The 56,993-nt window shown below is 67.9% G+C and carries 51 protein-coding genes and 1 tRNA gene (1 of these 52 running past the window's edge); 24 read left to right on the forward strand and 28 right to left on the reverse strand.

What is annotated here, in order from left to right; genetic code table 11:
* The first annotated feature begins 473 nt into the window (after positions 1–473).
* Positions 474–707 (forward strand): hypothetical protein, encoded by a 234-nt coding sequence (locus ACIBVN_RS40620; protein WP_397145618.1) that lies wholly within the window; start codon positions 474–476, stop codon positions 705–707.
* A 515-nt stretch (positions 708–1,222) separates the two neighbouring features.
* Here ACIBVN_RS40620 and ACIBVN_RS40625 read toward each other — a convergent pair.
* The 8 genes from ACIBVN_RS40625 to ACIBVN_RS40660 all read right to left on the reverse strand — a co-directional run bounded on the left by ACIBVN_RS40625 (position 1,223) and on the right by ACIBVN_RS40660 (position 8,586).
* On the reverse strand, positions 1,223–1,855 hold the full coding sequence (locus ACIBVN_RS40625) for a hypothetical protein (RefSeq protein ID WP_397145619.1): 633 nt from the start codon (positions 1,853–1,855) through the stop codon (positions 1,223–1,225).
* 26 nt (positions 1,856–1,881) lie between these two features.
* A complete protein-coding gene (locus ACIBVN_RS40630; protein ID WP_397145620.1) occupies positions 1,882–2,328 on the reverse strand; it encodes a hypothetical protein in 447 nt (148 codons plus the stop codon).
* A 201-nt stretch (positions 2,329–2,529) separates the two neighbouring features.
* Positions 2,530–2,733, reverse strand: coding sequence for a hypothetical protein (locus tag ACIBVN_RS40635; RefSeq protein ID WP_397145621.1), 204 nt, complete (start codon positions 2,731–2,733; stop codon positions 2,530–2,532).
* A gap of 146 nt (positions 2,734–2,879) precedes the next feature.
* A complete protein-coding gene (locus ACIBVN_RS40640) occupies positions 2,880–3,905 on the reverse strand; it encodes a hypothetical protein (protein ID WP_397145622.1) in 1,026 nt (341 codons plus the stop codon).
* Between the two features lie 204 nt (positions 3,906–4,109).
* Positions 4,110–6,605 carry a Tex family protein gene (locus ACIBVN_RS40645; RefSeq protein ID WP_397145623.1) on the reverse strand — a complete coding sequence of 832 codons (2,496 nt, stop codon included), beginning with the start codon at positions 6,603–6,605 and terminating at the stop codon, positions 4,110–4,112.
* Between the two features lie 27 nt (positions 6,606–6,632).
* A complete protein-coding gene (locus tag ACIBVN_RS40650; protein ID WP_397145624.1) occupies positions 6,633–7,796 on the reverse strand; it encodes an amidohydrolase in 1,164 nt (387 codons plus the stop codon).
* A gap of 118 nt (positions 7,797–7,914) precedes the next feature.
* Entirely contained in the window at positions 7,915–8,136 is a 222-nt protein-coding gene (locus ACIBVN_RS40655; RefSeq protein ID WP_397145625.1) for a hypothetical protein, read from the reverse strand.
* Positions 8,137–8,151: 15 nt separating this feature from the next.
* Positions 8,152–8,586: an RpiB/LacA/LacB family sugar-phosphate isomerase gene (locus ACIBVN_RS40660; RefSeq protein ID WP_397145626.1), complete on the reverse strand. Its 435-nt coding sequence runs from the start codon at positions 8,584–8,586 to the stop codon at positions 8,152–8,154.
* Between the two features lie 113 nt (positions 8,587–8,699).
* Here ACIBVN_RS40660 and ACIBVN_RS40665 point away from each other — a divergent pair, with 113 nt between their 5' ends.
* From ACIBVN_RS40665 to ACIBVN_RS40695, 7 genes are read left to right on the forward strand one after another with little or no spacing between them, the layout of a single operon-like run.
* The gene (locus ACIBVN_RS40665; protein WP_397145627.1) at positions 8,700–9,770 is read left to right on the forward strand and encodes a DUF917 domain-containing protein; all 1,071 of its coding nucleotides are present in this window, start codon (positions 8,700–8,702) and stop codon (positions 9,768–9,770) included.
* Positions 9,763–11,334, forward strand: coding sequence for a hydantoinase/oxoprolinase N-terminal domain-containing protein (locus ACIBVN_RS40670; RefSeq protein WP_397145628.1), 1,572 nt, complete (start codon positions 9,763–9,765; stop codon positions 11,332–11,334). Before ACIBVN_RS40665 ends, ACIBVN_RS40670 begins: the two co-directional genes overlap by 8 nt.
* A gap of 23 nt (positions 11,335–11,357) precedes the next feature.
* The gene (locus ACIBVN_RS40675; protein WP_397145629.1) at positions 11,358–12,968 is read left to right on the forward strand and encodes an ABC transporter substrate-binding protein; all 1,611 of its coding nucleotides are present in this window, start codon (positions 11,358–11,360) and stop codon (positions 12,966–12,968) included.
* 3 nt (positions 12,969–12,971) lie between these two features.
* On the forward strand, positions 12,972–13,988 hold the full coding sequence (locus ACIBVN_RS40680; protein ID WP_397145630.1) for an ABC transporter permease: 1,017 nt from the start codon (positions 12,972–12,974) through the stop codon (positions 13,986–13,988).
* A complete protein-coding gene (locus tag ACIBVN_RS40685; protein ID WP_397145631.1) occupies positions 13,985–14,827 on the forward strand; it encodes an ABC transporter permease in 843 nt (280 codons plus the stop codon). Before ACIBVN_RS40680 ends, ACIBVN_RS40685 begins: the two co-directional genes overlap by 4 nt.
* Positions 14,824–15,693 (forward strand): ATP-binding cassette domain-containing protein, encoded by an 870-nt coding sequence (locus ACIBVN_RS40690; protein ID WP_397145632.1) that lies wholly within the window; start codon positions 14,824–14,826, stop codon positions 15,691–15,693. The genes ACIBVN_RS40685 and ACIBVN_RS40690 overlap by 4 nt, the downstream gene beginning before the upstream one ends.
* Before the next feature lie 2 nt (positions 15,694–15,695).
* A complete protein-coding gene (locus ACIBVN_RS40695; RefSeq protein ID WP_397145714.1) occupies positions 15,696–16,562 on the forward strand; it encodes an ABC transporter ATP-binding protein in 867 nt (288 codons plus the stop codon).
* On the opposite strand, the gene ACIBVN_RS40700 is transcribed toward ACIBVN_RS40695, so the two are convergent.
* Positions 16,555–17,013: a MarR family winged helix-turn-helix transcriptional regulator gene (locus tag ACIBVN_RS40700; protein ID WP_397145633.1), complete on the reverse strand. Its 459-nt coding sequence runs from the start codon at positions 17,011–17,013 to the stop codon at positions 16,555–16,557. The genes ACIBVN_RS40695 and ACIBVN_RS40700 overlap by 8 nt on opposite strands.
* Positions 17,014–17,088: 75 nt before the next feature.
* On the opposite strand from ACIBVN_RS40700, the gene ACIBVN_RS40705 reads away from it, so the two are divergent.
* Positions 17,089–18,495, forward strand: a complete 1,407-nt coding sequence (locus tag ACIBVN_RS40705; protein ID WP_397145634.1) for an MFS transporter — start codon at positions 17,089–17,091, stop codon at positions 18,493–18,495.
* Here ACIBVN_RS40705 and ACIBVN_RS40710 read toward each other — a convergent pair.
* On the reverse strand, positions 18,473–18,829 hold the full coding sequence (locus tag ACIBVN_RS40710; RefSeq protein ID WP_349449517.1) for a DUF742 domain-containing protein: 357 nt from the start codon (positions 18,827–18,829) through the stop codon (positions 18,473–18,475). The genes ACIBVN_RS40705 and ACIBVN_RS40710 overlap by 23 nt on opposite strands.
* Positions 18,822–20,708, reverse strand: a complete 1,887-nt coding sequence (locus ACIBVN_RS40715) for a nitrate- and nitrite sensing domain-containing protein (protein ID WP_397145635.1) — start codon at positions 20,706–20,708, stop codon at positions 18,822–18,824. The genes ACIBVN_RS40710 and ACIBVN_RS40715 overlap by 8 nt, the downstream gene beginning before the upstream one ends.
* 172 nt (positions 20,709–20,880) lie before the next feature.
* Here ACIBVN_RS40715 and ACIBVN_RS40720 point away from each other — a divergent pair, with 172 nt between their 5' ends.
* Complete coding sequence (locus ACIBVN_RS40720; protein ID WP_397145636.1) at positions 20,881–22,440, forward strand: ABC transporter substrate-binding protein; 1,560 nt, start codon at positions 20,881–20,883, stop codon at positions 22,438–22,440.
* 49 nt (positions 22,441–22,489) lie between these two features.
* On the opposite strand, the gene ACIBVN_RS40725 is transcribed toward ACIBVN_RS40720, so the two are convergent.
* The gene (locus ACIBVN_RS40725) at positions 22,490–22,684 is read right to left on the reverse strand and encodes a hypothetical protein (RefSeq protein WP_397145637.1); all 195 of its coding nucleotides are present in this window, start codon (positions 22,682–22,684) and stop codon (positions 22,490–22,492) included.
* A gap of 21 nt (positions 22,685–22,705) precedes the next feature.
* On the opposite strand from ACIBVN_RS40725, the gene ACIBVN_RS40730 reads away from it, so the two are divergent.
* Positions 22,706–23,335 (forward strand): hypothetical protein, encoded by a 630-nt coding sequence (locus ACIBVN_RS40730; protein WP_397145715.1) that lies wholly within the window; start codon positions 22,706–22,708, stop codon positions 23,333–23,335.
* Between the two features lie 54 nt (positions 23,336–23,389).
* Here the strand turns inward: ACIBVN_RS40730 and ACIBVN_RS40735 are convergent, their stop codons facing one another.
* Positions 23,390–23,722 (reverse strand): DUF4326 domain-containing protein, encoded by a 333-nt coding sequence (locus ACIBVN_RS40735; protein ID WP_397145638.1) that lies wholly within the window; start codon positions 23,720–23,722, stop codon positions 23,390–23,392.
* A gap of 57 nt (positions 23,723–23,779) precedes the next feature.
* Between ACIBVN_RS40735 and ACIBVN_RS40740 the strand changes: the two genes are divergently transcribed.
* Positions 23,780–24,574, forward strand: a complete 795-nt coding sequence (locus ACIBVN_RS40740) for an exodeoxyribonuclease III (protein WP_397145639.1) — start codon at positions 23,780–23,782, stop codon at positions 24,572–24,574.
* A 90-nt stretch (positions 24,575–24,664) separates the two neighbouring features.
* Positions 24,665–24,898, forward strand: a complete 234-nt coding sequence (locus ACIBVN_RS40745) for a hypothetical protein (RefSeq protein ID WP_397145640.1) — start codon at positions 24,665–24,667, stop codon at positions 24,896–24,898.
* A gap of 69 nt (positions 24,899–24,967) precedes the next feature.
* Here ACIBVN_RS40745 and ACIBVN_RS40750 read toward each other — a convergent pair whose 3' ends face one another.
* On the reverse strand, positions 24,968–25,894 hold the full coding sequence (locus tag ACIBVN_RS40750) for a cobalamin biosynthesis protein (RefSeq protein ID WP_397145641.1): 927 nt from the start codon (positions 25,892–25,894) through the stop codon (positions 24,968–24,970).
* On the reverse strand, positions 25,878–26,660 hold the full coding sequence (locus tag ACIBVN_RS40755; protein ID WP_397145642.1) for a phosphotransferase: 783 nt from the start codon (positions 26,658–26,660) through the stop codon (positions 25,878–25,880). The genes ACIBVN_RS40750 and ACIBVN_RS40755 overlap by 17 nt, the downstream gene beginning before the upstream one ends.
* A 229-nt stretch (positions 26,661–26,889) precedes the next feature.
* Between ACIBVN_RS40755 and ACIBVN_RS40760 the strand changes: the two genes are divergently transcribed.
* Positions 26,890–26,963: transfer RNA gene (locus tag ACIBVN_RS40760), tRNA-Arg, on the forward strand.
* Positions 26,964–27,168: 205 nt separating this feature from the next.
* Here the strand turns inward: ACIBVN_RS40760 and ACIBVN_RS40765 are convergent.
* The 4 genes from ACIBVN_RS40765 to ACIBVN_RS40780 form a co-directional block, all read right to left on the reverse strand.
* Positions 27,169–28,734 (reverse strand): tyrosine-type recombinase/integrase, encoded by a 1,566-nt coding sequence (locus ACIBVN_RS40765; RefSeq protein WP_397145643.1) that lies wholly within the window; start codon positions 28,732–28,734, stop codon positions 27,169–27,171.
* 1,737 nt (positions 28,735–30,471) lie between these two features.
* Positions 30,472–30,978, reverse strand: a complete 507-nt coding sequence (locus ACIBVN_RS40770) for a hypothetical protein (protein WP_397145644.1) — start codon at positions 30,976–30,978, stop codon at positions 30,472–30,474.
* Between the two features lie 562 nt (positions 30,979–31,540).
* The gene (locus tag ACIBVN_RS40775; RefSeq protein WP_397145645.1) at positions 31,541–33,448 is read right to left on the reverse strand and encodes a hypothetical protein; all 1,908 of its coding nucleotides are present in this window, start codon (positions 33,446–33,448) and stop codon (positions 31,541–31,543) included.
* Entirely contained in the window at positions 33,445–34,311 is an 867-nt protein-coding gene (locus ACIBVN_RS40780; RefSeq protein ID WP_397145646.1) for a hypothetical protein, read from the reverse strand. Before ACIBVN_RS40780 ends, ACIBVN_RS40775 begins: the two co-directional genes overlap by 4 nt.
* A 176-nt stretch (positions 34,312–34,487) precedes the next feature.
* Here ACIBVN_RS40780 and ACIBVN_RS40785 point away from each other — a divergent pair, with 176 nt between their 5' ends.
* From ACIBVN_RS40785 to ACIBVN_RS40795, 3 genes are all read left to right on the forward strand, one after another.
* Positions 34,488–35,354 carry a type ISP restriction/modification enzyme gene (locus ACIBVN_RS40785; RefSeq protein ID WP_397145716.1) on the forward strand — a complete coding sequence of 289 codons (867 nt, stop codon included), beginning with the start codon at positions 34,488–34,490 and terminating at the stop codon, positions 35,352–35,354.
* A 172-nt stretch (positions 35,355–35,526) separates the two neighbouring features.
* A complete protein-coding gene (locus ACIBVN_RS40790; protein WP_397145647.1) occupies positions 35,527–36,006 on the forward strand; it encodes a DUF4365 domain-containing protein in 480 nt (159 codons plus the stop codon).
* A gap of 260 nt (positions 36,007–36,266) precedes the next feature.
* Positions 36,267–37,169: a hypothetical protein gene (locus ACIBVN_RS40795; protein ID WP_397145648.1), complete on the forward strand. Its 903-nt coding sequence runs from the start codon at positions 36,267–36,269 to the stop codon at positions 37,167–37,169.
* Between the two features lie 476 nt (positions 37,170–37,645).
* Here ACIBVN_RS40795 and ACIBVN_RS40800 read toward each other — a convergent pair whose 3' ends face one another.
* The 4 genes from ACIBVN_RS40800 to ACIBVN_RS40815 form a co-directional block, all read right to left on the reverse strand.
* Positions 37,646–38,404, reverse strand: a complete 759-nt coding sequence (locus tag ACIBVN_RS40800) for a TatD family hydrolase (protein ID WP_397145649.1) — start codon at positions 38,402–38,404, stop codon at positions 37,646–37,648.
* Positions 38,401–39,771 (reverse strand): Qat anti-phage system QueC-like protein QatC, encoded by a 1,371-nt coding sequence (qatC, locus tag ACIBVN_RS40805; protein WP_397145650.1) that lies wholly within the window; start codon positions 39,769–39,771, stop codon positions 38,401–38,403. Before qatC ends, ACIBVN_RS40800 begins: the two co-directional genes overlap by 4 nt.
* Positions 39,768–40,358, reverse strand: a complete 591-nt coding sequence (locus ACIBVN_RS40810; protein ID WP_397145651.1) for a hypothetical protein — start codon at positions 40,356–40,358, stop codon at positions 39,768–39,770. Before ACIBVN_RS40810 ends, qatC begins: the two co-directional genes overlap by 4 nt.
* 146 nt (positions 40,359–40,504) lie before the next feature.
* Positions 40,505–42,514: a P-loop NTPase fold protein gene (locus ACIBVN_RS40815; RefSeq protein WP_397145652.1), complete on the reverse strand. Its 2,010-nt coding sequence runs from the start codon at positions 42,512–42,514 to the stop codon at positions 40,505–40,507.
* A gap of 1,105 nt (positions 42,515–43,619) precedes the next feature.
* Here ACIBVN_RS40815 and ACIBVN_RS40820 point away from each other — a divergent pair.
* Positions 43,620–45,614 carry a hypothetical protein gene (locus tag ACIBVN_RS40820; RefSeq protein ID WP_397145653.1) on the forward strand — a complete coding sequence of 665 codons (1,995 nt, stop codon included), beginning with the start codon at positions 43,620–43,622 and terminating at the stop codon, positions 45,612–45,614.
* Between the two features lie 29 nt (positions 45,615–45,643).
* The gene (locus ACIBVN_RS40825) at positions 45,644–46,015 is read left to right on the forward strand and encodes a hypothetical protein (protein WP_397145654.1); all 372 of its coding nucleotides are present in this window, start codon (positions 45,644–45,646) and stop codon (positions 46,013–46,015) included.
* A 206-nt stretch (positions 46,016–46,221) separates the two neighbouring features.
* Here ACIBVN_RS40825 and ACIBVN_RS40830 read toward each other — a convergent pair whose 3' ends face one another.
* Positions 46,222–46,386 carry a hypothetical protein gene (locus ACIBVN_RS40830; RefSeq protein ID WP_397145655.1) on the reverse strand — a complete coding sequence of 55 codons (165 nt, stop codon included), beginning with the start codon at positions 46,384–46,386 and terminating at the stop codon, positions 46,222–46,224.
* Between ACIBVN_RS40830 and ACIBVN_RS40835 the strand changes: the two genes are divergently transcribed.
* Positions 46,387–46,761, forward strand: a complete 375-nt coding sequence (locus tag ACIBVN_RS40835) for a hypothetical protein (protein ID WP_397145656.1) — start codon at positions 46,387–46,389, stop codon at positions 46,759–46,761.
* 253 nt (positions 46,762–47,014) lie between these two features.
* Here ACIBVN_RS40835 and ACIBVN_RS40840 read toward each other — a convergent pair whose 3' ends face one another.
* Together ACIBVN_RS40840 and ACIBVN_RS40845 are read right to left on the reverse strand one after the other, a co-directional pair.
* Positions 47,015–48,847: a S9 family peptidase gene (locus tag ACIBVN_RS40840; RefSeq protein ID WP_397145657.1), complete on the reverse strand. Its 1,833-nt coding sequence runs from the start codon at positions 48,845–48,847 to the stop codon at positions 47,015–47,017.
* Positions 48,848–48,866: 19 nt separating this feature from the next.
* Positions 48,867–49,868 carry a LuxR C-terminal-related transcriptional regulator gene (locus tag ACIBVN_RS40845; RefSeq protein WP_397145658.1) on the reverse strand — a complete coding sequence of 334 codons (1,002 nt, stop codon included), beginning with the start codon at positions 49,866–49,868 and terminating at the stop codon, positions 48,867–48,869.
* A gap of 1,235 nt (positions 49,869–51,103) precedes the next feature.
* Here ACIBVN_RS40845 and ACIBVN_RS40850 point away from each other — a divergent pair.
* Positions 51,104–51,877 (forward strand): BTAD domain-containing putative transcriptional regulator, encoded by a 774-nt coding sequence (locus ACIBVN_RS40850; protein ID WP_397145659.1) that lies wholly within the window; start codon positions 51,104–51,106, stop codon positions 51,875–51,877.
* A 57-nt stretch (positions 51,878–51,934) separates the two neighbouring features.
* Here the strand turns inward: ACIBVN_RS40850 and ACIBVN_RS40855 are convergent, their stop codons facing one another.
* Positions 51,935–52,324 carry a hypothetical protein gene (locus tag ACIBVN_RS40855; RefSeq protein ID WP_397145660.1) on the reverse strand — a complete coding sequence of 130 codons (390 nt, stop codon included), beginning with the start codon at positions 52,322–52,324 and terminating at the stop codon, positions 51,935–51,937.
* Between the two features lie 280 nt (positions 52,325–52,604).
* Here ACIBVN_RS40855 and ACIBVN_RS40860 point away from each other — a divergent pair, with 280 nt between their 5' ends.
* Positions 52,605–53,360, forward strand: a complete 756-nt coding sequence (locus ACIBVN_RS40860; protein WP_397145661.1) for an ATP-binding protein — start codon at positions 52,605–52,607, stop codon at positions 53,358–53,360.
* 1,230 nt (positions 53,361–54,590) lie between these two features.
* On the opposite strand, the gene ACIBVN_RS40865 is transcribed toward ACIBVN_RS40860, so the two are convergent.
* Entirely contained in the window at positions 54,591–54,929 is a 339-nt protein-coding gene (locus ACIBVN_RS40865) for a hypothetical protein (RefSeq protein ID WP_397145662.1), read from the reverse strand.
* A 421-nt stretch (positions 54,930–55,350) separates the two neighbouring features.
* On the opposite strand from ACIBVN_RS40865, the gene ACIBVN_RS40870 reads away from it, so the two are divergent.
* Complete coding sequence (locus ACIBVN_RS40870; RefSeq protein ID WP_397145663.1) at positions 55,351–56,589, forward strand: MarR family transcriptional regulator; 1,239 nt, start codon at positions 55,351–55,353, stop codon at positions 56,587–56,589.
* A 142-nt stretch (positions 56,590–56,731) separates the two neighbouring features.
* Positions 56,732–56,993: the 5' end (the start) of a DUF932 domain-containing protein gene (locus ACIBVN_RS40875; RefSeq protein ID WP_397145664.1), read on the forward strand. It continues 743 nt past the right edge of the window; 262 of the gene's 1,005 nt are visible here — the first part of the coding sequence; its start codon is at positions 56,732–56,734; its stop codon lies off the right edge, out of view.

The raw sequence follows: 56,993 nt of genomic DNA on the forward strand, positions 1-56,993 counted from the left end.
CACACCAGCGGCAGACGACTGAGAGCCACACCCGCCCCTCCCGGGGCATCTGAACCCTACGAGCTCAGACGCTTCAACGGTAGGGACGACTGACAGCCCATCCTGCCTGGTCGAGCCGGCCCGACAGAGAGACTTGACTGGCTCCGGCCTTCGAGCGCGCACCCTTGTTGGTCATGTCCGGAAACGGGAACTTTGGCTCACTCGATGTAGGTGTCCACCTGGGTGCCGTCGGCGGCCACCGTGCCACCGTCGCCCCATGCCTTGACCACGTCCAGTTCGGGGAAGGCGTTGACCATATCCGCGATCGCGGCGTTCAGCGGTGACGTCGGCGATGTGCTTGGCCGCCTCGTACGGGCCGATGTTGATCCCGCCGGTGAACACGGCCAGCGAGTACCGCCCCAGCTTGTCCTTGATCTTGGGATCGGAGTGTCGGAGCCGGAGGCGGGGCCGAAGTGGCGATACCAGCTCAGCCAGTGGGCGATGCGCTCGACGATGGACAGCAGGGAACGCTCGGGCATGCGCCGTTCGATCTCGGCCGCCAGCCGTTCGGCCTCGGCATCGCTGCCCTTACCGCGGCGGCGCTTGAGAGTGGGCACACCACTTTCGTCGATGACCAGGTCGGCGTTGTCGAGGTAGCCGGCATCCAGATGCGCGGCCGCGCTCAGGTGGGCATGCTTGAGATGGGCGACGAAGCCGGCATCGGCTAACCGGGCGAGGACGTGCGCGATGTTGCGCCCGAGGCGCGACGACGCTCAGGGAATATGTGCCCAGAAGTCGAGGCGGTTCGGCCGCGTAGTCCGTGTCACCGATCCGTTCTGGTGCCAGGGACTGGACGTGGCCGGAGCCGACGTCGGGCCAGCTCGGCAGGCCGGCGCCGGCAGGGTCACCGTTGGTGGCAAAGGCCGTCCAGTACCGGTTCATCCGGTCGGCGAGCGCGCGTTGTGCCGCCGACAGCGGCGGGCCGCCGGGAAAGTCGAACTGGTTGATCCGGCATGGTGCGCGGACGGCCCATCGGTACAGCTCGCCCACTGGTCCCACGGCCGGGAGCGGAGCCCGCGCGGTCTGCGGTGGCATGTACGTGCGGATGTGGGTGCCCGGCCCGCGCGTGAAGCTGCTGATCGACGTGGCGCGGCCGGGTGAGGGGGTGCTCACGGCCCTGGTGCACGCCGACGACCGCGCAGCCGGTGGGCGCGCGGCCGAAGGCGCTGTTGGACGCCTGGGATCAGATGATGGTGAGCGGTCCGTCGACCAGGTACGCCGCCAGCGGACCGGTCATCTGGGGCCGTGCCGGCGGATGCAGGGCCAGCCCGTTGGCGCAGGTGGTGAGGTGGCCGACCTCTTCGGAGGCCGTGGAGTTGAGGTCGCCGAGCAGTTCGACCGCGTGCGGGACTATCCGGGAGAGGGCGTCCTGCACGCAGTACCGGACGTAGAGCGAGTGGGCGAGCGTCGACTCGTCCGGGCCGCTGTCGTCGATCCGGCGGGCGACGCCCTCCGCGGCCGACATTGCGCCCTCGGTCTCCACCAGCAGCTGGACCCGCTCGGACTCGGGCACCCGCTGGTCGAGCAGCACCCGCTCGACCAGTGCGCTGGCGGCTCCGAGGTGGCTGCCGGTCATCAGCAGCTGGTACCAGGCGAAGCCCGCGGTCAGCAGTACGTCCAGCTGCCCGTCGAGGTCCGAGGTCCGCACCAGCAGCTCCGGCGGCAACAGTACGTCGTCGAGGGTGACCTGCTCACTCTCCGCCCCCGTCCCGCCGACGCTCACACCCTCGCCTTCCGCGGGCATCAGCGCCACCGCCAGTTCCTCGCCCGGGCCGTCCGAGCGGGGGACCATGACACTGGCGATGAGCACATCCATCGACTGAGCCAGACCGTACAGGCGCGTCACCCCGCTGACCAGCCACCCGTCGGGCCCTCCGTGGCGGTCATCGAGGGGGAGAGGATTCCGCCGTCGGGGCGCTCCTCGGCGAAGCCGGACGCCACGATCTGGTTGGCGGAGGCCACCCCCTCGACAAGCATCCACTTCATGCCCTCGTCAGTGATCAGAGCGGGCAGGGTGGCCATCGAGAAGTGGTGCATGGTGGTGGCCACGGCCAGCGACGGTGCCCTGCTGCCCAGTGCGCGCTGCACCCGCAGGGCGTCCAGGGCGGTGGCTCCCCGCCCCTGCCAGCTCTCCGGCACCAGCAGCCCGGGGCCGCCGCTGTCGCGGAAGAGCCCGATGCCGGGGCTACTCGGGCCCTCCAGCTCCATGAGGGATAACGCCCGCAGGCTCTCGTCCAGCCCCGGCAGCAGCTTCGCCACAGTGGCGCGTTCCCGCTCCAGAAATCGCATGTCCTTCCCCTCTTCTCCTGGGACGACCACCCGATCGGTGGCCCAGGCCGACTCACAGCGCCCGGGTGGCGCGCAGCAGCTGCCACACCGCCCCAGGGCCGGTCAGCCCCGAAAGCAATGTACTCCGGCAAGTATTCAATCCTTGATCTTGGTGTCCCGGCTCCGGCCCATAGGCGAAGACTTGTCTGATGTCGTCGTCTCTCAGGCGTCGTCCCACAGGTCGTCGTCGTTGGGTTCGCCGCGGGCCAGCCGCTCGGCGCGCATCTGCTCGCGTTCGGCGCCGGTGGCTCCCACAGGCTGACCCGCTGGACTTTGCCGGGCCAGGTCGTGCTGCAGCACGATGCGGGATGAGCGGCCCATCTCCTGCTCTTTGACCACCCACGGGTCGGTCACTTCCCAGGGCACGTCGGCCCAGGAGGCGTTCTCGGCGATCTCGACGGCCGCGCGGTGGGCGGGGGAGCCCTGCTGGCGGGGACGATGTGAAGTCAGCCGATTCGCGCGGCGGGCGCGATGTGGGGTCAGCCGATTCGCGCGGCGGGCGCGATGTGGGGTCAGCGGTCGCGCTGCGCCTGGGCGATGCGCTTGCCCAGGCCGGCCAGGGAGTCGTCGGCCATGAGCGCGGGCAGTCGGGGCGCGTCCGCCTCGACCTGCGCGAGCACTGCGGGATGCCCGCCGGAGAACCGGCTCCAGGCCCGCACCACTTCCGGCATGGCCGCGATCCCCGCGTCAGAAAGGAGGGCCTCCCTCGGCAGCCACGACGTCAGGAACTGGGTGACTCGCGCCGGACTCCACCACAGAGGACGATCGCCCACGAACTCGGCCAGCTTCTCGAACGCCTCCCGTGCGCCGGGCAGCTCCGGCAGCTCGTGGAACCGGCTCACCGTGTCGTCGGGCGCCGGCCGTACGAGATCGGGCACCGCGCGGGCCCGCAAGAGCGCGACCGGGCGCACGGCGGGCAGTGTGTCGGCGACCAGCGCGCCCATGATCCGATCGCCCAGCTCGGACGCGTCCAGCACCCGCCCCGCGACCACCCCTGGCTCCTCGGCCCGCAGGTCCAGATCGTCGAGGAACTTCACTTCCTCGACCACCGCGTCAACGGCCAGCCCCCCGCTAACCTGGTCGATCCCGACGACGAGAAGGTGCGGCTCCTTGCCGTTCTCGTAGCGGAAGGACAGGGCCGCCAGGGTCTGCTCGCCGTACGGGTCGGCCTTGCCGTACCAGGCGCCCTCACACGTCACCTGCCCCATCCGCCGCACCCATCCGGGCAGCGTCTCCACCACGCCGTTCCCGGCACGCACGAACACTCCGGCATCCGCGCCTTCATCGGCGGACGGGCTCGCGCCTTCGCCGGTCGGCGGGTTCGTGTCGGCCGCGGTGTTGACGGCGGAGAGGGCGGCGAGGGTCAGACGGGCCTCCGTGCTGCCGTCCTCGACCAGCCGCCCCAGGAAGGACTCCACTTCACCCGGCTCGAGATCGGCGGTGAGCCGCGCCGCCCACAACTCGGTCCGCAGCGGCGACCGCCACCTGAGGAGGTCGCGGGCCTGAGCGATCGCTGTGGTAAACGCTGTCGTGCTCACACTTCGACCGTATCGCCCCTGGCCCGCTCTGGACGCAAGGCGACGCACCGACCTGGCGGGGTGGCTCTCCCGCCAGGCATCCGCGCGGTGGCACGCCGTCACCTCCGTGCGGCGGCGGGGCAACGGCGGGGCGGCTCTCCCGCCGAACATCCGCGCGGTGGCACGCCGTCCGGTCAGCCGTTGCCGCAGGCGCCTGCCGTTGGGTTAGTTGTCGCCGGTGAGGCCCGCCTTGCGCAGGGCCTCGGCCATGGCGCCGGTGGGGGCTGGGCGGTCCTGGCGGCGGCCGCCGCGCTGCCCGTCTCCGCGCCCGCGCTGGCCACCATCGCCGCCTCGGCCACCGTTTCCACCCCGGCCGCCATCGCCACTTCGGCCATCATTGCCACCCCGGCCGCCGTTTCCGCCTCGGCGGCCGTCGCCGCGAGCGCCGTCGCCGCGGTTGCGCTGGTCGTCGCCCCGGCCCTGTCCGCGGTCGCGCTGGCCGTTGCCCCGGCCGTCACCCCGTGCGCTGTCGCCGCGCCCCGCGCCCCGGCGGGAGCCGTCGCCCGCGCCCTGAGCCGGGGTCTCGTCCTCCAGGCGGAGGGTCAGGGAGATGCGCTTGCGGGGGATGTCGACATCGAGAACCTTGACGCGGACGATGTCGCCGGGCTTGACCACATCGCGCGGGTCCTTCACGAAGTTTCGGGACATGGCCGAGACGTGGACCAGGCCGTCCTGGTGGACGCCGACATCCACGAACGCGCCGAAGGCGGCGACGTTGGTGACCACGCCTTCGAGGATCATGCCCGAGCTCAGGTCGGAGATCTTCTCGACCCCCTCCTTGAAGGTGGCGGTCTTGAAGGCGGGCCGCGGGTCGCGGCCGGGCTTTTCCAGCTCTCGCAGGATGTCGGTGACCGTCGGCAGGCCGAACGTCTCGTCGGTGAACTCGCCGGGCTTCATGGCGCGCAGCGCCGCCGTGTTGCCGATCAGGGACTTGAGGTCCGTCTTGGCCGCCGTGAGGATGCGGCGGACCACCGGATACGCCTCCGGGTGGACGCTCGACACGTCGAGCGGGTCGTCGCCGCCGCGGATGCGCAGGAAGCCCGCGCACTGCTCGAACGCCTTGGGCCCGAGCCGGGGCACGCTCTTGAGCGCGGCACGCGTCCTGAAGGGGCCGTTGGCGTCACGGTGGCGGACGATGCTCTCGGCCAGCGTGGAGCCGATGCCCGACACGCGCGTGAGCAGCGGCGCCGACGCGGTGTTGACGTCGACCCCGACGGCGTTGACGCAGTCTTCGACCACCGCGTCGAGCGAGCGGGAGAGCTTGGACTCGGCCAGGTCGTGCTGGTATTGGCCGACGCCGATCGACTTGGGGTCGATCTTGACCAGCTCGGCCAGCGGGTCCTGGAGCCTGCGGGCGATCGACACCGCGCCGCGCAGTGACACGTCGAGCTCGGGCAGCTCCTGGGAGGCGTACGGCGAGGCCGAGTAGACCGAGGCCCCCGCCTCAGAAACGACGATCTTGGTGATCGACGGCATGTGCTGGACCAGCTCGCCGGCCAGCTTGTCGGTCTCGCGCGAGGCGGTGCCGTTGCCGATGGCGATCAGCTCGACCCCGTGGCGCTGCGCGAGCGCGCCGAGGACGGCCAGCGACTGGTCCCACTGACGCTTGGGCTCGTGCGGGTAGATGGTGGTGGTTTCGACGACCTTGCCGGTGGCGTCGACCACCGCGACCTTCACGCCCGTACGCAGGCCGGGGTCGAGGCCCATCGTCGCCCGCGTGCCGGCGGGGGCGGCGAGCAGCAGGTCGCGCAGGTTGGCCGCGAACACCCGCACCGCCTCGTCCTCCGCCGCCTGCCACAGCCGCATCCGCAGGTCGATGCCGAGATGCACGAGGATGCGCGTGCGCCAGGCCCAGCGCACGGTCTCGCCCAGCCACTTGTCGGCCGGACGCCCCTGGTCGGAGACGCCGAAGCGGGAGGCGATGCGCAGCTCGTAGTCGGGGCTGTCGTCCGGCTCCAGCGTGACGGACAGCACCTCCTCCTTCTCGCCCCTGAACATGGCCAGGATCCGATGCGAGGGCAGCTTCGTGAACGGCTCGCCGAACTCGAAGTAGTCGGAGAACTTGGCCCCCGCCTCCTCCTTGCCCTCGCGGACCTTCGACACCAGCCGCCCGCGGCTCCACAGCTGCTCGCGCAGTCCGCCGATCAGGTCGGCGTCCTCGGCGAACCGCTCGATCAGGATCGCCCTGGCCCCCTCGAGCGCCGCGCCCGCGTCGGCCACGCCCTCGGTGACGAAGCCCTCGGCCGTGGCGGCGGGGTCGAGCGCGGGGTCGGCGAGCAGCTGGTCGGCCAGCGGCTCCAGGCCCAGCTCGCGGGCGATCTGCGCCTTGGTGCGCCGCTTGGGCTTGTAAGGCAGGTAGATGTCCTCAAGCCTGGCCTTGGTCTCCGCCGCCATGATCTGCTCGCGCAGCTCGTCGTCGAGCTTGCCCTGAGACTCGATCGACTCGAGGATCGCCGTCCTGCGCTCCTCCAGCTCGCGAAGGTAGCGCAGCCGCTCTTCGAGCGTGCGCAGCTGCGCGTCGTCGAGGGCGCCGGTGGCCTCTTTCCGGTATCGCGCGATGAACGGCACAGTCGCGCCGCCGTCGAGCAGCTCGACGGCCGCCTGCACCTGGCCGTCACGCACGCCCAGCTCTGCCGCGATCCGCTGGTGAATAGAGAGCACTTGCCTGCCTTTCGATGGTCCCGCGGGTCAATTGTGCAGGACGACGCCGTCTTTCATGACCAGAGTGCGCGCTGGGTGAACGACCACCGCCTCCGCCGCGCCGCCGCACGGCACGACGACCAGGTCGGCCCGGTCGCCCGGGGCCAGCCCGTACGACTCCAGCCCGAGCGCTCGGGCCCCGCCGTAAGTGGCCGCCTCCAGCGCCAGCTCGATGTCCTCGTCCCTGCGGAACGTGCTGCGATAGGCGACGTGCATCGCCCGCTCCAGCATGTCGCCGCTGCCGTAAGGCCCCCACAGGTCGCGGATGCCGTCATGGCCGCAGGCGACCGTGACGCCGGCGGCCCGCAGCTTCTTGATCGGCGGCACCGGGAAGCTGTAGACGGCCGCGGTCGCGATGGCGACGCCCGCCTCGGCGAACCCCTGGATCAGCCGGTCCTGGTAGGACTCGTCCAACTGGCCGAGCGCGTACGCGTGGCTGACCGTCACCCGGCCGCCCAGCCCCAGCGCCCTTGTCCGCTCGGTGATGAGCTCGAGCTCCCACCCGCCCAGCGAGCCGCCGTCATGCAGGTGGAGGTCGAGATGGGTGCCGTAGCGCTCGGCCAACCCGAAGATCAGGTCGAGGTGGCGCACGGGGTCGCGGTCGATGCCCGCCGGGTCGAGGCCGCCGACCGCCTCGACGCCGCTCTTCAGCGCCTCTTCGAGCAGCTCGGCCGTGCCGGGGTTGATCAGCACCCCGTGCTGCGGGAACGCCACCTGGCGCACGTCGAGGGGGGAGCCCGCGGCGGCCTCGAGCACCGCCTCCACGCCCCGCAGCCCCACTGACGGGTCGATGTCGGTGTGGGTGCGCACATGGCACGTGCCCGCCGCGCTCATGCGCGCCAGCAGCTCGCCGATCCGCTCGACGCTCGGCACGCCCAGCTCCGCACGGCGGCCGAGGTCGTTTCCGATGCGCCCGGCCAGCGTGTCGTCGGCCGAGTGGGGCACCCACGGGCCGCCGAAGAGGGTCTTGTCGAGGTGGCAGTGCGCCTCGACGAGGCCGGGCAGCACGAGCTGCCCCGCGATGTCGACGACCTGGGCGCCGGGCGCGTCGATGCCCTGGGCGACGAGGTGGATCCGGCCGTCGCGGACGAGGATGTCGGCAGGGCCCTCGAGCCCCCAGGGGAGCCCGCCGCGCAGCAGGACGTCGGTCATGCCAAGCACCCTAAACGGCCGCACCGACGATTTCCCTGACTCCGCCGGGACAGGTTCCGCTCCCGGGGTACTGCGGTCGTCAGGACGGCGCCCGGAGGAAGGCGGGGCCGTGTGCCGGTCATGAGCGGCGGTCGGCGAAGAGCTCCAGGTGGTGGCAGTATCGGCAGCGATAGGCCTCGATCTCCCACTTCGGCCGCCGCATCAGCTTGGCGCCGCCGAAGAACCCGCGCTCCAGCGCGCCCTCGACCCATCTGGCGAATCCGTTGGAGTCCTCGCCCGAATCCATGATGAACCCGGGCTCCAGCCCCTCTTCACCGCAATGCGTACAGTGTAAGTTCATGCTTATACAGCGTAGTCAGATCTCGTCGAGGTGGGAGACGTTCGCCACGTCGGCGGAGTCGGTGCTCGGCCGCCCGTCCAGCCAGGCGTCGAGGATCTCGTCGAGCACCACGTCCGACGTGAGCCGGAGGCTCAGCGCCAGCACGTTGGCGTCGTTCCATTTCCTGGCCCCGTCGGCGGTGTAGGCGTCCACGCACAGCGCCGCGCGGACGCCCGGCACCTTGTTCGCCGCGATCGACGCGCCCGTGCCGGTCCAGCAGCAGACCACCGCCTGGTCGGCCCGCCCCTCGCTCACGTCGCGGGCGGCCAGCTCGGAGGCCCACGCCCAGTCGGCGCGCTCCTCGTCGCTGAGCGCGCCGTGCGTCACCACCTCGTGCCCCCGCTTGCGCAGCTCCGACACGACCCGCTCCGCCACCCCGTCCTTGCTGTCGGCGGCCACCGATATCCGCATGCGCGCCCCCTTCCCGATCTCAGGTCTACCAAGGGCCGCGGGCGTAGGCAAAGGCAGGAGCACACCCGCTGGAGTGGCGAGATGAGATGAAGTGTGCTTGGTTGTGTCGCCATATGAGCATTGATGTGAGCGATATTCCGGCTCTCGCCCGGGGGTGCGCCGTTCTGGGCACCGGAGGAGGCGGTGATGTGCGTACGGGATCGCTGGCGGCGATCGGGGCCATCCGTGAGCACGGCGAGGTACCGCTGGTCAAGCTGACAGAACTGGCCGAGGACGCGCTGATCGTGCCGCTGTCCGGCATCGGGGCCCCGACCGTCAGCCACGAGATGATCCACAGCGCGGACGAGCCCAAGCGCATCGCCGAGGAGGTCGAACGCCTCTTCGGCCGCCCCCCGAGCGCGATCATGTCCTCCGAGATCGGGGGTTCGAACGGCGTGGCGCCCGTCGCCTGGGCCGCCCAGCTCGGGCTGCCGCTGCTCGACGCCGACGGCATGGGCCGGGCGTTCCCCGAGGTCCAGATGGTCTCCATGTACGTGGCGGGGTTACCGGCCGACCTGGTGATCATGTCGGACATCGTGGGCAACGTGGTGACCATCCGCCCCGTCGACGGCCTCTGGTCGGAGCGGCTCGCCCGCGCCGTGTGCGTGGCGGCGGGCTCGACCGCGCTGATGGCCGACTACGTGCTCACCACCGCACGGGCCAGGGGCGCGGTCATCGAGGGTACGGTCACCCGCGCCATCGAGATCGGCAGAGCCACGGAAGGCGCGGCCGACCCGCTCGGCGCGCTCCAGGAGAGCCTGGGCGCAGCACGCCTGATCACCGGCAAGCTCACGGACGTGGAGCGGCGCACCACTGGAGGGTTCGTCAGGGGGACGGCCACGATCGAGGGCACCGGCGACGACCGGGGCCGCCGCCTCACCCTGGAACTGCAGAACGAGAACCTGGTCGCCCTCGAGAACGGCCGGGTGCGGGCCATGGTGCCCGACCTCATCACCGTAGTGGACACCGAGACCGCCGGCGCGATCCAGACCGAGGCCCTCAGGTACGGCCAGCGCGTCACGGTGCTCGCCTGGCCGTGTGACCCGCTCTGGCGCACTCCCAAGGGCCTGGACACGGCCGGACCGCGGGCCTTCGGGTACGACCTGGACTACGTTCCCGTCGAGGAGCTGACGGCGCATGGCTGACCTGCGGATCGGGATCGACGTCGGCGGCACGAACACCGACGCGGTGGTGCTCGCCGCCGACGGCCGCGTGATCGCCAAGGCCAAGCGCCCGACCACCCCGGACGTGACCGGGGGACTGCGCGCCGCCCTCGACGCCGTCCTCGCCGAGCTCGAGGACGGATGGGGGCGGATCGGCCGGGTCATGCTCGGCACCACGCACGCGACCAACGCGATCCTGGAGCGCAGGAACCTCGGTCGCGTCGCCGTGCTGCGGCTCGGCGCGCCCGCCACCACCTCCGTGCCCCCGCTCTCCGGCTGGTCCGACGACCTGCGCGAGGCCGTCTCGGCTGGGGAGGCGATCGTGTCCGGCGGCCACTACGTCGACGGCCGCGAGATCGGCCCGCCGGGGCTCGACGCGATCCGCCGCTTCCTGGACGGCGTGGCGGCCGACGCCGTGGCCGTCACCAGCGTGTTCAGCCCGGCCAGCGGCGAGCACGAGCGCCTCGTCGAGGAGCTGGTCAAGGCCGAGTACGGCCTGCCGGTCTCGCTGAGCCACGAGATCGGCTCGCTCGGCCTGCTCGAGCGCGAGAACGCCACCGTGCTCAACGCCGCCCTGTACGGCGTGGCCGCCCACGTGACCGAGGCCCTGGTCACCGCGCTGGCCGAACGGGGCCTGGGCGCGCGGCCGTACCTGGCGCAGAACGACGGCACGCTCATGACGCTCGAGCACGCCGCGCGGCTGCCGGTCTCGACGATCGGCTCGGGCCCGGCGAACTCCCTGCGCGGAGCCGCGTATCTGTCAGGAGTGTCCGACGCCATCGTGGTGGATGTGGGTGGTACGTCCACCGATCTCGGCGTGCTCGCCGGCGGCTTCCCGAGGGAGTCCGCGGCGGCGGTGGAGATCGGCGGGGTACTGACCAACTTCCGCATGCCCGACATCCTGGCCATCGCGCTCGGCGGCGGGACGGTGGTGCGGAACGGCGGCATCGGCCCCGACTCGGTCGGCTACCGGATCGCCAGGGAGGCGCTCGTGTTCGGCGGGGCCACGGCGACGATGACCGACGCGGCCGTGGCGGCGGGCCGGAGCCCGCACGGGGCCGCCGGGTGGCGTGATCGCCTCGAGGCGGCCGTACAGGCGCTGGAAGCCGACATGTCGGAAAGAATGGAAGACACCCTGGAAAGAGCGGTGGCCATCGCGGACGCGACGGTCATCGACGCCGTGGACAGGATGGCGCTCGGCAAAACGGACAGGCCCCTGGTCGCGGTGGGGGGCGGGGCGTTCCTGCTGCCCGATGTCATCCCGGGCGCGAGCCGGGTCATCCGCCCGGAACACGCCGAGGTGGCCAACGCCGTAGGCGCCGCCATCGCGCTCGCGAGCGGCAGAGTGGATACGATCTTGCCTGCGGGAGATAGCCGGTCAGAAGCGATCGAAAGGGCCAAGGAGGAGGCGGCGGCGCGGGCCGTGGCGGCGGGGGCGGATCCCTCCGGCGTCGAGATCGTGGACCTCCTCGAGGTGCCACTGAGCTACCTCTCCGAGCCCGCGGTGCGGGTACACGTCAAAGCAGCCGGACCCCTCGCCCGGTGAAAGATCGAAAGGATCCCCCCACCATGCGCTGGCACAAGCGTCTGCTCGTCGCCGGGGTCACCGGTGCCTTGGCCTTGACCGCATCCGCGTGCGCGGGCGGCCAGGTGCGCGGCGCCGGCGGGACCCCCAAGCCGGCGGCGAGCAGCGGCAGTCCGACCGCTGCCGCCCAGGCCAACGACAGCACGTTCGTCTACGTGCCCAACCTGGACGTGGTCACCGACTGGGACCCGGCGACCTCGTACTCCAACGAGATCGTGGCCATGCAGAACATCTACGAGGGGCTGACCAGGTACAACTCGCAGTCCCGCAAGGCCGAGCCGCGCCTGGCCACCGAGTGGACCTCGGCGGACGGCGGCAAGGAGTGGACGTTCAAGCTGCGTCAGGGCGTCAAGTTCCACTCCGGTGCCACGCTGGACGCCGAGGCCGCCAAGAAGGCCATCGAGCGGACGATGGAGAAGAAGGGCGGCGCCTCCTACATCTGGGACTCGGTCAAGAAGATCGACGCGGTGGACCCGGCCACGCTGAAGTTCACGCTCAAGTACGCCACACCGCTCGACCTGGTCGCCTCCTCCGGCTACGCCGCCTACATCTATGACGTGAACGCCGTGGACAAGGACGGCAAGTCCGATGCCGGCACCGGCCCGTACACGATCGACTCCTGGCAGAAGGGCAAGGAGACCGAGCTCACGCTGAAGGCTTACGACAGTTACTGGGGCGGCTGGAAGCCGGAGCAGTACAAGAAGGTCGCCTTCAGGGTCACCCCGGAGATCACCACGGCCTGGCAGCTCCTGCAGAAGGGCGAGGTGAACTTCGTTCAGCGCCTGAACCCGCAGCTCTTCGAGCAGGCAGGGATGACCCCGGACGTGAAGACGTCCTCGTCTCCGTCGTTCCAGAACCTGCTGGTCCTGTTCAACACGGCCACGGGCCCGGCGAAGGACGTCAAGATCCGGCAGGCTCTCCAGTACGCCATCGACTACGACGGCCTGACGGCGGCGCTGAAGGGCTCGGGCCAGAAGGCCAGCGGCCTGGTGCCGCAGGGGCTGCTCGGCCACGTCAACGGCATGGAGCCCAAGCAGGACCTGGCCAAGGCGCAGGCGCTGCTCGCCGAGGCGGGGTACGGCCCCGACAACGAGGAGCTCAAGCTCACGATGACCTACGCCCAGGGCGACGACGACCAGAAGCTGCTGGTCACGCTGCTCAGCTCGGCGCTCAAGGGCCTGAACGTGACGCTGCAGGCCAAGCCCATGGCATGGAACGCGCAGTGGGACCTGGGCAAGAAGCAGGGGCAGGACATCTTCGTCATGTACTGGTATCCGGACTACCCGGACGCCTACTCCTGGTTCCTCAACGTGTTCAAGAGCGCGGACAAGCCGCAGTTCAACCTGTCGTACCTGAAGGACCCGGGCATCGACAAGGAGATCGACTCGCTGCCGCAGCTCACGGCCACCGACCAGCTCCAGGCCGACCAGGCGTACCAGGACCTGCAGAAGAAGATCATCCAGGAGCAGGCGGCGGTGGCGGTGCCGTACGTGCAGACCTACCAGCGCGCGCTCACGGCCGACGTCGCGGGATATGTGGACAATCCCGCTTATCCCAACGTCGTCTTCTTTTACGACCTCAAGCGCACAAGCTGACCCATGCTGCGTTACCTGACCCGCCGGCTCGGCCAGGCACTCCTGGTCGTGGCCGGCGTGGTCGTGCTCACGTTCGCCGTCATGCGGCTGGTGCCGGGGGATCCGGCGGTCGCGTTCGCCGGGCCGAAGGCCACGCCCGAGGAGCTCGCCGCCGCGCGCAAGCGGTTCGGGCTCGACGACCCGATCCCCGTGCAGCTGCTGAACTACGTGCGCGACCTGTTCTCGGGAGACTGGGGCATCAGCCTGCACACCAGGCAACCGGTGCGTGACGACCTCTACCTCGCGTTTCCCGCCTCTCTTGAGCTGGTCGGCACGGCTCTGCTCATCTCGGTCGTCGTGGGCATCCCGGTCGGAGTGCTCGCCGCCCGCTACAAGACGAAATTTCCGGATATAGGGGTGCGGTTCGGCAGCATGCTGGCCGTCTCCGTACCGGTCTTCTGGCTGGCCCTCGTCCTGCAGACGGTCTTCGCCAGCAACCTCGGCTGGTTCCCGATCGCGGGCGAGTACGACTCCAAGCTCGACACCACCAGCCCGCTCACCCTCTGGACGAACATCACCATCGTCGACGCCCTCATCACCGGCAACTGGCCAATCTTCACCAGCACGCTCCACCACCTGGTGCTGCCCGCGCTGGTGGTGGCCGCGTACCCGACGGGTGTGATCGCCCAGATGACCAGGGCGGCGCTCATCGAGGAGGCCGGCCAGGACCACGCCAAGCTGGAACGGGCGCTCGGCTTCGGCGAGACCTCCATCCTGACCAGGTTCGCCCTGAGACCTGCGCTGAACCCCGTCCTGTCGCTGATCGCCCTGGTCTTCGCCTACGCCATCGTCAACGGCTTCCTCGTCGAGGCCGTGTTCAACTGGCCGGGTCTGGGCCGCTACGCGGCCGACTCGATCCGCTCGCTGGACACCCCGGCCATCGCGGGCGTCACGTTGCTGGTGGCCCTGGTGTACGTGCTGGCCAACCTGGTCGTGGACATCCTCCAGGGCTTCGTCGACCCGCGAACGAGGGCCCGATGACCGAAGCTCCCCTGCGCCGCACCCTGCCCAGGATCCCCGACCGGTTCGCCGCGTTCGGCGCGGTGCTCATCGTGCTGGTCGTCCTGGCCGCGATCTTCGCCCCGTGGCTCGCCCCGTACCCGGACGAGCCCAAGCCGCTGGAAATGCTGCAGCCGCCGAGCGGCGCGCACTGGTTCGGGACCGACCAGGTGGGCAGGGACGTGCTCACGAGGGTCCTGTACGGCGGCCGCACCTCGCTGTTCATCGCGGTCGCGGTGCTGGCCGTGTCGTCGGTGATCGGGGTCACGCTCGGCGTGGTAGCCGGGTACGCGGGCGGCTGGATCAGGGACGTGATCATGCGGATCACGGACGTGTTCCTGGCCTTCCCCGCGCTGCTGCTCTCCCTGGCCCTGGCCGTGGTGCTCCAGCCCAGCGTGAACACGGTCATCCTGGCCATCGCGGTGACGTGGTGGCCCTGGTACACCCGGCTGGCCGCCTCCGTGGCCGCCTCGATCGCCACCCGCAGCTACGTGGACGCCGCCAGGTGCCTCGGTGTGCCCGCGCCGCTGATCGTGCTCAGGCACGTGCTGCCGAACTCCCTCACCCCCGTCCTGGTCCAGCTCTCTCTGGACGTGGGCGGCGTGATCCTGACCTCGGCGGCGCTGTCGTACCTGGGGCTGGGCGCGCAGGAGCCGGCAGCTGAGTGGGGGCTGATGGTGCAGCAGGGGCAGACGCTCTTCACCACGAACTGGTGGGTGGTCACGTTCCCCGGGCTCGCGATCCTCGTCACGGCGTTCGCGTTCAACGTGCTGGGGGAGGGGCTGCGCAACGCGCTGGACCCGCGAAGGGCGGTCAGATGATCGAGGTTCGTGACCTCCAGGTGCGGTACGGCGGGCGCGTCGTGGCCGACGTGCCCGAGTTGGACGTGAATCAGGGGGAGTGCGTCGCGATCGTGGGGGAGAGCGGCTCGGGCAAGTCGACCACGCTGCTCTCCCTGCTCGGCCTCACCCCAGATGCCGAAATTTCGGGACATGTACGGGTGTGCGGCGTCGACGTCCTGACGGCCTCGCCGCGCCGGCTCCGCGAGATCCGGGGCGCCAGGGTGGCACTGGTCATGCAGACGCCACAGGCCGCCCTCAGCCCCGCCACCCGCCTCGGAGTGCTGATGCGCCGCGCACTCAAGCTCCACGGCGTGGGCAGCACTCCAAGCCGCCGCCCCGACTCCGGCTCGCACACCGGCGCCGGCGAGGGCTCGGACGCCGGCCCGTCCCTCTCCCTCCAAAAGGACGGCACCTCTCCACCACGTGCAGTCGCGCACGGTGGGAAGGGATGGCTGGAGGAGATCATGGTGGAAGCGGTGGAGGCGGTCATGCTCGACCGCGAGATCCTGCGCCGCTACCCCCACGAGATCTCCGGCGGCCAGGCGCAGCGCTTCGCCATCGCGCTGGCCATCGCCCTGGGCGCCGAGGTGATCCTGGCCGACGAGCCCACGAGCGCTCTAGACGTGACCGTGCAGGCCGAGGTCGTCGGCGTCCTGCGCAGGCTGCGGGAGGAGCGCGGCCTGGCGCTCCTGCTGGTCTCCCACGACCTGGCCCTGGTCTCGACGATCGCCGACCGGGTGCTGGTCATGAAGGACGGCGCGGTGGTGGAGTCGGGGCCCGCCGCGAAGGTGCTGGCCGAGCCGTCCCATCCGTACACGCGCGAGCTGCTGGAGGCGCTGCCGTGACCATGCTCAGGGCCGAGGGCGTGACGCTCGGGTACGGCCGCCGCCCGGTCGTGCACGACGTGACCCTGGACATCACCGAGGGCGGCGTCGGCCTGATAGGAGAGAGCGGCTCGGGCAAGACGACCCTGGCGCGCGCGTTCCTGGGCCTCCTCACCCCCATGTCCGGAAATATCTGGTACGGCGACCAAACCCTGAAAAAAGTGGACATGCGGAAGTTCCGTAAAGACGTCCAGCCCGTCTTCCAGGCCGAGGCCCTCGACCCCAGGATGCGCATCGGCGCCTCCATCGCGGAGGCACTCCCGAGAAGCGCCCGGTCCAAGGTGAAGGACCTGCTCGAACAGGTCGGCTTGGACCCCGGCGTGGCCGACCGCAGACCTCACCAGCTCTCCGGCGGCCAGCGCCAGCGCGTGGTCATCGCCAGGGCCCTCGCCGTCGAACCCCGCCTGCTCATCCTGGACGAGCCCACCAGCGCGCTCGACGTCACCGTCCAGGCCAGGATCCTCGACCTGCTGGCCTCCCTGGACACCGAGCGCCTGCTCATCACCCACAACCTCGCCGTCGTGGACCGGCTCTGCCGCACCTCGCACGTGCTCTTCGCGGGCCGCGTGGTCGAGTCGGGCCCCACGGGCGACCTTCTCGCGAAGCCGGCTCACCCGTACACGCGTGCCCTGCGTGACGCCGTGCCGAAGCTGGGCGGCGCCCCGCCCGAGGCCAAGGGCAGGACGGAGGCCGTGCCCGCGCAGACCGGATGCCCCTTCAGGCTGCGCTGCCCGCTGGCCGCGCCCGAATGCGAGCAGCCACCCGTGCTCAGGGACATAGGAGGCCGTCAGGTCGCCTGCCACCGCGCGGAGGACGTACTTCCTAGATAACGCCTTTCAGATGTGAGCAGAGGTCGTCCGCCAGCTTCCCCATCAACCTGGCCAGCTCCGCTCGATCCGCCGTCGGCCAGTCGGCGAGCGCGCCCTCGAACCACTCGGCCGTCACCCTGCGGCACCTGCCCGCGACCTCGGCCCCCTCCTCGGTGAGCGCGATGCGCCAGGCTCTGCCGTCGTCGGGGTCGCGTACCCGCTCGACCAGCTTGCGCTGCTCGAGCGAGGCGACGTGCCTGGTCACGTGAGGGCTCTCGACCTGCAGGCCCTCGGCGATCGCGCCGATCCTGCGTGGCTCGGCCGCGTCCAGCAGGTGGACGAGGATCTGCACGTCCGGCCGGTCGAGCCGGACGCCGGCGGCCTCGGTCAGCCGCTCGTGCGTCTTGGCGCGGTTGAGTGAGGTCACCAGTGTGCGGAACGCCACGACCGTCCTGTTGAGATCTTCGTCCATCCTGATTTACTTACCTAACTTACGTATGTAGTATCGACGCCTGGTTACTTACCTAAGTTAGCTAAAGGAGCCGACATGGCGACAGTGGTCGCGTCCGCGGCACACAACACCTCCACCAGGAACCCGTGGCCCGCAGTGGTCTCGCTGTCCTTCGCTGCCTCCATCGCCGCACTTCAGAACACCGCGGTGGTCCCGTTGCTTCCCGTGCTGCAGCGGGAGCTGCACGCGTCCCTCTCCGCCGTGAGCTGGACACTGACGCTGAGCCTTCTGGTGGCGGCGGTGGCCACGCCGTTGTTGTCGCGCTTCGGCGACATGTACGGCAGACGCCCCATGATCCTGGGAGCCCTGGCCCTGCTGGTGGTCGGGTCGGTCATGGCCGCGCTGGCGACCTCGCTGACCTGGTTGATGGTGGCGAGGGTGCTGCAGGGAGCCGTGGCCGCGCTGGTGCCGCTGTCCATCGGGGTGGCACGCGACCTGCTGCCCAGGGAGCAGCTCGCGACCGGCATCGGGGTGATCAGCGCGACGATGGGGTTCGGGAGCGGCGGCGGGATGATCCTGGCCGGGCTCGCGTCCGGCGACTACCACATGGTCTTCTGGATCACGGGCGGCATCTCGCTGGTGGCGGTGGTGATCGTGGCCTTCCTCGTCCGCGACGGCGCCCCGGCAGGCAAGGGCCGCCCCGACCTGATCGGCGCCGCGCTGCTGACCGCCTGGCTGGTCGCGCTGCTGCTGGCCATCAGCGAGGGCGGCTCGTGGGGCTGGACCTCGCCGGGCGTGCTCGGCCTGTTCGCCGCCGCGGTGGCGCTGGCGGCCGTCTGGGTGCTGGTCGAGCGCAGGGTGGCCGAGCCGCTGGTGGAGATGGCGATGCTGGTGCACAGGGGCACGATCGGCGCGACGGTGGCCTCGATGCTGCTCGGGTTCTCGTTCTTCACCCTCATGACCGGCATGTCGAGCTTCGCCCAGGTGCCGGAGAAGACCGGCTACGGCTTCGGCGCGTCCACCATGGAGGTCGGCTTCTACCTGCTGCCGAGCACACTCTTCATGCTGGTGATCTCGCTGTTCGCCGGGCGGTTCATGCGCCGCTTCCAGGCCTCGTCCATGGTGGCGGCGGGTTCGGCGATCACCGCGCTGGCGGCGCTCTGGCTGGTGGTGGAGCACAGCAGCCCGGCCCACCTGTACGTGTCGGCCTCACTGATGGGCATCGGGCTGGGCGTCGGCTACGCGGCGCTGGGCACCATGGCCGTCGAGCATGTGGACCCGGGCAAGACGGCCCTGGCGGCGGGCGTGAACGCGCTCGTGCGCATCGTGGGCGGCAGCACCGCCGGCGCCGCCATCGCCGCGATCCTGGCCGCCCAGCCGGGCGTGGGCGGCTACCAGCGGGTCTTCGGGGCCGCCGCCCTGGCCGGCGTCGTGGCCGCGGTCTTCGCGGCCGTGTACGGGCGCCTCAACCGCAGGGCGGTCACAGCGCCTTCAACCCGCTGATCACCTCGAGCAGCACCTTCGCGTCGGGGGCGGGTGGCGGGTGCTCGACCTGCACGAGCTGCTGCGCGTGCAGGTCGCCGACCAGCACCCTGACCACGCCGATGGGCAGGTTCAGCTCGGCCGCGACGTCCACGAGCCTGGTCGGCTTGGTGCACTTCTGCAGGATGATCAGATGTTCGGGGCCAAGGCCCACCGGCGGCGTCAGGCCGCCGGCGGTGATGATCACCGCGATGAGGTCGATGGCCTCGCTCGCGGGCACCGTACGGCCCCTGGTCAGCAGGTAGGCCGGGACGATAGGACCGGCGTCCTCGTCCAGCCAGCGCTCGTCATTCACTTCGCACCACCCGCATGGGTCGAGCGGGCTCGGTCACGTGGGTCTCCGGTTCTGGCTCGGCCACGTGTTCTTCCGGGATCAACACGATCGCGGTGGTCCCTCCATATGGTGAACCGCGCAACGTCACGCGGATGTCATGCCTGGCGGCCAGGCGGGAGACGACGAAAAGGCCGAGCCGGTCGCTGTCGGCCAGGTCGAACTCCGGTGGGCTGGCCAGCCGCTCGTTGAACTCGGCCAGCTCCTCTGCGCTCAGCCCGAACCCGCGGTCCTCGACCTCGAAGACGAAGCCGCGGGCCGCCACCTCGCCGCGCACGAAGACCGGGGTGTGCGCGGGCGAGTAGACGGTGGCGTTCTCGATGAGCTCGGCGATCAGGTGGATCACGTCGCCCACCACAGGTCCGGCCAGACGCTGGCCGGACATCGGCTCGACGGTGACCCGCTGGTAGTCCTCCACCTCGGCCGACGCGCCGCGGGCCACGTCCAGCATCGGCACCGGCCGGCTCCAGCCGCGGCCGGGGGTGGCGCCCGAGAGGATGATCAGGCCCTCGGCGTGGCGGCGCATGCGGGTGGTCAGGTGGTCCAGCTTGAACAGGTCGTCCAGCGCGTCGGGGTCGGTCGCCCGGTGCTGCATGTCCTGCAGCTGGATGCGCTGGCGGTGCAGCAGAGTCTGGCTGCGCCTGGCCAGGTTGCGGAACACGTGCCCGACGCCCTCGCTGAGCTGCGCCTGGCCGACCGCGGCCTCGACGGCGGTCTGCTGGACGGTGGAGAACGCCTGGCCCACGTCGTCGATCTCGACCGTGGTGCTCGCCACGGACAGCTCCGGCACCTCGACCGTCTCGCCCTTGCGCAGCTTGGCCACCACGCGGGGGAGCCGCTCCTGGGCCACCTCCAGCGCGGCCATCCGGAGCGCGCCCAGCTCCTTCGACAGCCGGTTGCCCATGCGCAGCGAGAACCCGATCGACAGGATCACCAGACCCAGCGCCGTACCGGCCAGCAGGAGCGCCCTGGACAGCACCTGGTCGGCGATCGGGTCGGCCCGCCCGTTCAGCACCGTGCTGGCCTGCATCTGCGCTTCCTGGAACGACTTGGCCAGCGCCTCCGTGGTGCCGAGCCAGCCCCGCGGCGCCTGCCCGGCGACGATCTGGTCCTCCATCATCCGCATCCGCTGATAGGCGGGGGAGGTGATCAGCGCCACCTGGGGGTCGCGCAGGACGGGGTCGAGCTCGCCGAGCGACTGGTTGACGAGGAAGCGCCGGTTGCCGGCGAGCTGGGTGAACAGCCTGCGCTCGGCGGTCGTGGTCGGCCCGAAGGCGACGGCCGCCTCTCTGGTGAGCAGTTCCTTGGCGTACCCCATGTCGATGACCACGCGAGACTGCTCGTAGATCGGGATGTCGTCGATCAGCGCGACCCGCTTGTGCAGGCCGAACAGGGTGTCGACGACCGCGCTGTACGCCTCCACGGTGTGCAGACGGTCAGACAGGCCCGTGTCGATCTCTCCTCTGATCGCATCGAGCCTGTCGAGCTGCGTGTTCACCGCGTCCACTTGTGTGCGGATTTCTTCCGATCGGTCCTTGGATTGGCTGGAGAGCTGTTTGAACGCGTCTCTGGCGGCGTCGGTACGAGTACGCTGCGCGTTCACGGCCGACTTGCTCTCCGAATTGCGCAGGAGCTTGGCCGAGACGAGACGTTCACGCTGAATCTCGCTGATCAGTTTGTACGCGGGAAGGCGGAGGTTCGTCCAGAGTGTCTTGTATTCGCGCAGCTCCAAGCTCTCGGTGGCGGTGACGGCGGTGATGACCCCCCACAAGACCACCATGGAGGTCAGCGGCACCAGTAGTAGTCCGATGATCTTCATGCGGATCGTTCGGCTACGACCCATGGCACCTCACTCCGGTCGGTCCCCTGCTGGCAACCCCGGACGGGACAAGCCCCGAGGATAGCAATTCGATCACCAGAATGCCCAATTTTTCGGGACTTTTGGACACCTGGGCGCCGATCCTATCGATCTTGGAGTAGGTTTCCCGAGTACATCGCTGACAGAGGGAGTTGCGTTGCGCCGTCGTCTCGCAGCGGCCGCCGCGCTGATGCTCCTCGCGGCCTGCTCGACGCCTCCGGAACCGCCGCAGGCCCCGGCGGGGGTGTCCTCGTTCGTCTACGTCAAGAACCTGGACATCATCACCGAATGGGACCCGAGCGAGTCCTACTCCAACGAGGTCGTCGCCTTCCAGAACATCTACGAGACGCTCACCCTCTGGAACCCGGTCACCAAGAAGTCCAGCCCCCGGCTGGCCACGTCGTGGCGCTCCTCACCCGACGGCCGGACGTGGACCTTCAACCTCCGCCCCGGGGTGACCTTCCACACCGGCAGGCGGCTGGACGCGGCGGCGGTCAAGGCGTCGATCGAGCGCACGATGAAAGCCAGGACGGGCGCCTCCTACATCTGGGACGCCGTCTCGTCCATCAGGGTCGACGGCCCGACCACGGTGACGTTCGCGCTGAAGTACCCCGTTCCCCTGGATCTGGTGGCCTCCTCCACGTACGCGGCCTACATCTACGACACGCAGGCGGCGCCCGACCTCGGGAAGTTCTTCGCGGCCGGCAGGGACGCCGGCTCGGGGCCGTACACGGTGACGAAATGGCAGAAGGGCAAGGAGGACGAGCTCACGCTCAGCGCGTACGCCAAGTACTGGGGAGGATGGGACGGGCCGCACTACAACACGGTGAAGTTCCGCGTCGTGCCCGACCCCGACCGGGCGTGGCGGCTGCTGCAGCGCGGTGAGGCGAACTTCGTGCCGCGGCTCAACCCGCGCCTGTTCGCCGAGGCCTCGAACGAGCCGGGCGTACGCACGTCGGAGCGGCCCTCGTTCCAGACGGCGATGATGCTCTTCAACACCGCGAGCGGCCCGATGCGCGACGTGCGCGTGCGCCGCGCGGTCCAGAAGGCCGTCGACTACCGGGGCCTGATCAGGGACCTGAAGGGCGCCGCCACCCCCGCCAGCGGCGTCGTCGCCGAGGGGCTCATGGGCCACGTGCCCGGCCGCGTGCCCCGGCAGGACCTGGCGGGCGCGGCCCAGCTGCTGACCAGGGCGGGGTACGGCCCGGGCGGCCGGCCGCTGCGGCTGAAGATGACGTACGGGGAGGGCGACACGGACTGGCACCTGCTCGCCACCAAGCTCGCGTACGCCCTCAAACCGCTCAACGTCACGATCGACGCCCAGCCGATGCCCTGGACCGCCCAGTGGGACCTGGGCAAGAAGCGCGGCCAGGACATCTTCGTCATGTACTGGTGGCCCGACTACGCCGACGGCTACTCGTGGTTCGGGAACGTCTTCCACGGCGGGAGCCCGCCCGTCTTCAACCTGACCTACCTGCGCGACCACAGCCTGGACGCGCTGATCGACACCTTGCCCGAGCTGACCGTGACCGACAAGGGGGCGGCGCAGCGGGCGTACGAGCAGGCCACGAAGCGGGTGCTCGACCAGCGGGCGGCCGCCGCGCTGCCCTGGGCGGTCAACTACCAGCGGGTCTACCAGGGGGCCGTGCAGGGCTACGACGACAACCCGGCCTATCCGGACGTGGTCTTCGTCTACGACCTGCGGCCCTCAGGCTGACCCTGCCTTCTTCTACGACGTGCGGCCCTCCGACTGACCCGGCCTTCGTCTACGGCCTGCGGTCCCCAGGCTCACCCTCGTCCTCGTGGCCCGGCTCCGTGAGGACGCGCTCCCTCAGGCGCGCCCGGATCTCCTCGGGGGTGTAGGCGCGGCGGCGGCGCTCGGCGCGCGCGATCACCACTCCCGTGGCCGCCACCCCCATGATCCCCGCCAGGCCCAGCATCTTCCACCAGCGCATGCGCATGTTGCCTAGGCTAGCGGTGTGCTGACTCTCGACGAGGCCGTCAGGGTGACGAGGACCGGCGATCTGTGGATCTTCCGCGGGCGTTCGGTGCCCGACCGCGCCATCCAGACGATGACCAACAGCCCGGTCAACCACGTGGGCATGGCCATCGTGATCGAGGACATGCCGCCGATGATGTGGCACGCCGAGCTGGGCAAGTCGCTGCTCGACCTGTGGGCGGGCACCCACCACCGCGGGGTGCAGCTGCACGACCTGCGCGACGCGGTGACCACGTGGGCCGACCGCTACGGCCAGCGGGCCTGGCTGCGCCAGCTGGAGCCGGAGGCGACGCAGGAGATGGAGGACGCGGCCCTGCGCACGGTGGCCCGGCTCGACGGCACCCCGTTCCCCTCCACCGCCCGCCTGGCCGGCCGCTGGGCCAAGGGGCGCATCCCGCGGCTGCGCCGCCGCCTCAATGAGGAGACGCTGGAGAGCGCGTACTGCGCCGAGGTGGTGGCCGTCACGTACGAGGAGATGGGCCTGCTGCCCAGCGGGCGGCGGCCCAACTGGTACGACCCGGGCAAGTTCTGGAGCGGCGACGACCTCGAGCTGCTCATGGGGCGCAGGCTCGGCAACGAGATCACCGTGGGCGTGGAGCGCAGCCGGCCCTGACTTACGGTGCGTCTCCTGCTTACGGTGTTCTGCTCCTTACGGTGCTTCTCCTGCTTACGGTGCTTCTCCTGCGACGACGTCGAGCAGCGCGTCGGCGTGGCACTCCTGCTCGGGGTCGCACCAGCAGGCGAGGTCCTTGCCGCCGAGCTCCCGACGGGCCCGCTCGACCAGCTCGGGGTGCTCCTGGAGGTAGGCACGGTAGAGCGGGATCACCTGAGACCGCACGTGTACTTGCCCGCCGCAGACCCGGCAGCCCTTGGGGGACAGGCTGTGCGGGTTGGCGAACGGGCTGCGTTTGTGACCGGGGAACTCGCGTCCCACGTACACGGCCCCCGCAGGCACGCGGCCGTGGAACCGGTCACCCTCGACCTTGACACGGCGTGGCATGGCGCCTCCTCTCCGTGACCATTATGCGTGGCGCGCGACGGGTGGCAGGGTAGAGGCATGCGGCTCGGAACGTGGAACGTCAACTCCGTGAAGGCCCGCCTGCCCCGCCTCCTCGAGTGGCTGGCCGAGGCCAAGCCCGACATCCTCTGCCTCCAGGAGACCAAGTGCCCGGCGGAGGCGTTCCCCATGGCGGAGGTGGGCGAGCTGGGCTACGCCGCCGCCGCCCACGGCGACGGGCGGTGGAACGGCGTCGCCTTGCTGTCCAGGATCGGGCTCGACGACGTGACGCTCAGCTTCCCCGGCGAGCCGGGGTTCGGGGAGCTCGGCGGGGTGGGCGCGGCCACGCCCGAGGCCCGCGCGATCGGCGCGACCTGCGGCGGCATCCGCGTGTGGTCCCTGTACGCGCCGAACGGCCGCACCGTGGACTCGCCGCACTACGCCTACAAGCTCGACTGGTTCGCCGCCCTGCGGGAGGCGCTGGCGGCCGAGCTGACCATGCCTCTCGTGGCGTGCGGCGACTACAACGTGGCGCCCACGGACGCCGACGTGTGGGACCCCGCGCTGTTCGCCGGCGCCACCCACGTCACCCCGGCCGAGCGCCAGGCCCTCGCCGAGCTGCGTGCCCTGGGGCTGCACGACGTGGTGCCGACGCCGATGAAGGGCCCGCACCCGTTCACGTACTGGGATTACCGGGCCGGGATGTTCCACAAGAACATGGGAATGCGCATCGACCTGGTCTACGCGAGCGCGGACGTCGCCGGACGGGTGCGCTCGGCGTACGTCGACCGAGAGGCCCGCAAAGGGAAAGGCCCCTCCGATCACGCGCCGATCGTGGTCGATCTCGAGCCATAATTCCAATTACAAACCGCTGCCGTCCGAGTATCCTGAGTTCTCTAATGTTTCGGGGGCGAGAGTTACGTTCGAGGCCACAGGGGGAGCTCCGTGGAACCTGCAGACGGTCGCATCGTCTTATTCATCATCATCGCGCTCGCCGTGTTCGCCCTCGGCCGCCGGTTCCAGAACATGATCATTATGCGTCAGGTCTGGAAGCAGAGCGCCAAGCAGGTCGTCGCCAGGAAGGAGGTTGCGCAGAGCGCCGCGAAGTCGATGATCGGGATCACTTTGGTCGCGCTATTCGTCGTCTGGCTGGTGCTCAACCTCAACCGCGTAATGTGAAAAGCCATCAATGGCTGATCGCGCGCAATTGCGTCGCGGTCCGCAATCTTCCAATTCGATTGTCGCGACCTATTTGTGGCGATTTTTCAGGGCCCAAGCAGTCAGCACGGCCGCCCCGGCGGCGGCCAGGCTGACCGCCCGGGTCAGGCGCACGGCCCGGCGGATGTCCTTGACGTCGGGCTCGGGGCCGTCGCCCATGGTCGGGCGGTGCTCGGTCCTGCCCTGGTAGACGTTCGTGCCGCCGAGGGTGACGCCGAGCGCGCCGGCGAAGGCTGCCTCGCACCGGCCGGCGTTCGGGCTGGGGTGCCGGTGGCCGTCCCTCCTCAGCACCGCCAGCGCGCGGGCCGGGCTCGGGCCGGTCACCACCGTCAGCAGGCCCGTCACCCTGGCCGGTAGGTAGTTCGCGACGTCGTCCAGCCTCGCCGCCGCCCAGCCGAACCGCTCGTAGCGGGGCGAACGGTGGCCGATCATCGCGTCCAGCGTGTTGATCGCCCGGTACACCAGCAGCCCCGGCACCCCCGCCACCGCGCCCCAGAAGAGCGGGGCCACGACGGCGTCGGAGGTGTTCTCGGCCAGCGACTCGACCGTGGCCCTGGCCAGCTCCCTGGCCTCGAGGTGCGAGGGGTCGCGACCGCAGAGGTGGGGGAGCCTGGTCCTGGCCCGCTCCAGATCGTCGCGTTCGAGGGCGTCGGCCAGGTACTCGCCCTCGCGGGCGAGCGTGGTGCCGCCGAGCACGGCCCAGGTGGCGGCGGCTGTGACGACCGTACGTGCCTTGGGGACTCGTTGTGCGAGTACGCCCAGCGCGGCCGCACCCCCCACGCATACGACGACATGTACGACTCCATGCGCCTTCTTATCCGCGTACAGGGATTTTTCAACCTTCGCGGCGGTACGCCCGAAGACGGCGACCGGGTGCGCGGGGCTCTGCGGGTCGGCGAACACCTGGTCGAGGGCCACCCCGAGGGCGAGCCCCAGCGGGTCACACCAGGTGGGCATGGAGCTCGTCCTCGTACGCGTCCAGCCAGGCAGCCGCGCGGCGGATGCGCTCGCCGGCGCCGCCCGCCCACATCTTCGCCCAGCCGCCGCCCGCCGAGGCGCGGGTGCGCATGACGGTGTAGGAGCGGTGGAAGCGCAGCCTGGCCAGCTCGAGGAGGCGGCGGCGGTCGCGGGGCGGCACGCCGTACGCGTCGCAGAACAGCCGCAGCCGGGCGCCCACGTCGAGGTCGCGGAGGAGCGGGTGCCGGTCGACGGGGTCGGCGATGGGGGCCCAGTGGCGGAGCGTGGTGACGATGTCGAAGAGCCGGGTCGTCGGGCGGGCCAGATCGAAGTCGATCATCGCGCAGGGCCGCCCTTCACGAAAGATCACATTATCTGGCGTTAAATCACAGTGTCCGACGATTTCTGGCGCTTTGTCGTCATTCGACCCGTATGCCCATCCGTCGAGCGTCAGCGGGAACCCGGCGGTCGCATCGTGATATCCCCGCACCAACACCGCAAGCCCGGTCAGCGCCTCATCGGTCACGCTCTCGAGCCGCAGCCCCGTCGTCCCCGGCACGTAGGTGAGGATCTCGCGCCCCAGCTCGTCCATCCCCAACGCCCGTGGCGCCCCTTCGAACCTCGCGGCCTCGAGGTGCCGGAGCAGGGCGTGCACAGCGGGCGTCGACGTACTGGCCGGTCTCCGTACGGTGTCACCGACCCGCACCACCCCGTCAGTCACGTCGCCGCCCTGCAAGGGGATCTCATGCAGGAGCGTCGCGACCATGCCACGAGAGCTTAGACCCTTTTGCCCCGCCCCCGCCCGGCCTTTTCACACCCCGGCCGCCGCGCCCGACATCCTCCCAGAGGCCCACACACCCCGACGCGCCGCTGGCTGGACGTCGACGGCGGGGGTGCTTGGGACCCTGGTCATGCGGGGTGTGATCGGCCTGACAGACTGACACGAGGAAAACGTGTGCGTGACAAGTCGCCGGATCATGCACAATAAGGCGGGAGCGCCCTTAGCTCAGCTGGATAGAGCACCGGACTTCTAATCCGACGGTCGCAGGTTCGAATCCTGCAGGGCGCGCTTTGATCATGGTCTGACCTGCGGTTATGCGGGATCGGATGCGTTCTAGAATTTTCGTCTAGCGCTTGCGTGCTCCCTACGTGCTCGCGTGCACCAACCCCGCACACACCGTGATCCATTCACCGTCTCCGGCTGCGGGAAGAGCAGCGGCCCCGCCTCGCCGCGAGGCGGCGGCGAGTGCGGGGCCGGATGCTTAATCCGACTGTCAGCTTCTCAGTGAGATGAGCTTCCCGGGTTCGGCCTGGCCTTGCTCGCCGAACAGCAAGGCTGCGGTCTTCTCGGCTGCCGCTGTGGCTACCTGCGGGTAGACGGAGGTGTAAGTGTCGGCGGTGAAGGCGCTGGAGGTGTGTCCCAGCGTTTCCTGTACCACCTTCATCTCCACCCCGGCCGCCAGCATCAGCGAGGCCGCGCCGTGGCGGAGGTCATGCAGTCGGACGGGTGGTAGCCCGGCTAGGTAGGCCAGCCAGAGGAACTGGTCGGAGGCGTGCTGGGGATGCAGGCGGCTGCCGTCGGGCTGGGTGAAGACGAACCCGGTGTCGGTCCACGCCTCGCCCATGGTCAGCCGTTCCTGGAGTTGCTGCTGTCGGTGCGCGCGTAGGACCTGGGCGGTGTCGGTGTCCAGGGCGATGGTTCGGACTGAGGCGTTGGTCTTCGGCGTGCCCTCGTGGACCTGCCAGGCCAGTTGCACGAGTTGCCAGTTCACCGTCAGGGTGAGGCCGTTGAGGTCGACCTCCTTCCAGCGCAGTCCACACGCCTCGCCCCGGCGTAGTCCGCGCAGCGCGATCAACTGATACAGGGCGAAGAGGCGATGCCGTCGTGCCTCTTCGAGGAACAGGCGGGTTTGAGCGGGCGTCCACACCATCACCGGGGAGGGGCGCGGAACGCTGGTGTAGGCGTCGATCGGATCGACGCGTCTCCCGGCGCGGCGCTGCTTTTCCGCCTGGCGGTATTCGCGGTAGTCGGTCTGCCAGGCGCGGACCCGGTCGTCGGTCCACACCAGCGGCTTGGGCCTGGTGTGGGCGGCCATCTCCAGTACCGCGGCGGGGTTGAAGTCGATGAGCCGGTCTTGGCGCATGGCCATGTTGAGCGCGTGGCGGAGGGTGGCGCGGATGCGGTGCATGGTGGCGATGCTGATCGGCCGCCGGTATTTGACGCTCTCGCGCACCTGTGGGTCGGGGTCGGTGCGGCGTTCGGTGACGGTGTCGTTGAACTCCTCGATCTGCTCGAACATCAACGCGATGTCGCTGACTTTGAGCTGATCCAGCCGCAGCCGTCCCAGGTATGGCGTGAGGTAGAGGCGGATGTGGCCTTCGTAGGAGCGGCGGGTGGTTTCCTCGATCTTCCGCTTGCGGTTGAGGAACTCCGCCAGCCACTGCTCGACGGTGATCTCCTGGGTCAGATGCTGCCCGGTCCTGATCTTTCGGCGGATGGTTTCCGCGTTCGGGAGTGTGTTGGTTTCGGCCAGCGTGCGTTTGATCAGGTCGGCGATCTGGGTGCGGGTGGCGGGCTCGCGCGGGTCGGCCAGCGCGAGCAGGTCGCGCACGTGGCCGAGTTCGTCCTTTGCTGCGTCCTGGGTGGCGAAGCCGCCGCGGCGCAGCGGCCCGCGCCGCTTGCCGTCGAGGCTGGGCGGGAGTTCGATCTGGTAGTTCCAGATGCCGTGCCGGTAGCTCCACACGCCGTCGGAGCGGCGGAGCTTGGGGCATTTCTGCCCGAGTTCCTTACCGTCGCTGTCGCGGCAGGAGCAGCGTTTGAACGTGCGTCCCTCAGCCATCGTGGTGACTGTCCTGTTCTCTTCGGTGCTGTTGGTGGAGCTGGTGCAGGTGGTGAGCTGGGGGCGGGGCGGCGCTCTGCACAGGGTTGCTGCGCCCAGCCCCGGAAGCGGTCGGTGAAGGGATTGATCGACCTGGTCAAAGGGCGTTTTTTGGATAGTCCTGTTCCGAACGCGCATCCCGCGATATCCCGTTCAGCCGTGGCCCCGGTGGTCGCTGGCTACGGGTGTACGGCGGCCCCTGTCGCCCGTGCCGCCGTGTGTGCGGTGTGGGGCGCCGGGGTCGCCGTGTTCCCGTCCGGCGTGGCCGATGCGGTGGCGTGATCGGCGAGCACGCCCGTGGTCGTCACCCCGCCGCATCGATGGCCGTGCCGGACAGGGTGTATCGACGCCCATCTGGATGGCGATGGTCAAGGCCGAATCCGACGGTCTACGCCGGGCGGGGTGCCGGCGGCCTCCGCAGGGCGTCGCCGCCGTCTCAGCGCTCATCGCTTCGAGGTGCCACAGAGTAAGGACGGCTCCCGTGTGCAGGACCGCACCCATGCGAGCGAGCGAGATGAGAAGCCGTTTCAAGTACGTCGGCCGGGGATGATACGTGCCGTTGCTGCTGGCCCGATGGGTCTCTTTGATCGGCAGTTGGACGCCGTCGGTCGTGCTGAACGGTAGGGTCCGCGGTTCGCGGGGTGCGGCGGATGATGTGGTTGGTGGTGTCGCGTTGTCGTGTGGTGAAGTCATGTCGGTGCGGCCCGATCGCCTGGGCCACCTGATCCCTGTCACCTTTATAAATACCTGCGATCAGGCCCGGATTCGGACAGGACACGAAGTAAAGGTTTGACCACGACAATCGGAGAAAGCGTTCATATCCGGTGCACGTTCATTGTCCTCGACTGGCGGTGGTTGCCTCGGATCGTAGAGGCCGCGGTCATGGCGGCTTGCAGGATGCGCGAGAAGTGGGCGCGCCTGGGCTCGATTAGTGCCGCTCAGTGCCGCGGGATGACGTTTCCTATTACTCTGCTCGCAATTGCCCCCATCATCGTGCCGGGAAGTGGCGATGGATGCCGGGCGGTATCGCGTACACGCGAGCAACCACCGAGCAACCATGCGTTCTTGACTATCGCCGTTATGGGCCATTGGTCCCCTATTTCGACACCGCTGTGTAGGGTCAGGATCTCGTGGCAAGGACCAGCCTTACGGTAGATCGAACGCGTACGAGCAACCACCGAGCAGTCATCGGTAGGCGATATGTCTCTGCTTGCTGGCAGAACTTGTAGTCGCTTCGGAAGTGATGCAGAGCCTGATTGACGTGCATCGATGTGGGTTTCGGCAGGCGCAGAATCGTCGACCTGGACATAGCCGACGAGACCGGCTCGGCGGAGTCCTTCACGAGTACTTACATGCCGCTTGAACTGCATGGATGGAATTTTCGGCAGGTGCAGAGTCGGTGGCCCGTCCGCAACTGACTCGGCGGGCCCCGCAGGGGTGATACGCCGCGACCGCCTCGGTGGACCGATCCATGAGTATTCCCAGGTCGCATGATGTGACACAGTTTTCGACACCAACAGCCTTCCTCGCCGACGACGAGGACGACCAGTGTCTGCGCCCGCGAAGACCGTCCAGGAGGGCTTGCTCTGCATGTCCGAGGCGTACGACACGGTCTCCTCTCATCTGTACGCGAAGTTGCTGGACTGTCGCGGCTGCTCCTGCTTGGCCTGAGCAGGGAGACGTAAGTGCGGTCGGTGGCTAATCCAGAGGAAAAGGAGTCACCTTCCATGGCACCGCTACCTGCCACACGTCTCCATCAGCCGACTCGCACACGCAATCGAAAACTACCCTGCTTCCTGCTTCTTCCTCATCCCAAATGAGGTCCTCATCAACCTCAACTAATACCCACATAATGTCATGCACGTTGATGTCGGTCCACAATTTCACTTTCTCCGAGCCGAAAAGCGACACGGGATTTAGATTGAGTAGCTCGCGTACGGAAACTTCAATCCGCTTAAGCGGTTCCGGGCCCTCCAGAGTGAGCGTTACGCAAGCGCCATCCTGGGTGTACTCGAAGACGTGCGAGAACCTGGGGGTGCGCTCGCGGTGACGTCGCTGCCGTTCTATGTCTGTCATGGCGCGGGCAGCCTCCGCTTGCTCCTTGGCAAAGCGTGCCTGCTTACGAGCGTAGATGGCAGCTACAACTGCAACTATGGCGGCGAATACGGCGGCTAAGGCCGAGCCGAGCTCCGTCAGGTCGTTCATCACCCGTCTCCAATTCTTCCTTGGCAAGGGTACGACCGCACCCCAGATCAAGGTAGCGCCATGTCGCCACGTCTCGGGTGCTGGGCAAGGCAGTCATCAAGATCACCCTGTATTTTCGCTTTTGCCTTCCTGGCTGACTCGCCTCGAGTGGCATGAGCGGCGAAGAAGATACGAGCTTTAGGGCAGTACCCGTCGTTCTTGGTATCTCCATGAGCCCCAGCCGCTCGCACCGGCTGGTAGTCCCCCGGAAAATAAGTGTGTGGCAAGGCGGTCACACATGCCTTGAAAGTCAGCTCCGTCGAGCACAGCAATGTGATTCCGGATGATTTTCCGTCGAGAGTTAGCATCTATGAGGTAGTGGTCATTCCCGAGTTGAGCTACCGACGCGGAGCCACTCCGGCGACGCAACATTATTAGGGGCATATACGTCTTGCACAGCTTGTCTCCAGTAACGGTTCGCGCTTCGATCTATCCTTACTATGAGCTCTGTGGCGTTGTGGCGACGAGTCCATTCGGAAGTCGCAGGCGGCATGAGCCGCTGCGACGGGAAGACGTGCGGGTTTTAGTCTAGAGGTTCTCCGCCTGGGTGAGTCGCTGGCGGAAGGCCGAGTGTAGGTGTCGGCTCATGGTATCGGGCCGCCCGGAGCAGGACCTTGCCCCAGAAGGTTCTCATGTCCAGGACTTCGTCGGGCGTCATGAGATGCGCCAAAACGTTGTCCTCGATGGAGGTGGCCAAGGAGGCCGCGAGAATCTCGATGATGAAGTTTTCTGGAAGCTGGTCGCGTTCCGCCATGGACTTCCAGCTTTTCATGACCATATAGGTCGGTTCCCGCGTGTCCTCTCGGGCGAGGGCTTGCCGGATGGTGAAGGCGAAGGATTCCTGGTCTTCGCGGCGTGCGAGCTCCTGCAGATGAGGGCCGCAGAGCAGGGCCATGCCTTTGTGGGTGGACGCAAGTCCCAGGAAGGCCACAATGCCGGCGCGCTCCGATTCCGGAGTATCCAGCCATTTGAACAGGGCCTGCAGAACGATTTGGCGGTGGGCTGTGGCCAGTGATGTAAACGCCGTTGCAAGAGGGGTGCTACCGGGATCGGGAGTCTTCAGAGCTGCGCGGTGGAGGCGGACCAGTGCGCTTTCTGGAGCTTGCTCACCGAAGGTGCCGCCGCACGCCTCGGCGACCAGGTCGATGCGCTCCTGAGAGGGGTTGTTCGAAAGCCAGTTGTACAGGCGCCCGCGGATGTAAGATCCGAACCTTGGATCGATCGCCGCCTTCGAGAGGGCCTGAGCGAGAGACGAACGCCGCTGTATGAGGAGCGCGTCTCGAAGCTTGTTGATGATCGCCTTGTCCCGGAAGAGGAGCGTCAGGTCCAGAAGCGCGTCGACGACTCTTCCGGCATCGTCCGCAGGCAGGTTGGCCGCCTGATCCACGGCCCACTCGGTCAGCAGATCTCGATGGAGCTCACATTCGTCCCACAGATGCCGCCGCACGGCCGCGGCCAGGCCATGGCACTCGGGGGCAAGCCGGACCCGGTCGCCGAACCTTCTGACGTGTGCTTCATCCAACCGCTTGGATGCCGGATCGTCGGACAGGACGGCCGCTGGGCCCCGGTCTTCGCCGAGCTTGCGGCGAAGGGCCTCGGACATCTGGAGAATGGACAGCCTGCGCCCGCCATTGCACAGCGCCGCGGACCATAGGAGCGTCCGGCTCCCGAGCCGCTTAGGGAACTTCGTGTCCAGCCAGGCTTCCCACCCGCCGTACTCGGCGGCGATGTCCTCGGCTTTGAGACTGGCGGACTTTCTGATGATGTCGGCGAGCCGTGAGGCGTCTTCGGCTCGGGGACAGGAGGCCCAGATGGGCGCGAGGACCTCGTGATCGAGTAAGAAGGTGCGGTTGCCTGCGCCGAGGGCGGTCAGTTGCCGCTCAACGAGACGGCGAGCGTTGGGACTGGGCAGTGGCACGAGTTGGTCTCTGAGGTGGTTGGTCCAACGCCCGGTCCAGACATCTCCAGTCACCAGAACGACGAGAAGTGCCTTGCTTTCCTTCGCCCAGGAGAGCAGGCCCTTACCGAACTCCTCAGAGGGCTCCTTGGTGGTGTCCGAGAGGTCGATGATGTAGCCCTTACCCGCCTCGGCCGGGGGGAGGAAACGGCGCTGCGGCTGTGTCCACGTGCACTCAAGCTCGTGGATGCGTTCCGGCTCGCAATGGTTCAGCAGTTGGCGCAGCGCGGCGGTGTGGCGTCCCGTGCCCGCGTCGCCGAGCAAGACCAGGACGTTGTGCTCGCGAAGCACGCGACCGCACTGCGTCCACTCCTCACTCTGCGGAGCGACGAAGCGGCTCTCATCGCATACCAGGAGCTCCTCGGGCGTCATCGGACGGACCTCAACAAGGTCGTCACCGAAGTTGTTGAAGTTCTGGGTCCCGGCCACGAAGGCCACGGCCGAACCGTTGACAAACACTGTCGGCGTCGTCATCGGCCGATCCTTAGCCCATTGAAGACCTGGGTTTCGGCAGAAAAGATCGTTCCAGAACCATGGTTGGTGATGGTGACTGTTCTCGGTCTGGACGCGGCGAGGTCGCGGATTGCCGTGGAGAGGTCGAGGCCGAATCGCCGAAGCAGTGCGGCGCACACCATGTGGACGTCGAGTTTGCCCGCCTTCGGGCCGACCTCCTGAGCGAGGTCGTAAAGGCGTCCCATCACACTGTCGGCCGATTGACCCGCGCGCGATGCGAGGTCGCCGATCAGGTCCAGTTCCGTACGCCAGTCGCGGCCGTCAGGGGCAACCTGTACATGCCAGACATGCAGCGCGGAGAGGATCTGATGAGTCAGGGTCTCGGCTTCGGCCAGGTCAGCTGTCGCCGCTGCGGCTGCCACCGCGGTCACGACATGCCTGTGACGGGAGCGGAGGCTGGCGCGAGTTACGCCCTTGCTGAGCAGCTGGCTCAGGGAAGCGGCGTCGGGATGGGCGCGGGCCAGCGCCGTCAGTTCGCCGAGAGCGTCGAGGCCGGCTGCTGGGCCGCCGACGGCCAGTCCGAGAAGGAGGGAACCGTCCGTCAGTTCGTCCGTGCGGGTACGGCCCACTGTGAGCGCCGTCTCCATGACCTTGACGAATTCGGTGTTGCTACCGTTGACCGCCAGGCGCTTCTTGACCTGGATTTCGATGGAGGGACCGCGGAGCGTCTCGCCCGTTCGCAGGACGATGTCGTCGAAGGCGCTTCCTGCGAACCTCTGCTGCAACGCGACGCGCTCGATCGGCTGCTGAATGCCGACCGGGACATGCGCTCGACGCAGCATCCGGCTGAGCAGCATGGCCGCAAGCCGGTACTCGAAGATCACCCCTGCTCCGCCCGTCGCTTCTGGGGAGACCGCACCGTCAGACAATCAGACCACCCGCCTCGACCGTGAGGAGTTGTATGTAAAGAGCGTAGGCCGGGCCACCGACAAAACTCTGAGGGTTCGTCGCCTTGCTGCAGTGGAGTGAGTGGTATGTCCCTGGATGAGCGCAGGTACTGCTGTTCATGCACGGACAGGCGCTCTCCTCTGGGCCGGGACTAATCTTCACTACCGCCGTACAGGACCAGCACCACTTCAACGACCGTGGCGGAACCGTCATACCGCTATATCACGACAGCCAGGGCGTCACACCGAATCTTGCGCCCAGGCTCACATCTCGCCTCGGCGAGCGGCTGGATCGGCCGATCAAGGCTGACGACTTCGTCGCCTATCTCGCCGCAGTGATCGCCCACCCCGGCTACACCACTCGCTTCCAGGACGAACTGGGCAGCCTGTATGGGATCCGCGTGCCGCTCACCGCCGACCGCCAACTCTGGGAGGCCGCGACGGAGATCGGCAGGGACGTCATCTGGCTACACACGTTCGGCGCCCGAGGTCACCCCGGTAGACGGCCACGTGTGCCGCTGGAACGCAGACCGCAGCGAATACGCCGCATACCTGATGATGAAGACAACATGCCAGAGACGATGACCTATGATCCACGCACGCGGACGCTCTATGTGGGTAGCGGGGCCATTGCCCCTGTGGCGCCTGAAGTATATGCCTATGACGTCGGCGGCATGCCGGTCATCCGGAAGTGGTTCTCTTACCGGCAGCGTGACCGGCTCGCAACTCGCCAAGCCGCATCAAGGCTGGACCACATTCGTGCCAGGCGATGGAGCCTGCAGTTCACGGAAGATCTCCTCGACCTTCTTCAAGTGCTCACCCTACTTACTGACCTACACCCAGCGCAGGATGCACTGCTCGAGCAGATCCTGGCAGCGCCTCTCATCTCGACGGCGGACATGACCGCGGCGCGAGTACTGCCTGTGCCGCCGCACCTAACCAGACCTCAGTCGGCCGATCGTCAAGACCCGCTTTTCTGAGGAGCGGGCTGCGGGATGGCCTGAAGAGCGTTCTGCTTGGCCTGCTGTCACCTGCGGACGGAACAGGTGTTTGGGCACCCGGAAGTGACGCTTTGGGTCGTGTTAAATGGGGAATGATCACGATCTCGTAGCATGGAATGACATTCCATTCCGGCGGCGGTAGCTTTTCAGTGTGGGCACCTTGGACATTTCAGCATGTAAGGAATGGTTCAGCGTCGCTTATGTGGAAGCGCTGGCGTATGCTGCCGGATACGCTGTGACGGTCGTCCATGTTGACCATTTCGGAGTCGACCTAGAACTTCGCGATCGGGCTTTGCGAGTGGATGTGCAGATGAAGTGCACGAACGAGCCAGAAACGAAAGGCGACCACATCGCCTGCCCGCTCGACACCCGCACCTACAACTTGCTGAGTGATCCGGGGAGAAACGTCCCCGCCTACCTATTCGTCGTGGAAGTGCCCTCGCTCAAGGCGGACTGGGTGAGCTGTAGCACCGATGGACTGCACCTGCGGCGCTGTGGCTACTACGCCAGTATGTCGACACTTCAGCCGCCTAGCAACAAGACGACCAAGTCTGTCCAGGTAGCCAGAGCGAACCGGTTGACGGTCACATCACTCGACCAGCTCATGCGCAAGGCGAGGGGTGGGCTGTGATCAACATTGACGCGCTCGCCGCAGAAGTCACTCCGGCGGGATTGCGCGCCTACCTGAAGGCGAACTCGTGGCACTTCCAGGGCAGACCGCTCCCACGCATGGAGTTATGGGTCTGAGACTCGTGGGAAGTCCTGATTCCGCTTAATCGTCAGGCCGCGGACTATCCACGAAGAGTCAAGAATTTTATCGAGGATATCGCCGGCGAGCGCGGCTCTGGAACCGAAGACATCGTCACGGAGCTCCATTACATCGAAGATGACGTGATTGACCTGGAATTTGATGACAACCGTTCCCGCGTCCCGCTCTCTGAGGCCGCCAAGCTCCTGGAAGGCGCCCGGTCCTTCGCTGTCGCCAATGCGTGCTCAGCCATCCACCGCCGCTCCTATCACGGCCGCTCGCAACCGTTGAGAGCGCGAGAATACGCCGATTTTGTGGGCATGGGCCACACCCGGGAAGGCAGCTTCGTCATTCCCATCGTCAGTCCCATCGGCGTCATGAAGCCGGTGATCATAGAAGGCAAGCAGGAGCCGCTGATCGACGTCCAGTCGGAGCTCAACTACTTTCCGCGGCGGGTAACAGGCATCATGGCCGACGTTCTCCGCGAGATCCACGAGCTGGCCGTCATTCGAGAGCGAATACCGCCGAAGGAAGACCTGAACCGCGCCGTCGTCGCCGGCATGTCAGCTGACGCGTGCGCTGCCCTGGCCGCGATGATCTCCGCTCCGAAGGCCAGTGACCTGGACATCACCTTCCAATGGGCTCTGACGGCGGCCCCGCCCCGCGCCGGTGGCGACACGGTTGAGTTCCCGCAGGAAGCGGCGGGAGCGATCCGCGAGATCGGTCATCTTCTCCGAGACAAGGTCAGGGTGGAGGACGCCGTCATCTACGGATTCGTCAGTTCCCTCGACCGTGACCCGGACGACGAAGAAGGCGTCGTCAAAGTAAAGGCGCTTGTGGGCAGCCGGGTCCGGCCGGTCAAGATAGTCCTGCGTGGGGACGCGTACCACACGGCAGTGGAAGCACACGACCTCAAGCTCAGAGTCATCGTGACCGGGCCTCTGGTGAAAAGTGGTGCAGGGACGCTCTCGATGCCCAGAGTGCACCTCTTCAGGATCGACGATTACCTTCCGCTTGAGATGAGCGCAGAGGCCCGGTCGGCATGATCAGGAGCATCGCACGACGTATGCCGACCGAGCGGCGCGGCGTTCGGTGACGATGTCGCAGGCTGTGCACTTTCAAGTGCCCGCGCGTCTGCATGAACGGAGCAAGCCGCCCGCACTCAGCCCTCCCGGCCTGTGGCGACGGCGGGGAGGCGAAGGGCAGCGACGCGCTCGGGACCAGTGTGAAGTGACGCCCGGACTTGAGCGCGGCACCGGCCAAGTACCGGTGTGCTGTCCCGTGACGTCAACCGAATCTGCTGGCCCGCGCTCCAATGCAACGCCGTCGGCAGAAGGGCGATGTCGACGGGCACGATCTCGCTGGCCTGCAGCCCTCCTCGCCAGCGCGAGAACGGGGAGATAATCGCGGGAGCGTTCAGGATCCAGTCCCCGGCGAGGCCCTCGACGAGGCGCTGCCCGGTGATGCCGCTGGCGATGGTGTGCCTCCTGGAAGTCAGGTGTCGACAGTGCAAGCTTGTCCGTCAGGTCGGTAGTGGGCCGCTGTCTGTGCCGCGAAGTCGCTGTTGGTTCTGCGTGACCGCTGTGTGCGCTTCATCGGCCGACTTGCCCCAGACCTGGGCGAGGTGAGCGAGTGTTCCGAGGAGATCGGAAGGAACGGCTGAGCGGTTTCCACAGCGCGCGAAGGGGCCGTCGGTTTCCAGCAGTACACGATCTGGCGGAAGCCGTTGTAGCAGCGGCAGAGCCTTCTTCGACCGGGTCATGGCCGGGTTGATCGAGAACCACAGCCCCGCGGCAAGTGCGTTGTCCACAGCGGCCAGAGGTCCGGTGTACCAATGCAGAATCGCCGGCACCTGCGCTTGCGCCAGTCGGGTGATGGTCTCACGCTCCGCACCACGGCTGTGAACGGTGACGGGTCGGGTTCGTACCTGAAGATCGGCCAGGATCGCTTCGAACACGCGAAGCTGCTCCTTGCGGGACGCCACCCCGGCACGAGAGAAGTCGAGTCCGATCTCGCCGATCCACGTTGCCTGCGGCAAGAGCCGGAGAAATCGGGCGAGATCGTGAGGGGATGCACCCCCTGCCCGAAGTGGGTGGAAGCCCAGCGCGACGTCGACACCGTCGCGTCGACCAAGGCGGGTGCGCAGGAGGCGATACTTGCCGGGGTCTTCGGTTACGGCGATCACGTGCACCCCTGCTGCGTGCGCGTCATCTAGGACCGCGACCGGGTTGTCGTAGGCATCGAGATGGCAGTGGGTATCGGTCAACACCGGAGTCGTCACGATCGAGACTCCACCAGCTCGGCCAGCGCCCCGCAGGCTCCGCTGGTTAGCCAGGCGCGAAGCTCTGCGAGTCCCCGTCGCCACACTCCGGTGAAGGCTGCACGTTCACCTTGTGGCAGCGGGCCGTTGCGTAGGACGTCTCGATCCGGTCGATCCACGAAGGCGCCGGTTATCACGGCCCGCAGGTCCGCTCCGCGGCGGCTGCGGCGGTTGAGAAGGATCTTGCAGTCCTCCTCGGTGAACATGTCGTAGGCGTACTCGTCGTTGTCCCATCCGACGTGCGCCAGCGAGGCGCGGCGAATCAGGCAGGGGAAGCAGTATCCGCAGTTGCCTTGCTTGCGGCCTACGTACCGGGCGGTCTCTGGATGCGAGCAGGAGACGCTCAGCGGTGCCAGTCGGCGCAGTAGCTCGGTGTTGCGGGATTCGGCGAGCATTTCGCCCTTGGTTCGCAACCGGTATGGGTTGAACATTGGGTTCGACACGCCGATCGCGGTGGCGGCGGTGCCGAGTTGGTGCATGAAGTGTGGGTGGGTGGTGCGGGTGCTCGCGCTGCCGACGCGGGATCGGGTGAGGGGCACGTTGATACCGATGAAGCCGTTCTCCGGCACGTACACCGGCGTCTCTGATCCGCCTGCGGCGGCGAGGGCCAGCGCGGCGGAGAGGAAGAGCAGTGACCGAGATCGAGTGGTGTTCTCGCGTGCCCTGGGCAGCGAGCGTGCTTGGTGGTTGTTTGCGGGGGCGGGTCGCAGATAGAGGCGGCGAGAGGCGATGCGCTCGCCGCCGTAGTGTGCGTTGAGCTCGTCGAGGAGAAGCTGTTGTGCGGAGGATGCCTGTCCACCTTCGTGGTGGGACAGCAGGCACAGTCGCCGTTCGGAATCTTCTTCCAGAAGATCGATGACGCCGCAGAGCGAGTCGAGGCCGCCGGAGAACAGACACACACCGTCCACGTCGAGCCCGATCGGGCGATCAGCAGTGGGAACGCCGGCCACAGCAGCGAGTGGGTGGCGATCGGAGTGGTAGGGACTGATTTCCCAGTGGTCGCCGGTCAAAAACCTCAGGGTCGCCTCGAAGCCAGCGCTTTGCCAAGCGGTAGTGTCTTCGACGGGAAGCCGGAGGGTGAACTCCCTCGTCCAGGAGTCCGGTGTGTCGCGCCGTCGGGTGGTCTTGTCGGCGCAGTACACGGCCGCGCCCAGCAAGAGGAGGTCAGCAGTTGGCCGGGGTGGTCGCCAGTCGGCGAAAAACTCGGGTCCGGTGCCGCCGGTTTGGATCGTGGCTGCGGTCCGCGCCGGCGCCCAGTCGAGCAGGCGGAGGCCGTCGGGTGCGGTCACCGATGTGGTGAGATCGGTGCGCACAAGGTAGGTGGTCACTGTGCGTCTCCGTCCAGTCCTTGCAGGGCCTCGTAAGTCATGCGGACGGTATCCTCGGCGATCTGGTGTCCCTCGGGGCCGGCCCAGTCGACCGTGAAGGGGTCGTTGGGGATGCGCAGCGACACGAGGACCTGAATGATCTGGCGCATTTCCTCGTCGGCTTGGCGCACGGCGTTCGGATCGGTGATGCGGCTGAGGCGTTCCGCGATGACAGGAACCCGGTTGTAGACGTATTGGGCGAGGAACTTTTCCAGGAGGGTGGGCAGGTTCTCCCGAGAGACGGTCATCTCGGCGGTGTCGGTCAGCTCAGGCCATGTATCGGCGTCACCGAAGACCTCGTCCAGCACGTCGCACGCGGCGTCGCGGGCGGCTTGTGAGTCCAGGTCGTCGCCGTCTCCCGCGATGAAGGTGATCAGTTCATCAAGCACGTCGAATCGGGTCTGGCCAACGAGTGTGGCCAGTCCCAGTGAGGTCAGCGTGTTTTCAAGCCCCGTTCCGCCGGCTCCAGCCAGCAAGGCACCGAGGCGCTGGACGCCATTGCGCCCGGCACGGGCACCGGCTGCAGCACCGGCAGCTCCACCCAACACGGGAACATGGCGAGCGAGTACCCGCTGGGCATACGTGCGGGTGCTCGGAGATCCGGAAGTAAGCCCGCGCACATACGACGCTGTCGCGTGTTTGAGCGGAGTCCACGCTCCGCCGCTGCCTGCGGTGCGATCGGCCGAGGTGCCCATCAGCGTCGGCCGCTGCGTCGTTGCGCTTCACGCGCGGCGCTGATCACGCCCTTCAGACCGGGGGCGTCGCTGTTCTGCCAACGGTCCAGTAGGGCGGACACCATCGGGTTATCGGCAGGCAAGCGACGGACGGCGTTCCCGGCCTGTCCGCGCGGGACGGCCTCGGGTGGAATCCGCATTAAGGCGTCGCAGATGACCGACAGGGTGTCGGGCGCCCGCTCGGCGAGTTCGAGCGCGGCGACGAACGCCGGACCGCCGGGTCGCCGCGTCAGCACCTCCACCAACGCCTCCACGAGCTGGACACGTCCGTCGCCAGGGAGCTTTCCGATCTCGTCACACGCGAGCCGCCGGACCCCGGCGACATCGGCCTGCACCCTGGTAAGCAGCTCCTGCAGGTGCGGAGGCAGTCGCGTGACGGCGACGCCGAAGGCGAGCTTGTCGCGGGAGTAGGTGAAGTACGGCCCCAGGTCTACTTCGCCAAGCGGAGGCTCCAGCCGCAGCCACGTACGCACGTGTGGTTTGTTCGCCCACGCCCGCACCTCTTCGGCGACCTGCGGCTGTTTGTCGGCCCTCCGCCCCCGATTAGAGACGGATGATCGGCGGGCACCCGAATACTCGGCGGTCTCGCCCTCCTTCGGCGGCGACGTGTCCTCATCGGTCTCCGATTCGGTGGTGGTCGATCCAGCCCGTGCGATGGATTCCGCCGCCCCAAGCTCCGGGATGGAGCCGGGCGAGGTAAGTTGCCAGTCGAACAGGCGCTGGAAGTCGCTGAAGTGTTGTTCCTCCAGGACCATGAGCTTGGCCAGCACCGGCAAGTCGAGGGTGATCTTCCGGCGCTGCGCGCTGCGGTGCTTGAGCAGCAGGTTGTTGAGAAACCGCTTGAGCTGCCTCGGGTTCCCGCGCAGTCCGCCTCCGAGCACCTCGGCGATGCTGGCTGCCCAGTTCAGGTCGCGCACCAGGTCGGGCGGCACGTCGCCGAGGACCGCTCCGGCCACGCCGACGTTGAACGCCACCTGCAGGTTGCCGGCTTCGCGGCGACAACGGGTCTCATCCAGGACCTTGCGGAATTGTTCGTCGTCGAGACGTAGTTCGGCCAGCAGCAGGTTGACGTAGGTGTCGGCCTCCGGAGCGGACAGCGGCGGGATGGCCACCTTGAGCTGCAGCATCTTCTCCAGATAGTCGGCCCCGATCCCGGTGCCGTCGGGCCGACGCAGCTGCGGGTACCGCGAGTCGATCGCGGACTCAACAACCGCCTGGTTGGCCGCCAGGACGTAGGCGGTCTTGGGCGTGTTGAGGAACAGCCGGATGGCCTCGAAGGTGTCCACCACGGTCTCGGACAGGCATCGGTCGAGGTCGTCGATGAACACCACCACTGCATCAACGTCTTCCAGTGTTCTGATGACCTTCGCGAACTCTGTCCGGAACCGTCCTGCATCCGTAATCGCCTCAGCCGTGCCGTTGCCCGGGGCGACCTCCTTAGCCTTGGGGTCTTCCAACAGCTTGTTGAGTTCGCTCGCCGCAGCGTTCACCCCGGCCTTCGTGACGTCCAGGACCTGTGGGTCCATGCTCGGGTCCATCGCCTGGATCGCGAAGGGAGCCGCGGTCTGGGCGGCGGAGACCGCGACCCGGCCGCCCCTGCGTCCCCACCGGCCCAGACCTTGGACGAACCTACGGAGCCTAGAAACCTGTTCCTGCTGATCGCTGCCGGCCCGTGGACCGATCGCGTCGAGCACGGTCGTCATCAGCGCGACCTTGACGTCGTCGTAATCCTCGTACTGCCAGGGGCTGAACTGGACGCATACGTACCGGGACGGCGACTCTTCATCATCCCGGATCTTCAGCAACTCCTGTCGCGTGATCCGCATCAGGCTGCTCTTCCCGGAGCCCCAGTCCCCAAGGAGGCCCACCGTCAGGGGGAGCAGCCGTGGTTCGGTGAGCGCCACGACCAGGGTGTCCACCAGAAAGTCGAAGCCGAGAAGATCAACCTCGGTTTCGTTATCCGCCCACATTGCCCCGCTCCGTCCAACGCGTCAGCTTGACATATCCGCTTCTCGGCAGCCGAAAGCGAACATCGAGGATAGATCGGCTATTAGCGTCGATGGGAATTTGACAGACGTATCGACGTAGACCGCACACTGTCACTGATCGGTTACTAAAATGTGATGGGTGCGTTGCGATCATGTCGCAAGTGGCCCGTTGCACTACCAGCAGTGACCTACTCGCGTCGTTGCGGTGCGTAGAACGGAACCGGCTGGTCAACGAAATGCAACTTGTCGCGGCGGCCGTCGGCATACGCGATCTCGTAGTTGACGGCACCCATACCAGTCACCGTCGATGCTGGGGAAACGCCCGTGAGGACCTCACGGGACCCGGCCAGTCAGGTCCAGTCCGGCTTCGATGACGTGACGAGGCGTGTCTGGGCTTCGGGCGAACAGCTTGTCACTCCGCGTGAGGTGATTTCCGTGAAGTGGCTAGGATTTGTCCGGGTGAAATAGTAAGTACAAGCCCTGACCGCTCGCCCGTATCGCATGGTACGGCCTTCCGGCCCTCGGTGAACCGGGTCGGACTACTTCTAGGATGGGCGATTAGCCTGCTTTGTGCCAATGCGCATCCGTGGTGGGCTTGCCGCGGGCCTCCACGGCGATCGGCGGTCCCATGCCTAGGCGTTCCTGGCGACATCGACCGGCCCGGGACGCACGGGAACCACGCCGCGATCAACCCGATGGCCGGCGTCCTCATTGAGAATCTATCCAAGTCTGTCCAAAAGGCTGAGACTGGGACTAGCTGGTAGTTACGGGATTTATCGTCCACTTTAAATCATTTCCCGTTACGGAGCGGCGAGTACTAATATGGCGCATTGATGCCGTTGATGCAGCGGCCCGATGCCTGCGCACAGGACTGCGGTCCGAGTACGCACGACCCGCGTCTCCCTCCCCCTCCGTCCGGGTGGGCAACCGGATTGCCGACGGCTTACGCACCGACGCCGAGTACGCCCAGGTCGGACTGTGGTCCTCCGACGGCGACGAGGGTGCGTAGCTCCTCCGAATGGTGCTGCCTCGCTACTTCCGCAGGCCGCACAACGTTTGTGCGGCCGTACCAAGAAGGGCGGTCGCAATGAGCGACATCACCACGCCGGAGCTCGAGCCGGACGACAACGAGATCCGCGTCATCCCCGTCACCGGCTTTCGCAACTCCGAGGGCGAGTTCGAACACTGGATTCCCCCGGTGAGCGTGACGACACGCGCGGAGGACTATCTGAAGAAGCACGACGACGTCCACCTTTCCGATGAGGAAATCCGCCGCCTCGTCCAGGGCGCCGTGGAGCCTCAGCAGCTCGACCGCATCCGCGTCGAGCGGCACAGGGTGGAGATCGGCTGGCTGATGGTCATTTCCTACCGGGCCTACTCGCCCATGGTGTCGCTCGCGATCGAAAACGACCGCCTGCTGGCCGAGGCCTCCTACGAGGCCGATCCGCGCGCCGGCGGCATGCGCACGGCGCTGGCCATGCCGGAGCCTCACCGCGACCATGCCGTGCTGATCCACCCGGACGATCACAAGGACATTCTGGAGTCCGTCGACCGGTCCGCCCAGCGTGTACTGACCGACAACCCCCAGGAAGTGGGGGAGCGGCTCGTTGAGCGCCCCCTGATGTTGGTGCCGGCGGCCTTTACGTCTGAGAGCGGCGAGCCCGCCGACGACCTCACCGCCGTGGACGGCAACTGCCGCCTCGCCTTTTGTTACCACCGCATCCGGGTGCCCCGGGGATGGGTGGACGACTCCCTGGTCGGGGAAGCGCGCAAGGAGACCGTGGAGCTTCGGCCCTCGCACCTGATGCGGATGCCCCTCCCACAGCGCCGCGAGCTGGTCCGCAAGGTGATCAAAGCCGAGCATAAGCGTCTCAAGGAGCCGCGCACCGGTACCTCAGGCGACATCAAGGACCGCAATCGGGCCGCGATGGCCCTCAACGCGCTGACCATCCCGGTCACGGTTATCGTCGGCTACCGCGATGACGACGCTCAGCGCGGGATGCAACGCTTCCCCGCCGCTGTGCGCTCCCTGCTGCTGCGCATGAACACGGGCGGCAAGGTGTTCGCCGACGGCGCGAAGAACGCTGTGAAGGCAGAGGAGATCATCAACGGGTTGTATGACGAGGGACTCCTGGGCCCCGAGGCGCAGGCCAGGGCCACGCGCGACGCTCTGATCGGTCGCGGGAACGTCGCCTCCTCGATGGAGGACCTCGGCTTCGCCTCCTGGCTCCCCGACCTGCGATTCGCCCTCGTCATGCAGCAGCTCACGCATAAGAGTCCGTCGTTCAACGCGCTGGTGCGCAGCAAGCTGCAGACCGAGGGCCGCCTCGTGCTCAGCCGGCGCAACGGGCCGATCGTCGAGCTGGGGCTGCGCTCCTACTCCGCGAGCATGAGCACCAACTCTCCGCGGACTGCTCTCGAAACGGGATGCTTGTGGCAGGACCTCGTCGACAACTGGTGGGTCGTCGAGAACATTGACACGGACATGAAGGTCGACAAGTTACTCGCCCGCGCGGACGCTGGAGAGACCCAGGCCAGGCTGCTGCTCGGCGCACTCGGGATGATCTCCCTGGTGATGAGCGGCCACCTCCTCGCGGCCGCTGGCTCGGCGGAGACGGAGGCCGGGACCACCATCGCCCGTACGGCCGTCGGTCTGATCATTAAGGGGCTCCTGGACAAGGCGGAGGGCCGGCAGATCCTCGCGGACGCCGTCAAGCGTGTGCGCTCCGCCAAGTCCCCCCGCTGGTGGGATCCGGAGAAGGAGGAACTCGTCGACCAGCCGAGCGGCTGGCGGGGCTCCACCTACAACGCGAAGCTGCGCAGCGCGGTCCGGCACGGCTTCAGCGCCAAAGGCTCGGGCAAGGAGAAGACCGCGGCTGAACGGGAGATCGACGCTCTCACCGAATTCCAGGAGAAGCTCGGCACGTCCCTCGATCGCCTCCGCGACCTGATGGACCTGCGTGACGAGAACGGCACCACGGATAAGCTGGCGTGGGCGGAGGTGGAAGCGTCGTTCACGCAGCTCGAAGACCTTGCGGACGACCTGCGTCTCATCTCTGAGCCGAAGCCGCGTGCGCGGTGAGGGCTCGCGTGTGGTCCGGCGTGGTCAGCATGACGACGGAGCGGTATGCCGTACTCGCACGCCTGGCCCGTCCCTGGCTTGAAGAGTTCAGGTGCTGTCCCCTCGGCGTTGAGGAGGACAGCGGCCGGGAGGAGCGGGCCGTGTACATCGTCATCAACGCTGATGGCATGGCCTGCTACTGCGGCCAGACCCGCCCAACCCGGGTTCTTGGCCGGGGGGCGGCCCTCGCCAGGCTTCGCCGGCACACGACCGAGGCCCGCTCGAAGCGGGAGGAGTGGGCGAGGTACTGGGTGTTGCCTCTCCTGCCGGACACCCCCGATGAGTTCGTCGACTGGCTCGAGCGTGCGGTGCAGGCCCGGCTCGGACTGCCCCGGCGAAACCGCCGATGGCGCAGATCGTGACGCCTGCCCGAACGTCGCCCCCTGGCTTCGAGGAGAGCCTGTTCGGTGCCAGAACTGGTGCAGACGGTCTGACCTGGTCCCCGCCGCACGGTGCGTTATCTGGTCGGCTGGACCATCACCGCGCTCGACGAGCAGGCCATCACCCGGCTGCCCGCCACTGCCTGGGCCGACTCACTCGATCAGGACGGCGGTCTCCAGCAGGGCCATCACGTGGCGGAGCTGACCGGCCTGAACCAGCGGGCCGGCTGGCCGGAGGGCATGCGGCTGGTGCGCCGGGTCCGCCCCTCGGCCTGCCATCGCAAGAACCTCACCGCGTTCGAGATGCGGACCGGCTGGAAGTACTCGATCATCGCCACCAACATCGGCCGCATGTGTGGGGCATCGCCGGCTCCCACCATCCGCAGTGGCTGGACACTGTGGCCCGCGCGCACCCGGTGGTTGAAGACCGGGTGCGCGCCGGCAAGGCGATGGGTCTGCGCAACCTGCCCAGCCAGGACTGGACTGTCAGCCAAGGCTGGATCCTGGCCGCCGACCTCGGCCACGACCTGGACTGCTGGCTCCGGCTACTGACCCTGCACGATCAAGACGGCCTGGAGCGCGCCGAACCGGGCACCATGAGCTACCAGCTCTACCACCTGCCCGCCCTCGCCCGCCGTCGCTACCTGCGGATCGAGCGCACTTGGCCCTGGGCCCAGGCGTTCGTCCTGGCCTGGCAGCACCTCATCGACCTGCCCATCCTCGCCTGAGTGCCGGACCTTGCCACGACGATCAGGAAGGAGCCCCGCCCCGGGCTCATGGAACCCGGCGCCACCGCAGCGACATGCGACGGCCCACACCAACCGCATCGGGGACATTACGGGCAAACTGCGGAGCCACTCACGCAAACACAGCCGCTGAAGAATCGAGGTGAACTCGTTTAGGCGGCCCGGCTACATAGCGTGGGATGGGCTCTCGGCAGTCCCCCCGGTCTTGCGGGGGGCACTGTTCTATTTGAAATTGTCAGCCCACGTGGAGCGATGCGGAGCAGTCGGCGGTTTTGGCAAGCAGATGGGTGTGAAGGAAGGTGCTGATGGCCTTGTACGCGGTTAGTTCGTTGGCGCGGTTGGTGAAGCCGTGGCCTTCGTCGGGATAGATGTCGTAGCGGACTTCGACGCCGCGTTCGCGTAGCCGGGTGACGATCTGGTCGGATTCGGCCTGGGGGACGCGTGGGTCATGGGCTCCCTGGATGACGAACAGGGGAGCGGTGATGCCGTCGGCGTAGGTGACGGGGCTGCGCTCGAGGAGGTGTTCGGCGCAGGTGTCGGGATCGCCGAGGACGGTGGCGACGAACGTCTTCCATGTGGGGGGTGACGCCTTCGCCAAGGTTAGGAGGTTACTGGGACCGCAGATGGAGACGCCTGCTGCCCACGGGTAGGGAAGGCGGGCCAGGCAGGACAGAGCAGCGAAGCCACCGTAGGAAGCGCCCATGACGGCGAGGCGGTTCGGGTCGGTCCAGTCGAGGGTGCGGAGGTACTGGATGGCGTGGTCCAGGTCGTCGAGGTCGATGCCGCCCCAGTCGCGGTAAATGAGTTTCTGGTGGGCGGTGCCGTAGCCGGTGGATCCGGCGAAGTTGGGGGCCAGGATGGCGATTCCCTGGTGGAGAAGATGCTGGTAGAGGCCAGAGCGAGCGTAGAGGGGGCGCTCCTGGGATTCCGGGCCACCGTGGATGGACAGCAGGACCGGGTGAGGGCCGGGGCCGTTCGGGCGGTAGAGCAGAGCGTGGACGTCGCGTCCGTCGCGGGCCGGGTAAGTGATCAGCTCGGGGGCGACGGGGTCGATGACGTGCAGTGCCGGAGGACGGGTATCGGTGAGGTAGCGGAACTCGTGTCGGGCCAGGTCCAGGACCGCTATTTCCGCCGGCCTCGCCGCGGAGTTGATCAGGATGACCGCGAAGGAGGCGTCAGGCGCCAGGGACAGCGCGGACATGACGCCGGGCGGGATGCCGGGCAGCGATATGGGGCGGCCGTCGCGGTCGGCGTGCAGGCGGGAGCTGCCGCCCTCGTTGACTGACCAGATGCGGACTCCCGCGGCGGCGTCGAGGACCTCGACGTCCCAACTCGGGCGCGCGATCGCCTGCAGGGAGCTGGCTGCGAGGTCGTAGAAGGCGGCGGCGGTGAACTCGCTCCAATGGTCGGTGAGCAGGTGGAAGCCGCTGGAGTCCGCCGCCCAGACTCCGGGCTCGAAGAGACCCTCGCCCAGGGCGGATGTCATGCAGATCGGCGTGGCGTCCGGGTCGCTCAGGTCGGTGAGATAGATGGCTATGTCGGTGTTGGAACGGAACCCGGTCGCCAGCAGCCAGCGGCCGTCGGGGGAGAGGCTGACGGCCTCGAACGCGACCCCTTGCGGGGGTGTGAAGCGGCGGAGTTCGCTGCTCTCTAGATCGTGGACGATGAGGTCCTGAGCGGCGGGGTCGCGGTCATTGGCGGTGTAGGCCAGGAAGCGGCCGGTCGGGTCGAATGGCGACGTGGCCAGGACACGCTGACAGTCCGGACCGGAGCTGATCTCGGTCAGGCCGCTGCCATCCAGAGCGACGAGGTAGATGCGGAACTGCTCGTCCCCGTTCTCGTCGGCGGTGAAGACCAGCCGATCGCCGGAGGGGGTCCAGGCGATCTGGCGGACTGTCCGGTCGTCGAAGCCCGCCACGCGGCGCGGCTCGCCACCGGTGACGGGAACGACCCACAGGTCGTAGTGCCCGGAGGCGTGGCTGGAGTAGGCGACCAGTTGGCCGTCCGGGGACAGCGCAAGGGTGGGCTGGAAGCGTTGCTGGGGAACGAAGTCCAGGTATTCGGGCATGTGACAGGGCCTCTCGGGTTCAGTTGATCCAGCCGCGGCGCGCTGCTGCGGCTCCGGCGGCGAAGCGGGTCTCCACGTCCAGCGCATCGCGGATGGCGGTCCAGTGTCTGCGCATGGTGTTGACGCTGATGTCCATCCGCCGGGCGATCGCCTCGTCGGATAGTCCTTGATTGAGCAACTGCAGTACCTGCGACTGCGCAGGGGTGAGTGGCCCGACGGCTTCCGTGCTTCCGAACGGGATCGCCTTCTCCCAGAGCAGTTCGAAGTACTCGCGCAGCGCACCGACGATGACGGGCGAGCGTACGAGCAGAGCTCCGCCCATCCCTGTGGGCGTCAGCGGAAGGAGCGCGACTGCCTCGTCTGCGAGCTTCATCTTCATCCCGATGCGAGGCAGCAGCCGCGCCTGTTCCCCGGCTTCCACTGCAGCCTCGATCGTCTTCGCACCGATCGGGTGCTCTGCGCAGCGGGTCTCATAGATCGCCCGGCATTGCACCTGGCCCTCGAAGACTGGTAGCGGCACGTACCCGGTGGAGTCCTCGACAGGCGCCTCCAGGACGTAGTTGTCCAATGTGAGCCAGTCGTGCCGCGCGGCGTTGATGAGTGCGTAGGACAGGCGGCTGATCTCATCCCGATCGGTGACGATCTGCACGAGCCGGTCCATCGTTGAGTTCGAGGACGCCGCGGCCGGCGTCTGGTGGAACTCCCTCAGTCGCTTGTGTCCGGCCAGCAACCGCTCCTGATTGCTGACGAGACGGCGTGAAAGGTCTGTCAAGACGCCCTGCAATGCGAGTTCCGGGGGAGCGGGCACGAGACGTGGCGGCATCGAGGGGCCGTCCGGCCGGCGATGCGCCATCCCACGGGCCGTAAGTTCCGCGACCTGCTCACTGCTTCCAAGCAGGGACGCGGCGTCGTCCTCAGGGCAGCCGCCCTCCGTGAGCAGCACGGAGTACGACGCGAAGATCTCTTCTGGGACGACGCCCTCCAATAGGCGCTGCGCTTTGACCTGGTCCTGTCCGTCCACCGTCACCTCCGATCAGAGAGTAGTGGCCCTAACACGCCTTGTGATGGCCCTTCTTGCCGTGTCGGGCGATGAGTGGTTCCGAGCGATGGTGAGTTCTCACCATCAAGCGCTGTGCCCCGGAGGCCCGCTGTCATAGGCGTTCTCGCTGCCCCGTGCACCGCGCCCCCGCCAGTAGCTGCCGTGGAGAGTTTCACCACCCCTGTTGCGGTGCCGCGCACGGTCTGATCAGTGCGAAGGCTCAAAAGTGGCAGGGAGGCAGTATGCGGCAGCAACTCGTCGTAGACGTAGCGAGGAAGCTGAGTGCAGCGGTTGCGGCGTCAATTCTGGTTGGCGTCAGTTCGCCAGCCAGTGCGTTGGCTAGCGCAGAGCCTTACTGTCCGCAGGTGGGCCGAGCGCCACGTCAGGTGTACGACATCGAGAAGTTCTGTGCCTTGGTGTATGGCGACCTGATGGAAGGCCGGGCGCTGGATCTCCTGGAGTTGCTGGAACGGTCGCAACGCAATCCGGTGCATGCCTCGCTCTCTCCTAAACCGCAGAAGGTGTCGAGGCCACGCGAGGTGGCTTCTACGGTGAAACAGCCTGAAGCTGAGCCAGCCAAATTTCGTAGGAGGGATGCCGAACCGCGCATGCTGCGTGAAAGCGGCCGGGAAGCTGGCCGGGCTCCGGGTCGAGTTCTCAACCGAGATCGTCAGCCAAGGGCTGACCGTCAGCAGCGCCCACGAAGGAACGGTAGGGAGCCATCGTCCACGACGGTTCTCACACCACCGGCTCCATCGGAAACGCCGTTGGCATCGGCCTCCATGTCTTCCCCTGTGCCTACATCGGTCGATGCGGTGAGGCCGAGGTCAGAGTACCTGCCTGAGGCGATGGGTCCGCTGGGTGCTGCGCTGGCGTTCGGGCTCATGCTCATGGTCCTGAGCGCTGCGCTTATCGGTCGTCTACGGTCCTGGCCGATGCAGGCGAGCGCGGGCTCGTCTGCCGTGGGCCTGTCTGGCGATGCCGCCTGTCCACGCGGCATCGATGGTCGCAATGGTGAGGACGCTGAAGTACCCCCGGCGGTTGTCCTGGCACCCGCTGGGGCGCAGGCGCCTGCGGTCGACTGCGTGACGCCGGAGTCGGTTGCCGTCGTTGAGGGCAGTGAACCTCGGGCGGTGACTACGTCTCAGCTTGACCAGCCCAGCTCCGGCCCGGCGGTTGCAGAGGCAGGTGCGGAGGCGGAGGCTGAGGCGCCCTTCGTGCCAGGCGCTTCAGCCGGGCTGAGGTCGGGGTTCATAGCGGCGGCGGGCAAGGCGAAGGCCGAGGTACTGGGGGTACCGCGGCTGTCGTATGGCAGGTCGGAGATCTCCTTCGGCCGTGCCGAGGCGCGGGAGCTGTTTGCGTTGCTTTCGGTGTCGCGGGACGGAGTTTCGGCGGAGGGGATCGCCGAGACGCTGTGGCCGGGGGAGGTTGGCGGGCGCCGGTTGGAGTCGGCGGTGCGGGAGATCAACCGGGCGATGCGGCAGGCGACGGGGTGCGCGACTGGCGTGCGGTTCGTGCTGAAGTCCGGGGAGCGGCGACTGCTGCCTGCGGCGTCGTTCGATGTGGACTTTTGGCGGTTCGAGGACGCGTGCAAGCTGGCCTCGATTGCGGCCGAGGACGCTATGCGGGTGGCGGCGTTGCATGAGGTGCTGGCCTTGTATCGGGGGGCGCTGCTGGCTGGGCGTGATGATCTGTGGGTGCTGCCGTTGCGGCAGGCCGCTCAGCGGCAGGCGGCGGATGCCGCTGAGCGGCTGGCCGAGCTGGTGAGGGCCGATGATCCAGGCCGGGCGATGGACGTGCTGCGGTTGGCGGTCGAGCGCATCGATCCGTGCAGCGAGACGTTGTGGTGCCTGCTGATGTCGGTTCAAGGCGAACTCGGGCGCCTGCCCGCGGTACGGCGTTCGTTCGAGTTGTTGAGGGAGCGGCTGGCGGAGATCGACGCGGTGCCGAGTGCGCAGGCGCGGCAGGTGTATGAGCGCTTCATTCGTTAACGGGCCCGTCCAAGAGCGGCGGATAGTGGAGACCTGGCGGTGCCCCCGGCCGGGGGCTCACCTTTCTTCGTGAAGAATGCGCTGGTCGTGCCTTGCGTAGGTGGCCAGCATCTCGGCCGTGAGCAGATGGGCGGGGCGGGTGCCGTAGATGCGGGCCAGCAGGCGGAGCGTGGAGATGGAGGGTCGCCGGCCTGATTGCGGCCAGTTCTCGTAGTCGTAGAGGCGAGACTCGCGCAGTCCGGCACTGATGGTGCCGGCGAGTCGGTGGAAGACCTCGATCGTCTGCGCCGCGGTGAGTCCGGCGGCATACCGGTAGAGGCGGAGCGGGGTGGCGAGGTGGTCGAGGCTGAGGATGACGGCGATCTGGTCGACTGTGAAGCCGTGCTGGCGCAGGTATCGGCTGCGGCGGCGGCAGTCGAGAAGCGTCTGGTATCCGGTACCTGACATGCGTTGACGTCCCCTTTCCTGCCCACGCGCGGTGGGCACGTCGGTACCCCGCATCCGGGGTTGGGACGGTAGGCGGCCTTTGGGGAGGGGCTCCAGTCTCCGCGTGGGGTGATCGCCGGGGTCGGTCTCGGGGTGTCGGCGGTCGTGGGAATGGTGTTGCTGCAGGCCGGGGCGGGTGGGCGCGTGGTGGCGGGTTGGGGGTGTGATTCGGGCGGCGAGGTGAGTGATCGTGCTGGCCGCTCCCCGGATGGGCCGGGGGCGTGACCGAAGGGACATCCGCATGGACACGCGCACACAGCATGCCACGGCCGAGTCGAACCCTCTCCTCGTTTCGTCGACGTGCCAGCGGCCGTCAGCGGTGGAGGAGTTCCCGGATCTGGCGCCGGGGCTTGTGATGTCCAGGCTGCGCGCCTCGCAGGTGTGGAGCGGGATGGCCTGGCGGCGGGCCTTTCCCGGGCGGGGAGATCAGTCGGCTCCCGCGCGCCGCATGGTGGGAGAGCTTCTGGCCGACACCGGCCGGGTGGATGACGCGCGGTGGGTGACGGCCGAGCTGGTCAGCAACGCGCTGCGGCACTCGCGTTCGGGCCGGGAGCGGGGGTTCTTCGTGGTCGAGGTGCTACGCGGCACAAAAGTGGCCAGGATCGTGGTCTATGACCTGGGCGGCGGCCCATCCCCGGACTTCTCCCGCGCGCCTGGCTCAGTGCCCGAGGCGGCCGAGCACGGGAGGGGCCTGGCCGGGGTGGCTGAGCTGGCGACCCGGACAGGGATCTCGGGTGATGCGATCAAGGGCCACGCGGTCTGGGCTGATCTCGCGCTGGAGCCGGTCCCTGCTGGGCCGAGTCCGATGATCACCGGCGAGGTCGCCTGCCCACACCGTGCGTTCATGGGGCAGCAGGAAGCATCGGGCGATGTACCGGATGGTCGACTGGGCGCCTTGCAGGAGGGCGTGACGGTATCGGCGAGTAGGCCGGGGCCGGTCGGCGAGGAAGGAGCTGCTGGCCTGGACCCTTCCGCAGGCTTGTGGGAGGCGAGCTGAAGCCGAACGCGGACCAGGTGTCCGCATTCGGGCAGGAGCCGTGGGCACAGCAGGCGCTGGCCGGGCTGCGCCGAGACTGGCCCGACTGGGCCTTCCTGGTGGTCGGCTACCAGTGGTTGGCCATGCGGGGCAAGCAGGTCATCATCAGCGCGACCGGGCCGCAGGAGTTGCGTCATGCCCTGCCACCCATTCCGTCAAGGCCAAACTCGGCCGTGCCGGGCGCGTTCGAGCGCGGTGAGCCAGAGCCTGGTCCGGTGCTGCCAGCGTTGGCCGAGTTGTTGGAAGGGCAGCCGGACGTGAGCTGGACAAGGGCGTCCCCGCCATCGACGTCGGGCGCGGGTGGGGCGCGGGCGGGGTGGTGGCCGGACGGATGGTGGCGGTGGGGTCGGCGTCGAGACCGCTCGCAGCCAGGCGCGCGAGCCGGGGAAGGTGCTCGTCCAGCTCGCCGTGCCGGGCATGTGGATGGGGGGCGGGCCTCGTCATCGCCGTACTCGATCGAGGTCCTCGAAAGTGGCTGCTGCGGTCGCAGCCTGAGGCCAGAGCCCCCGCTCCGACATGATGGCCGTGCGGGCTTGACACCTGGGGCGTAGGTAGGCGTTGATACCGGTCCGCCCGTCCGGTGCGGAGGGGGCGCTGGGCGGGCGGACCGGGGTGGGTTCGCCTCGCGTAGGGGCGAGGGAATCCACCGCTGAAGGACAACCGAGCTAGCCACGTGGGTGTCGCGGTCGCTGTTGCGGGTTCAAAAGCAGGGCGTTGTTCGCTGTCGCGCTCGGTGTCGCCTTTTGTTGTTGCGTCCGCTGTCGCCGCTGAGAGCGCATCACCCGTTGGCGTGCCGTCTGCTCAGGTCACGCGGGTTTCGCCCGAGGCGATGCACGCCCCGACTCGCCCTAAGGCGAGCCTAGGAATATATGTGCGGGCCCGTTGTGGTGCGGCCCTCACATTATTGTCGGGGTTCCCGTCGTCGATTGCTTTCCGTCTTCTGCTGGCCAGCCTCCCAACGGCCGGCGTGAGGCCGACCGTTGGGAGGACCTTGAAGGAAGCGAGCAGAACCTCGCCCGCCCGGTCGGTCGCCGTCCGCCCAGGTTCGGCCGGTTGCATGACCGCGCTGTCCAGGTCAGCCGGGCGCGTGCGGCCCGTGCCTGTGCCGGGTGTGGCGCGTACCGTCTCGGCCCGCGCGGAACCGTGTCGGGTGGGGCCCGGTTCGCCACAGGGCGTTCCGGGGCCGGGGGGCTAGCTGATGGCCAGGGTGCCAGCGGGCGGGACATGCGTGTACGCCGGGAGATCAGCCCACGCGGGATGGTGCTCACAGAGGATGTCGGTCAGGTCAGCGGCGATGGTGCCGTCGTCGTGGGGATCGCCTTGTTCGGCGCGGCTGTCGCGTAGCTGGCACATGTCCTCGTAGCTGATGATCTCCAGTAGGGCGTCGTCGTCGCCGTTTTCGGGACGGTTGATGACGGCGTCGGTGCCGTCCCACATCAGCGTCCATCCGGGGCCGTAGGCCGACAGTCCTCGTACGTGTGAGGCGTTCACGATGACCTCATCGTCGGCGGTAATCGTGTGTCGCATCATGCGTGCGTTTCCTTTCGTTTCCGGGTCCCCGGTGCCCAGGGGGCTTCCCGCGCATTTCTATGGACGCTCGACTTCTATTTGATGTCAAGCCGAACGCGCGATTATTTGTGAGGCGCTGCTGGCTGTGAATCGGGCAACACGGCATCGTCCGCCGTCGTTCGGATAAATGTCGGGCGACCTGTACGCGTGTCTATTGTCAAGCCGATCCGATGACCTTCTCGCGAGATGTTTTACCAGCTTGCAGAAGGTGTTGTTAGGTAAGCCTCTCCAGCCGTCGCGGTGACGAAAAATGTTTCCGTGATCCCTTGCTATGCGCCACGACGCGAGACATGGTCGAGCCGCAAACGAAAACACCGGCCGCGCATCGGCCGGGAATTCAACCGGGAAGGGCATCGGAAAAATGGCTATTCAAGACACGGCAATGGTTGTCGCGGAAAACGCCGCCAATGACACGGACACCATCGCTGACGCGCCCGTGGCGGGCCCTGACGGCCCGGCTATCCCGGCCCCGGACACAGACAACGAGGGCGGGGCGGAAGCCCGTGTGGCGGCGGTAGGGGCCGCGCTGATCGCCACGCCGGGCGGGTCGGCCACGGCGATCGGGGCGGCCGCCGGGATGAGCCGGGTGGCGGTGGGCAAGATCCTCAACCAGCTCGAAATCGACGGTCGGGCCCGGCGTGTGGCGGGCGGGCATGACGGTCAGGGCCGGGGGCGCACCCCGGACCGGTGGTATCCGACCGACAACGACGACATGACCGACAGTTCCACGGTCGCCTTGGAGCAGACCGTAAAGGTCGACCTCCCGGATCCAGCGGAGGTCACGCCTACGGCTGCCACAACAGACGACCTAAACGTGGCTGATCTGTATGAGACAACGGAGGACGCCACCGGGCTGGACACCCACCAGGAGGCCGTACTGGCCGCCCTAGAGGGCAACTCCGGCTGGTCCGCCGCCGCGATCGGCGTAGCGGCCGGGCTGACCCGGGAAGGCGCGATCAAGGTGCTCGATCAGCTGGTGGCGGCCGGGCTGGCCTCGCGCGGAGACGACGAGGACCGGAGCAAGGACGAGTGGTACCTGGCATCCGGCGACGAGCCGACCGCCCGCGACGAGGCTCCCGAGGTGAACGTGGAGCCCACCCAGACCTTCCCGCCGGACGCCGACGAGACTCCAGACGAGCCGACCGCTGAGCCGGTTGCCGACACCGATCCGGCCTGGGCGAGAGTGCGGGCCGAACTCCTTGAGTTGGCTGACCTGCTGTCCGGGACGGTCACCGCGAAAGACGACAACGGCGATGCGGTGATGGCGTTGGGTCGCCTCGAAATGGCGATGGCCAAGGCCGCTCAGGTGCATCGGACCGCCCGCGCGGTGTTGACCGGCATCACCCCCGCCCCGGCACGGACGCCGTCCACCCGCACCGGCAACGGCGGCGGGGGCGGGGTGACGGTCCGGCCGGGCGCGCTGCGGGATCGGGTGCACGCCCACCTGACCGAGCACCCCGGTAAGGAGTTCACCCCCTACGAGATCGGGCGGGTGTTGGACGCCTCGTCCGGCGCGGTGGCCAACGCGTTGGACCGGCTCGTCAGCCTCGGTCAGGCAGCGCTGACCTGTGAACGGCCCCGCCGGTTCGCCCTCGCTGCCACCGACAGCACTAGCGACTGATCCTCACGCGGGCGGGCTACCCCACCAGCCCGTCCGCCCCGGGGCACGCGCCGCCTGGACCCCGGCCTGTCCTGGGACGGCCCCACCCACGATCCGCATCACATCGCCTTACCTGATTCATCACGCCTGAGGAGGCACCGTCATGGCCCACGAGATCGAGATCTTCGCCAATGGCTCAGCCGGTTTCGCCGCTGCGGGGAAGCCCGCCTGGCACGGGCTCGGCTACACCGCGCCCGGCCCGATGACCGCCGAGGAACTCCTGAACAACGCCCAGCTTGCCGGATGGGACGTGCGCAAGGTCGGGGTCGGTTCGGTCACCGACCCCGTCACCGGACAGCCCGTTACCACCGATGAGGATTTCCTGGTCGTCCGTACGAACCCGGTGACCGGTCAGCCCGAACGCC

The organism is Nonomuraea sp. NPDC049400, assembly GCF_044466425.1.
Taxonomy (GTDB): Bacteria; Actinomycetota; Actinomycetes; order Streptosporangiales; family Streptosporangiaceae; genus Nonomuraea.

Bases quoted from the DNA above. Each gene is read 5' to 3' on its own strand.
- ACIBVN_RS40675 (WP_397145629.1), top strand. From the start codon at position 11,358: ATGCGCTGGCACAAGCGTCTGCTCGTCGCCGGGGTCACCGGTGCCTTG.
- ACIBVN_RS40660 (WP_397145626.1), bottom strand. From the start codon at position 8,586: ATGCGGATATCGGTGGCCGCCGACAGCAAGGACGGGGTGGCGGAGCGG.
- ACIBVN_RS40740 (WP_397145639.1), top strand. From the start codon at position 23,780: ATGCGGCTCGGAACGTGGAACGTCAACTCCGTGAAGGCCCGCCTGCCC.
- ACIBVN_RS40695 (WP_397145714.1), top strand. From the start codon at position 15,696: ATGCTCAGGGCCGAGGGCGTGACGCTCGGGTACGGCCGCCGCCCGGTC.
- ACIBVN_RS40655 (WP_397145625.1), bottom strand. From the start codon at position 8,136: ATGAACTTACACTGTACGCATTGCGGTGAAGAGGGGCTGGAGCCCGGG.
- ACIBVN_RS40750 (WP_397145641.1), bottom strand. From the start codon at position 25,894: ATGCCCACCTGGTGTGACCCGCTGGGGCTCGCCCTCGGGGTGGCCCTC.
- ACIBVN_RS40690 (WP_397145632.1), top strand. From the start codon at position 14,824: ATGATCGAGGTTCGTGACCTCCAGGTGCGGTACGGCGGGCGCGTCGTG.
- ACIBVN_RS40735 (WP_397145638.1), bottom strand. From the start codon at position 23,722: ATGCCACGCCGTGTCAAGGTCGAGGGTGACCGGTTCCACGGCCGCGTG.
- ACIBVN_RS40650 (WP_397145624.1), bottom strand. From the start codon at position 7,796: ATGACCGACGTCCTGCTGCGCGGCGGGCTCCCCTGGGGGCTCGAGGGC.
- ACIBVN_RS40630 (WP_397145620.1), bottom strand. From the start codon at position 2,328: ATGCGATTTCTGGAGCGGGAACGCGCCACTGTGGCGAAGCTGCTGCCG.
- ACIBVN_RS40775 (WP_397145645.1), bottom strand. From the start codon at position 33,448: ATGACGACGCCGACAGTGTTTGTCAACGGTTCGGCCGTGGCCTTCGTG.
- ACIBVN_RS40830 (WP_397145655.1), bottom strand. From the start codon at position 46,386: ATGCGGCCGATGTTGGTGGCGATGATCGAGTACTTCCAGCCGGTCCGC.
- ACIBVN_RS40770 (WP_397145644.1), bottom strand. From the start codon at position 30,978: ATGAACGACCTGACGGAGCTCGGCTCGGCCTTAGCCGCCGTATTCGCC.
- ACIBVN_RS40825 (WP_397145654.1), top strand. From the start codon at position 45,644: ATGACGACGGAGCGGTATGCCGTACTCGCACGCCTGGCCCGTCCCTGG.
- ACIBVN_RS40815 (WP_397145652.1), bottom strand. From the start codon at position 42,514: ATGTGGGCGGATAACGAAACCGAGGTTGATCTTCTCGGCTTCGACTTT.
- ACIBVN_RS40840 (WP_397145657.1), bottom strand. From the start codon at position 48,847: ATGCCCGAATACCTGGACTTCGTTCCCCAGCAACGCTTCCAGCCCACC.
- ACIBVN_RS40765 (WP_397145643.1), bottom strand. From the start codon at position 28,734: ATGGCTGAGGGACGCACGTTCAAACGCTGCTCCTGCCGCGACAGCGAC.
- ACIBVN_RS40670 (WP_397145628.1), top strand. From the start codon at position 9,763: ATGGCTGACCTGCGGATCGGGATCGACGTCGGCGGCACGAACACCGAC.
- ACIBVN_RS40865 (WP_397145662.1), bottom strand. From the start codon at position 54,929: ATGATGCGACACACGATTACCGCCGACGATGAGGTCATCGTGAACGCC.
- ACIBVN_RS40700 (WP_397145633.1), bottom strand. From the start codon at position 17,013: ATGGACGAAGATCTCAACAGGACGGTCGTGGCGTTCCGCACACTGGTG.
- ACIBVN_RS40725 (WP_397145637.1), bottom strand. From the start codon at position 22,684: ATGCGCATGCGCTGGTGGAAGATGCTGGGCCTGGCGGGGATCATGGGG.
- ACIBVN_RS40855 (WP_397145660.1), bottom strand. From the start codon at position 52,324: ATGTCAGGTACCGGATACCAGACGCTTCTCGACTGCCGCCGCCGCAGC.
- ACIBVN_RS40665 (WP_397145627.1), top strand. From the start codon at position 8,700: ATGAGCATTGATGTGAGCGATATTCCGGCTCTCGCCCGGGGGTGCGCC.
- ACIBVN_RS40705 (WP_397145634.1), top strand. From the start codon at position 17,089: ATGGCGACAGTGGTCGCGTCCGCGGCACACAACACCTCCACCAGGAAC.
- ACIBVN_RS40715 (WP_397145635.1), bottom strand. From the start codon at position 20,708: ATGGGTCGTAGCCGAACGATCCGCATGAAGATCATCGGACTACTACTG.
- ACIBVN_RS40860 (WP_397145661.1), top strand. From the start codon at position 52,605: ATGGACACGCGCACACAGCATGCCACGGCCGAGTCGAACCCTCTCCTC.
- ACIBVN_RS40685 (WP_397145631.1), top strand. From the start codon at position 13,985: ATGACCGAAGCTCCCCTGCGCCGCACCCTGCCCAGGATCCCCGACCGG.
- ACIBVN_RS40625 (WP_397145619.1), bottom strand. From the start codon at position 1,855: ATGGATGTGCTCATCGCCAGTGTCATGGTCCCCCGCTCGGACGGCCCG.
- ACIBVN_RS40820 (WP_397145653.1), top strand. From the start codon at position 43,620: ATGAGCGACATCACCACGCCGGAGCTCGAGCCGGACGACAACGAGATC.
- ACIBVN_RS40680 (WP_397145630.1), top strand. From the start codon at position 12,972: ATGCTGCGTTACCTGACCCGCCGGCTCGGCCAGGCACTCCTGGTCGTG.
- ACIBVN_RS40755 (WP_397145642.1), bottom strand. From the start codon at position 26,660: ATGGTCGCGACGCTCCTGCATGAGATCCCCTTGCAGGGCGGCGACGTG.
- ACIBVN_RS40870 (WP_397145663.1), top strand. From the start codon at position 55,351: ATGGTTGTCGCGGAAAACGCCGCCAATGACACGGACACCATCGCTGAC.